The sequence below is a fragment of the Kineococcus esterisolvens genome, assembly GCF_050871405.1.
Lineage (GTDB): Bacteria > Actinomycetota > Actinomycetes > Actinomycetales > Kineococcaceae > Kineococcus.
This window is the reverse complement of the sequence record NZ_JBJLRI010000021.1, coordinates 1-54389: the sequence shown is the minus strand read 5'-3', so window position 1 is coordinate 54389 and position 54389 is coordinate 1. Positions and strand designations below refer to the sequence as shown.

The window sequence follows — 54389 nt, the reverse complement described above, 5'->3', positions numbered from 1 at the left end:
AGCTGAACTTCCAGGGCGCCCCCGAGGCCGGCGACCAGGTCAACCTCGTGCAGAGCGCGATCGACTCCGGCGTGGACGGCATCGCCGTGACGCTGGCCAAGGCGGACGCGCTGAACCCGGTCGTGCAGAGGGCCGTGGACGCCGGCATCCCGGTCGTCGCGTTCAACGGCGGCTTCGAGGAGTGGCAGGACTCCGGCGCCGTGGGCTACTTCGGCCAGGACGAGGAGCTGGCCGGCGAGGCCGCCGGCACCCGCCTCACCGAGGAGGGCGCCCAGCACGAGCTGTGCGTCATCCAGGAGCAGGGCCACGTCGGCCTGGAGGCCCGCTGCCGGGGTGTGGACAACACGTTCAACGGCACCAGCGAGGTCCTGTACGTGACGGGCACCGACATGCCCTCGGTGCAGCAGGCGATCACCTCCAAGCTGCAGCAGTCCCCGAGCATCGACCGGGTCGTCACCCTGGGTGCGCCCTTCGCCATGACGGCGGTGCAGTCGGTCGACGCCGCCGGCAGCGACGCGCAGGTGGTCACCTTCGACACCAACTCAGAGCTGATCGGCGCCGTCCAGGACGGCGACGTGCAGTGGGCGATCGACCAGCAGCCGTACCTGCAGGGGTACCTGGCGGTGGACTCGCTGTGGCTGTACAACACCAACGGCAACACCATCGGTGGTGGGCAGGCGACCCTGACGGGGCCGTCGTTCATCGACTCCACCAACGTCGACCGCGTGGCGGAGTTCGCCGCCGGCGGGACCAGGTGAGGTCCTCGTGAGCACCTCCGTCACCACACCCAGCGCCGGTCCCGCGGTCCGCGACCGCGACGACCGGGTCAGGACCCGGTCGTTCGCCTCCCGGCTGCTGTCCCGGCCCGAGATCGGCTCCCTCATCGGCGCCCTCGCGGTGTTCATCCTCTTCTGCGCGGTCGCCCCCACCTTCCGGCAGGCCTCCTCGCTGGCCACGGTCGCCTACGCGGGGTCGACCATCGGCATCATGGCCGTGGCGGTCGCCCTGCTGATGATCGGCGGGGAGTTCGACCTGTCCGCCGGTGTCGTCGTGACCACCACGGCGCTGACGGCGGCGACGTTCTCGTACCAGCTGCGCCTGAACCTGTGGGTCGGCGTCGTCGTCTCGCTCCTGGTGGCCCTGGCCATCGGCGCCTTCAACGGCTGGCTGCTGATGCGGACCGGTCTGCCCAGCTTCCTCATCACCCTGGGCACGTTCTTCATGCTGCAGGGCATCAACCTGGGCGTGACGAAGCTGCTGACCGGCGGCGTCTCCTCCAGCGCGGTCTCCGACATGGACGGCTGGGACTCCGCCCGCGCCGTGTTCGCCTCGACGATCGACGTCGGCGGCGTCGGGATCAGGATCACCGTCCTCTGGTGGATCCTCTTCGTGGCGGTCGCCACCTGGACGCTGCTGCGCACCCGGGTGGGCAACTGGATCTTCGCGGCCGGCGGTGACAAGGCCGCCGCCCGCGCCGTCGGCGTCCCCGTCAAGAAGACGAAGATCGGCCTGTTCATGGCCGTCGGCTTCTGCGGCTGGTTCGTCGGCATGCACCAGCTGTTCAGCTTCGATTCCATCCAGTCCGGCGGCGGCGTCGGCCAGGAGTTCATCTACATCATCGCCGCCGTCGTCGGCGGGTGCCTGCTCACCGGCGGGTACGGCTCGGCCGTCGGCTCGGCCGTCGGTGCCCTGATCTTCGGCATGACGAGCCTGGGCATCGTCTACGCGGGCTGGGACGCGAACTGGTTCAAGCTGTTCCTCGGCGTGATGCTCCTGCTGGCCACGATCGTCAACCTGGTCGTCAAGAACCAGGCCGCGAAGAGGTGAGGGACCGATGAGCACCGAGACCCACGACCGGACCGGCGGCTCCGGGCACTCCCCGAACACCGAGATCCTGCGCCTGACGGACGTCGGCAAGAGCTACGGCAACGTCCACGCCCTGCGCGGGGTGTCGCTGTCGGTCAAGCAGGGCGAGATCACCTGCGTGCTCGGTGACAACGGGGCCGGGAAGTCGACCCTCATCAAGATCGTCGCCGGCCTGCACCGGCACACCGAGGGCACGGTGGAGGTCAACGGCGAGGCCGTGAGCTTCTCCTCCCCGCGCGAGTCGCTCGAGCGCGGCATCGCCACCGTGTACCAGGACCTCGCGCTCGTGCCCCTGATGTCGATCTGGCGCAACTTCTTCCTCGGCTCCGAGCTCACCACCGGCTTCGGCCCCTTCAAGCGCCTCGACGTCAAGCGCATGATGGAGATCACCGACGAGGAGCTGACGAAGATGGGCATCAACGTGCCCGACCTCGAACGCCCCGTCGGCGCCCTCTCCGGCGGCCAGCGCCAGTGCATCGCCATCGCACGGGCGATCTACTTCGGCGCCAAGGTGCTCATCCTCGACGAGCCGACCGCCGCCCTGGGCGTCAAGCAGTCCGGCGTGGTGCTGAAGTACGTCGCCAAGGCCCGCGACGCGGGCCTTGGCGTCATCTTCATCACCCACAACCCGCACCACGCCTACCTGGTGGGCAACCACTTCGTGATCCTCAACCGCGGCCACGTCTCGCTGGACAAGTCGCGGCAGGAGATCACGCTGGACGAGCTCACCAACGAGATGGCCGGCGGCGCGGAGCTCGAGGCCCTGAGCCACGAGCTCTCCGTCCCCGGTGAGACCCCCGAGAACGCCGCCGGCCTGACGGCGGCCCGCACGACCGGAAGGTGACGACACCGATGAGCACGGCGACGCAGACGACCCCGCACACCGCTCGCGAGGGCTACGACCGGGACCTCCGCGTCGCCGTGCTCGGCGTCGGGATGATGGGGCAGGACCACGCCCGCCGCCTGGCGCAGCTGACCAAGGGCGCGCGGCTCGTCGCGGTCAGCGACGTGGACGGGGCCCGCACCGACGCGGTGGCCGCCGAGTTCGGCGTGCGCGCCCTGCACGACCCGGTCGCGGCCATCGAGGACCCCGAGGTGGACGCCGTCGTCATCGCCACCCCCGGCTTCACCCACGAGGACCTCGTGCTCAAGGCCCTGCATGCCGGCAAGCCGACCCTGTGCGAGAAGCCGCTGACGACCTCGCCGGAGACCTCCCGCAAGGTCGTGGAGGCCGAGCGCGCCCTGGGGCGCCAGCTCGTCCAGGTCGGGTTCATGCGCCGCTTCGACGCCGAGTACGAGCAGCTGCGCTCGCTCATCGCCTCGCAGGAGCTGGGCCGCCCGCTGTTCCTGCACTGCGCCCACCGCAACGCGACCACCCCGCCGAACTTTTCCTCCGAGATGCTCATCCTCGACTCGGTGGTGCACGAGGTCGACGTGGCCCGCTTCCTGCTCGGTGAGGAGATCACCGCCATCACGGTGTTCAAGCCCGGGCGCACCTCCCACGCTCCCGAGGGCCTGCAGGACCCGCAGTTCGTCCTCATGGAGACGGAGAGCGGCGCCCTGGTCGACGTGGAGATCTTCGTCAACACCACGTTCGGCTACGAGGTCCGCACCGAGCTGGTCGCCGAGCGCGGCAGCGCGAGGATCGGCCTGGGTGTCGGTCTGGTCGAGCACTCCAGCGCCGGGTGGGGCGGGGGCATCGCCGCCGACTTCAAGGAGCGCTTCGGCGCCGCCTACGACGCGGAGTTCCAGCGCTGGGTGGACGCCGTCCGCAGCGGCGCGGGCATCGACGGCCCGGGGGTGTGGGACGGCTACGCCGCCGCCGCCGTCTGCGCCGCCGGAGTGGAGTCCCTGCGCACCGGTCGGCGCGTCGAGGTGGACCTCGGCGCCCGCGCCTGAGGAGGCTGACGACGATGCAGATCGCCCTGGACACGTACATGTTCCGCGACGTGCCGCTCCTGGAGCTGCCGGCGCTGGTGGCCGACCTCGGCTACGAGTGGATCGAGCTCTCGCCGCGCGAGGACTTCATCCCCTTCTTCCGCCACCCGCGCGTGGACCTGGCCACGGTCCGGAAGTTCCGCGCGGCGCTGGACGCCGCCGGTGTCGGCGTGTGCTCCACGCAGTTCGTGCAGCGCTGGTCCGGCCCCGGTGAGGACGAGCGCAAGCAGGCGGTGCGCAACATCAAGCGCATCGTCGAGGTCACCACCGAGCTGGGGGTGCCCGTCGTGCAGTCGGAGTTCAACGGCCGCCCGGAGCTGCCCGAGGCCAGCGAGGCCCGCTTCCTCGACTCCTTCGAGGAGCTGGCGCCCGTCTTCGAGTCCGCCGGGGTCGAGCTGCGACTGGAGCCGCACCCCGACGATTTCGTCGAGGACGGCTTCCGCGCCGTGGACCTGGTGCGCGGCCTGGACCGGCCCTGGGTGGGGTTCGTCTACTGCACCCCGCACACCTTCCACCAGGGCGGCGACGGCCCGGGCGTCATCCGCTACGCCGGCGACCTCGTGCGGCACGTGCACGTGGCCGACACGTTCGACCCCCGCGGCTCCTCCGGCCTGCGCTACATCGTCAACCCGCCGGGATCCACGGCGCGCGTCCACCAGCACCTCGACATCGGTGAGGGTGAGGTGGACTTCGACGGCATCTTCACCGCCCTGGGCGAGGTCGGTTTCGACGGGGCGCTGTGCGCGAGCGTCTTCGCCTGGGAGGAGAGGCGCGAGGCGTCCAGCCGCTTCATGCGCGAGAAGATCCAGGAGTACGTCGACCGCTGGTGAACGGGTCGTGGGGACGAGGGGGCGGGTGCCGAGGCACCCGCCCCCTCGGGCGTCCGGCGGGCGGCGCGGTCAGCGGGCGAGCGCGCACCTGGCGCGCAGCAGCGCGACGCCCGGCCCGGTCAGCTCGTCGCAGAACGCCCCCCGGCCGGCGACGGCCATGGTCAGCGCGAGCGTCGTGCCGCGGACCGGCGCCCCCGCGCCGGTCGTGAACGGGCCGTCGGTGGCCTCCAGCCGCAGCCCCCGCACCGCGCTGCGGCCGTCCACCGTGAAGTCGCGGGCCGTGAAGAACCGCGCGACCTCGGTGACCACGGGGACCGGCGGCCCACCCGTGAGCCCGAGCGGCCGGCGCACGTCCTGGGCGTGCACGACGACCTCGCCCAGCCACGCCGCGGTGTGCCCGGTGGGTGCCGTGGTGCTGGTGACCACCGCGCGGAACCGCTCCAGCGTCTGCGCGGGCGTGACGCCGAGCTGTTCGGCCAGGCGCCGGTCGTTGTGCACGCCCGGGTCGAAGCGGGCCCCGGCCATGCTCGCCAGCCAGCGCGACCGCCCCGTGCTCGCCGCCGCGGTCAGGTGCGCGACGACCTCCTCGACCCTCCAGCGCCCGCACAGCGAGGGCCTGGACCACTCGGCGTCGTCGAGGCCGGCGAGGTCGTCGGCCAGGGCGGCGCGCTCGGCGTGCGCGGCCGCCCACAGGGTGTCGCGCGAGGTGGTGGTGGTCACGGCGTCCTCCGGGTACGGGTACGGGTACGGGTCCCGGTGGGGTGACCCGGGCCGCGCGGAGGACTCACCGGTCCGCGGCCCCTGGGCCGCGTCGGCCGGGAGACCCTCCAGTCGCTCGCCAAATGTGTCAACATGTAACTACATATAAGAGGAGGATCCCGTGCCGCTGCTCCGCTTCGACCTCGTCGCCGGCCGCACCCCCGAGGCGCTGACCAGCCTGCTCGACGCAGCCCACGCCGCCGTCGTGGAGGCTTTCGAAGTCCCCGACGGCGACCGCTACCAGGTCGTCCACCAGCACGCCCCCGGCGAACTGGTCGTCCACGACACCGGCCTCGGCATCCCGCGCACCGACGACGTCGTCGTCCTGCAGGTGACCAGCCGCCCGCGCACGCGCGAGCAGAAGGAGCGCTTCTACGCCCTGCTCGTGGACCACCTGGAGCGCGCGTGCGGCACCGGCCCCGGCGACGTCGTCGTCTCGATCACCGAGAACTCCGACGCCGACTGGTCCTTCGGCCACGGTCGCGCCCAGTTCCTCACCGGCGAGCTCTGAGGGCGGCTCCTCCGGCGGGCGCTGGCCCGCGGCGCGCGGCCCGTGGGACGCTGGCGGCTGCACGTCACAACCCAACACCAGGCCACGCACCCGGGCGGGAGAGCCCCGACGCGCACCAGCGGCGGGCACCGAAGGAGCAACCACCCCGGAACCTCTCAGGTCCCCAGGACCGCCACGGGCAGGCCGCTCTGGAAAGCAGGGTCCCCACGACCCTCACCGACGGGGAAAGCGCCGCACGGCGCGAAGCTCTCAGGTGCCGCGACAGAGGGGGTCCACGCGGCCGCGCCCGGCGGCCGCGCCCGGAAGGAGCCCGCCCGTGTCCCGCACCTCCCCGCTGCACGAGGCGCACGCCGCCCTGGGTGCCGCGTTCACCGACTTCGCCGGCTGGTCCGTGCCCGTGCGCTACGCCTCCGACCTCGCCGAGCACCGCGCCGTGCGTGCCACCGCCGGCGTGTTCGACCTGACCCACATGGGCGAGGTGCGCGTGAGCGGCCCGCAGGCCGGCGACGCCCTCGACGCCGCGCTCGTCGGGCGCCCCTCGGCCATGCCGCCGGGCCGCGCCGCCTACGGCCTGATCGTCGACGAGGACGGCGGCATCCTCGACGACCTCGTCACCTACCGCCTCGGCGAGCAGGAGTTCCTCGTCGTCGCCAACGCCTCCAACGCCGGCCTCGTCGCCCGCGAGCTGACCGCCCGCACCGCCGGTTTCGACGCCACCGTCACCGACGAGTCCGCGGGCACCGCCCTGCTCGCCGTGCAGGGCCCCACCGCCGCCCTGGTCGTCGGCGAGCTCGTCGACGCCGACCTCGGCGCCCTCGGCCACTACCGCTGCACGCCCACCGCCCTGCGCACCCCGGACGGCGCCGAGGACGTGCTGCTGGCCCGCACCGGCTACACCGGCGAGGACGGTTTCGAGGTGGTCCTGCCCGCCGCCCACGCCCCCGCCGCGTGGGAGGCGCTGCTGAGCGCCGGCCGCGCCCACGGCGCCGTGCCCTGCGGCCTCGCCTGCCGCGACACCCTGCGCCTGGAGGCCGGGATGCCGCTGCACGGGCACGAGCTGTCCCGCGACGTCGACCCGTACGCCGCCGGCCTCGGCCGTGTCGTCAAGCTCGACAAGCCGGCGGCCTTCCCCGGCCGCGCCGCGCTGGAGCGTCTCGCGCAGCGCACCCCCGAGCGCGTCCTCGTCGGGCTGCGCGGCACCGGGCGGCGGGCCGGGCGCCACGGGTACCCCGTGCTGCACGAGGGGCGCCCGGTGGGCACCGTCACCAGCGGCGCGCTCTCGCCGACCCTGGGGCACCCCGTCGCCATGGCGTACGTCGAGAACGGCCTCTCGGCGCCCGGCACCGCGCTCGCCGTGGACGTGCGCGGGCGTCCCGAGCCCGTCGAGGTGGTCGAGCTGCCCTTCTACCGACGGGCCCGGTGAACCCCGTGCCCGTCGGCGTCTTCGACCTGTTCTCCATCGGCATCGGCCCCTCCAGCTCCCACACCGTCGGCCCGATGCGCGCCGCGCTGCTCTTCGCGCGGGCCCTGGCCGACGACGGCGTGCTGGAACGGGTCGCCGCCGTGCGGGTGGACCTGCACGGTTCCCTCGGCGCCACCGGCCGCGGCCACGGCTCCGACTCCGCCGCCGTCCTGGGGCTGCTCGGCGAGCGCCCCGAGGAGGTGGACCCGGACGCCGTCCCGGCACTGCTGGCCGCCGTGCGCGCCTCCGGCGAACTTCCCCTCCTGGGCCGGCACCGGGTGCGCTTCGACCCGGACGCCGACGTGCGCCTGCTGCGCGAGGCGCTGCCCGCCCACCCCAACGGGATGGTGTTCACCGCCCTGGACCGGGCCGGCGGCGTCCTGCTGCGGCGAACCTCCTACTCCGTCGGCGGCGGGTTCGTGCGCGACGACCCGCTGGACGACGCCGCGCCGCTCGCCGGTCCCGGCGACGACCTGCCGCACCCCTTCCGCACCGGCGCCGAACTGCTCGAGCAGTGCCGGCGCACCGGCCTGGGGGTGGCGGGCCTGGTGCGCCGCAACGAGGAGCACCGCCGCAGCCGCGCCGAGGTCGACGCCGGCCTGCTGGAGGTGTTCGGCGCCATGGCCGCCTGCGTGCAGCGCGGCCTGGCGAGCGGGGGCACCCTGCCCGGCGGTCTGGGCGTGCGCCGCCGCGCCCCGGGGCTGCACCGCCAGCTGCTCGCCGAGGAGGAGCGGTGCGACGCCGGCGCCGACCCGCTGCGCGCGATGGACTGGGTCAGCCTGTACGCGCTCGCCGTCAACGAGGAGAACGCCGCCGGCGGCCGGGTCGTCACCGCCCCCACCAACGGCGCCGCCGGGATCGTGCCGGCCGTGCTGCACTTCCACCGACGCTTCACCCCCGGCGCCGACGACGCGAGCACCGTGGACTTCCTGCTCGCCGCCGGCGGCATCGGCGTCGTGCTGAAGGAGACCGGCTCCATCTCCGGCGCCGAGGTGGGCTGCCAGGGGGAGGTGGGCTCGGCCAGCGCCATGGCCGCCGCCGGGCTGACCGCGGTCCTCGGCGGCACCCCCGAGCAGGTGGAGAACGCCGCCGAGATCGCGATCGAGCACCACCTGGGCCTGACCTGCGACCCCGTCGGCGGGCTCGTGCAGATCCCCTGCATCGAGCGCAACGCCGTGGGCGCCACCACCGCCATCCACGCCGCGCGCACCGCGCTGCGCGGTGACGGCACCCACGTCGTCAGCCTCGACGCCGCGATCGCCACGGTGCGCGCCACCGGTGCGCACATGCGCTCGGAGTACAAGGAGACCTCCCGCGGCGGGCTCGCCCTGACCGTCGTGGGCGCGCACCGGGCACCGGCCGCCGCGGTGGGGGTCAACGTCCCGGAGTGCTGAGCTGCGGGGTGATGAGCTGCGGGGTGCCGGTGCGGGGTGCCGGGCGGGGTGGCACGGTGGCCCGGTGCCCCCACGCCGCCGCACCGACCCCGAGCAGGGCCGCGCCGCGCTGCGCGCCGCCCTGGAGGCCGTGGACGCCGGCGGGGCGCCCGAGCGGGCCGTGCTGGCCGCCGCCGTGCGCTTCACGCTGGAGGAGCTCGCCGTCCGCCACCCCGGCGGCAGCGTGGAGGTGCGGGTGCCGCCGTTCGCCGCCGTCCAGGTCGTCCAGGGCCCCCGGCACACCCGCGGCACCCCGCCCGCCGTGGTCGAGACCGACCCGCTGACCTGGCTCCAGCTGGCCGCCGGCCGGCTGGCCTTCGAGGACGCGCGCGCCGGCGGCCGGGTGCGTGCCAGCGGCGAGCGCGCCGACCTCGGTGAGCTGCTGCCGGTCACCGCTCCGGGGACCTGAGCGGGCCGCGTACCGTGGCGCGGGTGAGCGAGCAGGAGCACGGGCCGCAGGACGCCCCGGCGCCCGGGGACGGCCGGCAGGAGCAGCGCGAACCGCAGGAGGCCACCCGGCTGGTCCAGGTGACGCGCCGGCGTGCGCCCCGGTTCCGCGCCTTCATCCTCACCGGTGTCGTCGTCGCCTTCGTCGCCGCGGCGGTCGTGGCGGCGCTGACCCCGCCCGCCGGCGGCTACTCCCAGCGGGCTCTCTTCGGGTACCTGTTCGTCGCCTTCGGCGTCGTGGGGGCGCTGCTCGGCGGCCTGGTGGCGGTGCTGGCCGACCGGACCCGGAGCGGGCGGCGCGGCCCGCGCTGAAACCGGTGCGGCGGGTGCGCCGCCCCCGTCCACGAGTGCGTCCGGGTGGCGGGGGTGTGCCACACTCGGGACGTGGCCCGCGGTGACGGACGTCTTAACCACGACCTCATGCCCGGTGAGAAGGGCCCCCAGGACGCTTGCGGCGTCTTCGGGGTCTGGGCCCCCGGTGAAGAAGTCTCCAAGCTCGCCTTCTACGGCCTGTACGCCCTGCAGCACCGGGGTCAGGAGGCCGCCGGCATCGCTGTGAGCAACGGCGAGCAGATCCTCGTGTTCAAGGACACCGGGCTGGTCTCGCAGGTGTTCGACGAGGCGGCCCTGGAGTCCCTGCAGGGGCACATCGCCGTCGGGCACACCCGCTACTCCACCGCGGGGGGCGCCGGCTGGCAGAACGCCCAGCCCACCCTCGGCGCGACCGCCGGCGGGACGGTCGCCCTGGCGCACAACGGCAACCTCACCAACGCCTTCCGGCTGCGAGAGCTGATCGCCGAGCGCTACCCCGACGGGACCGCCGGCCGCGCCGGCTCCGGCGAGATCGCCCGCGGCAACACCACCGACACCGCGCTGATCACGGCGCTGTTCGCCGGCGACCCCGACCACACCCTGGAGGCCACGGCCCTGGAGGTGCTGCCGCACGTCGAGGGCGCCTTCAGCCTCGTCTTCATGGACGAGCGCACCCTGTACGCGGCGCGCGACCCGCAGGGCATCCGGCCGCTGGTGCTGGGCCGGCTGGACCGCGGCTGGGTCGTGGCTTCCGAGACCGCCGCCCTGGACATCGTCGGCGCCAGCGTCGTGCGCGAGGTCGAGCCCGGAGAGCTCATCGCCGTGGACGCCGACGGCCTGCGCTCGAGCCGGTTCGCCGAGGCCAGGCCCAAGGGGTGCGTCTTCGAGTACGTCTACCTCGCCCGGCCCGACACCACCATCAACGGCAAGGTCGTGCAGGAGGCCCGCGTCGAGATGGGCCGCACGCTGGCCCGCGAGCACCCCGTCGAGGCGGACCTCGTCATCCCCACGCCCGAGTCCGGGACCCCCGCCGCGATCGGCTACGCCGAGGAGTCCGGCATCCCCTACGGGCAGGGGCTGGTGAAGAACGCCTACGTGGGCCGCACCTTCATCCAGCCCAGCCAGACGATCCGCCAGCTCGGCATCCGCCTGAAGCTCAACCCGCTCAAGCACGTCGTGCAGGGCAAGCGGCTGGTCGTGGTGGACGACTCCATCGTGCGCGGCAACACCCAGCGCGCCCTCATCCGGATGCTGCGCGAGGCCGGTGCGGCGGAGATCCACGTGCGCATCTCCTCCCCGCCGGTGACGTGGCCGTGCTTCTACGGCATCGACTTCGCCACCCGCGCCGAGCTGATCGCCACCGGCCTCGGCGTGGACGACGTGCGCACCAGCATCGGTGCCGACTCCCTGGGGTACATCTCGCCCGAGGGCATGATCGCCGCCACGGACCAGCCCGCCGAGCGGTTGTGCAGCGCCTGCTTCAGCGGCAGCTACCCGGTGCCCGTGCCCGACCTGCAGCGCCTGGGCGAGCACGCCCTGGACAAGCCCCGCCTGCCCATCACCCCCGTGCACCCCTCGCACCCCACCCACTCGGGAGCCCGCCGGTGACCGGCACCACCTACGCAGCCGCCGGTGTCGACGTCGTGGCCGGTGACCGCGCCGTCGAGCTCATGAAGGCCTCGGTGGCCCGCACCCACGGCCCCGACGTGGTCGGCGGCTTCGGCGGCTTCGCCGGGCTGTACGACGTCAGCGCGCTGAAGGGCTTCCGCCGGCCGCTGCTGGCCACCAGCACCGACGGGGTGGGCACCAAGGTCGCCGTCGCGCAGGCGGTGGGCAAGCACGACACCATCGGCGCCGACCTGGTCGGCATGGTCGTCGACGACGTCGTCGTGTGCGGGGCGACCCCGCTGTTCATGACCGACTACATCGCCTGCGGTCGCGTGGTGCCCGAGCGGACGGCCGGCATCGTGGCGGGCATCGCCCGCGCCTGCGAGGAGGCCGGCGTGGCCCTCGTCGGCGGCGAGACCGCCGAGCACCCCGGTCTGCTGGGTCCCGACGAGTACGACGTCGCCGGCGCGGTGACCGGCGCCGTGGAGGCCGACGAGCTGCTGGGCGCCGAACGGGTGCGCGAGGGCGACGTGCTCGTGGCGATGGCCTCCTCGGGCCTGCACTCCAACGGGTACTCGCTGGTGCGCCGCGTGTTCGCCGACGCCGGCTGGTCCTACGACCGGCACGTCGACGAGTTCGGCCGCACCCTGGGCGAGGAGCTGCTGGAGCCCACTCGCATCTACGCCCGGCCGGTGCTGGCCACCCTCGCCACCGGCGGGGTGCACGCCATGAGCCACGTCACCGGCGGGGGGCTGGCCGCCAACCTGGCCCGCTGCCTGCCGGCGGGCGTCACCGCGGAGGTCGACCGCTCCACCTGGACGCCGGGTGTGGTGTTCTCACTGGTCCGTGACCTGGGCCGGGTGCCCGCCGACGACATGGAGCGCACCCTCAACCTGGGGGTGGGCATGCTGGCCGTGGTCGACCCCGCCAGCGCGGACGCCGTGGTGGCTTCCGTGGAGGCGGCGGGGATCCCCGCGTGGGTGTGCGGCCGGGTCCGGGCGCGTCGTGAGGACGACGGCGACAGCAACGGCAAGGGCGTGGCAGGGGGCGTGGCGCTGCTCCGGGGATCCCACCAGGGTTGGTGAGGGTCCTCCGGAGCAGTGCCACGCCCCACTGGTGCGGTGCTGCCGCGGTGCGCCGACCCTCCGCCGCGCGGAGCGGCGGGGACTCGGCAGCGGTGCCGTGGACGGGAGGTCAGGCGCGACGCTTGGTCGCCCAGTCCTCGTAGTCGTCCGTGGCGGAGTAGCGGGACCAGTCGTCGGTGTCGTCGACTTCGTCCTCGTCCGTCTCCGGCGCCTCCGGGACTTCTGCAGGTGCAGGTCCGGACTGGCGGAACGGGTCAGGACCGTGCAGCTCGCGTTGCAACGCGTTGTAGTCAGTCTGCGGGCTGAAGTACTTCAGCTGCCGAGCGACCTTCGTCTGCTTGGCCTTCTGACGGCCGCGCCCCATGGCGTCGACCCCCTCGCGCGTCGGCCGGGGCCGCTGTGAGGACCCCGGAGTAGCTGTCATCTCTCCGTGGTGCCAACCGTACAGGTTCGCGAGAGCTTCCGGCATCCCGGTCCGCGCGCCGCGCGGCCGGACGGGGGAGGGCGGGGTCCGAGGGGGTGCCCCGCGGTCGCGGTGCGTGGTGTTGCATGGCCCCCATGCCGCGCAGCTCGCCCACGGTGGCCGGGATCGACTCCTCGACGCAGTCCTGCAAGGTGGTCGTGCGGGAGGCCGCCACGGGGCGCCTGCTGCGCACGGGCCGCGCCTCGCACCCCGAGGGCACCGAGGTGGACCCCGAGCGCTGGTGGGAGGCGCTGCGCACCGCCGTCGCGGACGCCGGTGGCCTCGACGACGTGGGCGCCGTGGCGGTCGGCGCCCAGCAGCACGGGTCCGTCCTGCTGGACGAGGACGGCGCCGTGGTGCGCCCGGCGCTGCTGTGGAACGACGGGCGCTCCGCCCGGGCGGCGCAGGACCTGACGGCGGAGCTCGGTGGCCCCCGGGCGTGGGCGGAGCAGGTCGGCAGCGTCCTCGTGGCCTCGCTGACGATCACCAAGCTGCGCTGGGTCGCCGAGAACGAGCCGGAGGCGGCCGCCCGCACCCGCAGCGTCTGCCTGCCGCACGACTGGCTCACCCACCGCCTGGCCGGCGGGTCCGCCGCCGGGGCCCCGCTGGTGACCGACCGCGGTGACGCCAGCGGCACCGGCTACTTCTCGGCCTCCACCGGCGAGTACCGTCCCGACCTGCTCGAACGCGCCTTCGGCGCCCGTCCGCGGCTGCCGGAGGTGCTCGCCCCGCACGCGAGCGCCGGCGAGAGCGCCGGGGAGCTGAGCCGCGGGGCCCTGCTCGGCCCCGGTACGGGCGACAACATGGCCGCCTCCCTGGGGGTGGGGGCCCGGACCGGTGACGTCGTGGTGTCCATCGGCACCTCCGGCGTCGTCAGCGCCGTCAGCGACGTGGCCACCCACGACCCGACCGGTGCCGTCGCCGGTTTCGCCGACGCCACCGGCCGGCACCTGCCGCTGGTGTGCACGCTCAACGCCGCGCGCGTCCTGGACGCGGCGGCCCGGCTGCTGGGGGTGGACCACGCCGAGCTGTCCCGGCTGGCGCTGAGCGCCCCCGCCGGTGCCGGCGGCCTGGTCCTGGTGCCCTACCTGGAGGGCGAGCGCACGCCCGTGCGACCCGACGCCACCGGCGCCCTGCACGGGCTGACGCTGGAGACCTCCACGCCCGCGCACCTGGCCCGCGCGGTCGTGGAGGGCCTGCTGTGCGGGCTCGCCGACGGCCTGGACGCCCTCGTCGCCCAGGGCGTGCCCGTGCGGAGGGTGCTGCTGGTCGGGGGCGGGGCACGCTCGGAGGCCGTGCGGCGCCTGGCGCCTGCGGTGCTCGGCCGCCCCGTCGTGGTGCCGGCACCGGGGGAGTACGTCGCCGACGGCGCGGCCCGGCAGGCGGCGTGGGTGCTCTCCGGTGCCGCGCAGCCGCCGGAGTGGGCGCTGGGCGGCACGGAGACCTTCGAGGCGGACCCCCTGCCCGTCGTGCGGGAGCGCTACGCGCAGGTGCGGGAGCTCACGGCTCAGCGTCCCTGACGGCCTCGGCGGCCCCGGCGGGTTCCCCGGGGGCCCGGGGGGCGGGCAGCGCGCCGCCCGCCCGCTCGCGGGCGGCGCGCTTGTCGGCGTACATGCGCGCGTCCGCCTCCGCCAGCACGGAGACGGGTGAGCGGGTGGGGCAGTCCGCGGCCCAGCCCACCGACACCCGCACGCCGGCGCCCGCCCCGGCGGGGGCGTCCCCGCGCAGCCGGGCGGCCAGCTCCTCGACGTGGTCGGCGCCGACCTGGTCCACCAGGACGACGAACTCGTCGCCGCCGGTGCGGGCCACCGTGTCGCCCGGGCGCACGTGCGCGCTCAGCGCCCGCGCCACGTCCCGCAGGAGCGCGTCCCCCGCGGCGTGGCCGTGCTCGTCGTTGACCTGCTTGAGCCCGTCCACGTCGCAGACGAGCACGAACGTCCCCCGGCCGGGGGTGCGTGAGGATCGGGCCCGGGCCACCTCCCAGCGGTCGGCCAGCAGGGCCCGGTTGGGCAGGCCGGTCAGCTCGTCGTGGCCGGCGCGGTGGCGCAGTTCGCGTTCGCGGCGCAGGCGCGCGGTCACGTCCCACGCCACGACGAGGACCTGCCCGCCGGCCAGGGCGCGCGCCGCCACCTCCAGCCGATCGGGGCGGGGCTCCAGCCGGACCCGCAGCGGTGGGTGCTGCACGTGCGGGTGTCGGCGCGCTATCGCCAGGGCGTGGCGCGCGCGGGGCCGGTCAGCCTTCACCAGCAGGCCCAGCGCGTCCCGCCCGGTCAGCCCGCCCGCGGCGGTCCCCACGAGGGCGTGCGCCGACGCGGAGGCCCAGGTGACGACGCTGCCGGACAGGACGGCGGTGGCCGGCCCGTGCTCGACGAGGGTCCGCCAGTCGGTGCGGCCGCCCCCGGGTGGGCTCACCGGCGTCTCGCGGCTCCGTCGCCGACGGCGGCGAGGAGCCCCGCGGCGGCCGTGGAGGCCAGGACGGCGGGCCAGGGGCCCACGCGCCGGGACAGGGGGTGCGAGAGACCCACGAGGGCGAGGGTGCCGGCGGTCAGCCCCGCGGCCAGGGGGACGGAGGCGGTGGCCCAGCGGGGTGCCGACCAGCCCAGCGCGGCGAGCAGGGCCGCGCCGGCGAGCTTGCGGTCGCCGGTGCCGCGGCCGATCGCGTACCCGCCGAGCACGGCGCCGGCGACGACGGGGGAGGTGGGGGTGCGGGGCACGGCGGCAGGTTACCCAGGCCGGTTCCCGGACGCACGGGCGGTGCCGGGCACGCGAAAGGCCACCGCGTTCCGCGGTGGCCTTCATCGGGAGGACTCAGGTGGCCAGGAGCGGGGTCGAACCGCTGACCTTCCGATTTTCAGTCGGACGCTCTACCAACTGAGCTACCTGGCCGTGCCGGGCCGGATCAACCGGCACGACGAGCGACCCCGACGGGACTCGAACCCGCGACCTCCGCCGTGACAGGGCGGCGCGCTAACCAACTGCGCTACGGGGCCTCAAGGAGGCCTTGCTTGTCTTGCTCGCTTGCGGGACCAACAGTACCCGATCCGCGGCCGTGCTCGTGACACGAACCCGCGCGCCGGGCCGGCGGGTGCCGACCGCGTACCCCCAACGGGATTCGAACCCGTGCTACCGCCTTGAAAGGGCGGCGTCCTAGGCCACTAGACGATGAGGGCGCAGCTCCCCGTCGAGGGAGCCCTTCCAGCATAGGGGGTGCCGGCGTGCTGCCGCTCCCCGCTCACGCGGCCGCGGCGGCGCCCTGGTCGCCGGGCACGGACAGGCGCCGCGAGCGGACCGGGGCTCGGCCGCCCCGCGCGAGCGCCCGGGAGACCGCCACCGGGTCGGTGTGCAGCAGGTCCAGCACCGCCCGCTCCACGGCCCCGTGGGTGGCCGGGTGCCCGAACGCGGCGTCCTCGCCCAGCTGCTCCAGCGCCGGGGCGATCGTCACCCCGTCGTCGAACAGGTCCACCACGCGCGGGTCGACGTAGCTGCTGCGGCACACCGACGGCGTGTTGCCCAGGTACTCCGAGACCTCCGCCACCGCCCGGGTCACCGCCCGCTTGCGCGCCGTCGGGGTCGTGGCGGCCGGCAGCGACACCGCCAGCGCCACCGCCGCCAGGACGGTCGCGTGCCAGGTGCGGAAGTCCTTGGCGGACACGTCCGGGCCGATGGTCTCGTGCAGGTAGGCGTTGACGTCGTCGCTGGTCACGTCGTGCCAGCGGCCGCCGTCCTTCCACGCCAGCAGGTCCTCGCCCCCGCCGCGGCGGCGCTTGAGGGTGCGCACGACCTCCACCACGGCCGGGTCGGCGATGACGGCCGTGCGTTCCTTGCCGGACTTGGCGACGTAGCGGAACACCAGTTCACCGCCGTGCTGCACCACGTGCTCGCGCTTCAGCGTGGCCAACCCGTAGGAGCCGTTCTCCTCGGCGTACGCGTCGCCGCCGACGCGGAAGAACCCCAGGTCCAGCAGCCGGAACGCCGCCGCCAGCACCCGCTCGCGCGGCGCCCCGGGCAGCTGCAGGTGTCCTTGCACGACCTCGCGGGCGCGCGGCAGCTGCGCGGCGACCTCGAGCACCCGGTCGTGCTTGGCGCGGTCGCGCTCGGCGCGCCACTGCTCGTGGTAGCGGTACTGGCGCCGGCCGCGGTCGTCGGTGCCGGCGGCCTGCAGGTGCCCGTTGGGGTACGGGCAGATCCACACGTCGGTGTAGGCGGGCGGGACCGCCAGCTTCGAGATGCGCTCGATCACCGCGGGGTCGGTGATGCGCTCGCCGGTGGTGTCGAAGTACGTCCAGCCGCGACCGCGGCGCCGGCGGGTGAAGCCGGGGGAGGAGCTGGAGACGCGGCGCAGGCGGGGCACTCCACGATGGTGCGCAGCGCGCGCCCCCGCCGCACCTCGGCGGTGCGCTCAGCCCCCGGCCGTCGGAGCGGCCGAGGGCACGGGGCCGGTACCGGCGGTGACCCGCAGGAACTCCAGCGCCTCGGCGTCGGGCGAGCCGGGGACGGCCGAGTAGACGACGACGCGGACGTCGCTGCCGGGGGCCGTCAGCACGTCGCAGTCCAGCAGCAGGTCACCGACCCGTGGGTGGTGGACCGTCTTGCGGGCCGAGACGTGCGCGCCCACCGCGCCGGCGTCCCACAGCCGGGCGAAGCGGGGGCTGCCGGTGCGCAGCCGCGCCAGCAGGTCCGCGAGACCGCGGTCGCGCGGGTGCGCCGCCGCGACGGTGCGCAGGTCCGCGACGAGGGCCGCGGCCAGGGCGTCGTCGTCGTGCCCGACCGTGGACCCGCTCACGCCGGGAGCCAGGCCGAAGACGGCCAGGGCGAGGTTGCGGTCGGGGCCGGGCTCACCCAGCAGCGCCGCCCACGGCCGGTTCCAGGACAACAGGGTCCAGTCGGCGGCGAAGACGGCCACGGGCAGGTCGCCCAGCCGCGCCACCACCCGCTGCACCCCGGGGGGCACGTGGCCGTCGACCAGCCCGTCCGCCGGGGGCAGCAGGCCCGCCAGGCGGTGCAGGTGGTCGCGCTCGGCGCGGTCCAGCTGCAGCGCCCGGGCCAGGGCGCCGACGACCTGCGCCGAGGGGTTCACCGCCCGGCCCTGCTCGAGGCGCACGACGTAGTCCACGGACAGCCCGGCCAGGTCGGCCAGGTCCTCGCGGCGCAGCCCCGGCGCCCGCCGGCCGGGCCGTTCCGGCAGGCCGACGTCGCGGGGGGAGAGCCGGTCGCGCCAGCGGCGCAGAGCCGTGGCGAGGGTCTCGGGACGCTGCTCGGGCACCGGCCCATCCTCGCCCGCCGGCGCCGGGCCCGGCCTGGTACCACCGGTCCCCCCGTCGCGACGGCCCTGGCCGGGGCGGCGCGGACCGTCCAGCGTGGGGGCATGACCACGACCCTCATCACCGGGGCCAACCGCAGCCTCGGGTTCGAGACCGCCCGCCGCCTCACCGCCGCCGGCCACACCGTCCTGCTCGGCGCCCGCGACCCCGAGCGCGGCCGGGCCGCCGCCGAGCGGCTCGGTGCGCGCTTCGTCCACCTCGACGTCACCGACGACGCCTCGGTGGCCGCGGCGGCCGCCGACGTCGCCGAGCACGAGGGCGCCCTGGACGTCCTCGTCAACAACGCCGGGGTGCCCGGGCCCCTCGTGCCCGCCGAGGAGCTCACCGCCGCTGCCGCTGCCGCCGTGCTCGACGTCAACGTCATCGGCGTCGTGCAGGTCACGCACGCCTTCCTGCCGCTGCTGCGGCGCTCGGCGAACCCGGTGATCGTCAACGTCAGCAGCGGGATGGGCTCGTTCACGGCCACCCACGACACCTCCCGCGTGGAGTCGCAGCTCGTGGCCCCGCTCTACACGTCGTCCAAGGCCGCTGTGACGATGCTGACGACCCAGTACGCCAAGGCGCTGCCGGGTGTGAAGGTCAACGCCGCCGACCCGGGGTACACCGCGACCGACTTCAACGGCCACAGCGGCACCCAGAGCGTCGCGGAGGGCGCCGACGCGATCGTCGAGCTGGCGACGATCGGGCCGGACGGGCCGACGGGGGTGTTCCGCGACCGCTACGGCGTCGTGCCCTGGTGACCGCCCGGCCCCGGGGGCGGCAGCAGCGCCGCCCCCAGGGCCGCGAGCAGCTCGACGACCTCGGCGCGGTCCAGCCGGACGGTGGACACGCACGAGGTGCCCTGCCAGGTGGAGAGCACCACCCGGTCGGCGTCGGGGTGGGCGCTGACGCGCAGGGCGCGCCCGGACCGGTCGGCGTCGCGCAGCACGCCGGTGGGGATGCCGTGCCTCGCGCGGACCGCTGCGTCCTCCATGCCCCGATGGTGCGCCCGCCGCCCGCGGCTGTCGAGGGACGCTGGGCCGGCCGGGTGCCCCGGCGCGTCAGGGGACGCGCGCGATCCAGTCGCGGGTGGCGAACTTCGCCGCCACGAGCTCCTCGGCGGCGGCCAGTTCCGCGTCGGTCAGGGCCGAGTCCGCCAGCCCGTACTGCCTGCGGAACGTGGCGACCATCCGGTCGATGACCTGCTCGCGCGGCAGGCCCGTCTGCCGGCGCAGCGGGTCCACCCGCTTGGCGGCGCTGGCCAGGCCCTTGCCCTGCAGCTTCTCCCGGCCGATCCGCAGCACCTGCAGCATCTTGGCGGCGTCGATGTCGTACGACATCGTCACGTGGTGCAGGACGGTCCCGTCGGCGAGGCGCTTCTGCGCGGCACCGGCGATCTTGCCCTGCTCCGTGGCGATGTCGTTGATCGGCTGGTACCACGCCTTCACGCCCAGGTCGCCGAGCGCCACCAGCACCCAGTCGTCGAGGAACGCGTACGACTCGGTGAACGACAGGCCCTCCACCAGGGAGGCGGGTGCGTACAGCGAGTACGTGATGGTGTTGCCCGGCTCGACGAACATCGCCCCGCCGCCGGAGATCCGCCGCACGACGTCGACGCCGAGGCGCTGGGCGGCCTCTCCGTCGACCTCGTTGGCCAGCGACTGGAAGCTGCCGATGACGACGGCGGAGCTCGCCCACTCCCACACCCGCAGCGTCGGCGGGCGCCGGCCCGCGGCGACCTCGCGGGCCAGCACCTCGTCCAGCGCCATGTGCGCCTGCGGGTCCTGCGGCCCGGTGTGCACGAGCTGCCAGTCGTGGTCCAGCCACCCGCTGGCCCCGCCGACCGCGCGGCGCACCGCGGTGGCGACCGACTCGGGGGAGAAGCCCAGCAGCACGGCTCCCGGCGGCAGCGCCGAGCGGACCCGGCCGGCGATCGTCGCGGCGTCCGCGTCGGCCGGCAGGCCCGTCAGCGCCGCGTCCACGGCCTCCAGGGCGTCGTCCGGCTCCAGGAAGAAGTCGCCGGAGACGCGGACGGAGGCCAGTGCGCCGTCTACCACGTCGAGGTCGGCGACCACGAGCTTGCCGCCGGGGACCTTGTACTCACCGTGCACGGGGCGACCCTACGAGAACGCCTCCGCGCCCGCCGCGGCGACCGGGGGCCCGCCGGCCGGGGAACCGGGTACCAGGGAGGACGCCAGCCAGTGCCGCGGGATGCCGAACCCGGCGAGCAGCTCCTCGGTGCGCGGGCGCAACCGGCGGCACAGCTCGTTCACCGCGTGGGTGACGGCCTTGGCCCGCAGCGTCGTCATCCGCCGGTGCTCCAGGTACCAGCCCTTCTCCGCCTCCAGCAGCGCCAGCGCGTGCAGGTCGAACACCTCGCCCAGCAGGGCCGCGACCGCGGGGTCCTCGGTGCGGGCGATGGCCGCGGCGAACGCCTCGGCCACCACGCGGTCCACGTGCGCGCGCCCGGCCAGCAGCAGGTGGTCCTGCAACCCGTCGACCGCCTCGAACGCGTCCCGGTCGTCGCGCGAACGGGCCTTGCGCATCCGCTTGGCCAGCGACTCCACGACGTGGCGCTCGCGGTCGGCGATCATCCGCAGCTGCCACGCGCGGTCGTGCAGCTCGTCGGGCGTGCGCCCGGCCTCCACGACGTCGGCGACTAGGGACCGGGCGGGGCTGCGCCCGGCGAGGGTGGTGACGAAGTCGCGGGTGGCGAACCTCGCCATGCCGAGGGTGTCGAGGTCGGAGAACTGCTGGGCGTACGCGGTCAGCTGGCTCTTGGCGACCAGCTGCAGCAGGACGGTGTTGTCGCCCTCGAACGTGGTGAACACGTCGGTGTCGGCCTTCAGCTGCGGCAGCCGGCTCTCGGAGAGGTAGCCGTTGCCGCCGCACGCCTCCCGGCAGGTCTGGATGGTGCGGGTGGCGTGCCAGGTGGAGGCGACCTTCATCCCCGCCGCGTGCGCCTCGAACGCGCGCTGGCGGGCGGGTTCGGGGTCGCCGCCGGCGAGCTGGACCTTCAGCAGGTCGTCCATCTCGCCCATCAGCTCGTCCTGCGCGAAGCTCAGGGCGTACGTGGTGGCCAGCGGGACCAGCAGGCGGCGCTGGTGCGCCAGGTAGTCCAGCAGGACGACCTCCTCGCCGCCCTCGCCGCCCTCGCCGCCCTGCCCGCCGGGGCGGGCGAACTGCCTGCGGCGCAGCGCGTACCGCAACGCGATCTCCAGGGCGACCTTCGTCTGGCTGATCGCGCCGCCGGAGATGCTGACGCGGCCCTTCACCAGTGCGCCGAGCATCGTGAAAAACCGGGCGTTCTTGCTGGCGATGGGGCTGGAGTAGGTGCCGTCGTCGGCGACCTGCGCGTAGCGGTCCAGCAGGGCGGTGCGCGGCACGCGCACGGAGTCGAACCACAGGCGGCCGTTGTCCACCCCGTTCAGGCCGGCCTTGCGGCCGTCGTCGCCGCGCCGGACGCCCGGCAGGTCGTGCCCGTCCGGGCCGCGCAGCGGGACGACGAACGCGTGCACGCCCTGCCGCTCCCCGCCGGTGACCAGCTGCGCGAACACGACCGCGACCTCGGCGTCGCGCGCGGCGCCGCCGATGTAGTCCTTGCGGCACGACTCGTCCGGGGTGTGGACGACGAACTCGCGCGTCGCGGGGTCGTAGGTGGCGGTGGTGCCCAGCGACGCCACGTCGGAACCGTGACCGGTCTCGGTCATGGCGAAGCAGCCGACGAGGTCCAGGCGCAGCAGCGCCGGCAGCAGCTCGGCGTGGTGGCGCTCGGTGCCCAGCGCCTGCACGGCGCCGCCGAACAGCCCCCACTGCACGCCCGACTTGATCATCAGGGAGGCGTCGCCGAAGCCGAGCACCTCGAACTGGCTGACCTGGCCGCCGGGGGAGTCCCCGCCGCCGTACCTGGAGGAGAAACCCAGCTCGTGGCCGCCGAGGTCGGCGAGCACGCGCAGCCGCGCGAGGGTGAGGTCGCGCTGCTCGGCGGTGCTCAGGTGGTCGATCGGCCCGAACAGGTCGGCGGGGAGCTCGCGGCGCGCCTGCTCGCGCAGGTCGGCGTATCGGCCGTCGAGGACGGTGCGCAGGACGTCGGTGTCGACCGGGCCGGGCGCTGCGGCGCGCTCCCGGTCGGTTCCCCGAGCGGGGGTCCCGGCGGCCGGTGCGGCGACGGCGGTGTCGATCTCGGTGGCGGTCACGGGACCTCCTCGGGTGCGGGTCGGGCGGGGTCGGCGGGCCGGGCGAGGACGGCGCTCAGGCCGCCCCAGGCGAGGTCGGTGAGGGCGGCGGCCATGTCGGTGGCGGCGATGCGGTCCGGGGTGCAGATCCACCGGTCGGCCGCGGAGCGGATGAGCGCGACGAGGCCGTGCGCGAGGGCGTCGGCGGAGGTGTCCGCCGCGCCGGCGGCGCGCAGGTGCGCCGTGAGGGTGCGGGCCGTCTCGTCGGCCAGTGCTCGGGTGAGGCGCTGCACGGGGTCGCGCTCGGGGTCGCGGGCGGTGGCGCCGAAGGGGTGGGAGACGACGAACCGGTACACCTCCGGGTCGGCCTCGACGAGGCCCAGGTAGGTGCTCACGATCCCGGCCAGCGCCTCGCGGGGGCTGCTCGCGCGCTCCACGGCGCTGCGCAGTTCGCGCACGATCAGCCGGTTCACGCGGCGCGCGACCGCCAGGTACAGGTCCTCCTTGTCGGTGAAGTGCCGGTACAGGACGGTCTTGCTGGTGCCGGCGGCCGCGGCCAGCTCGTCCATGCCGAGGCCGGCGCCGTGCGTGGTGATGGCGCGCAGCGCGGCGGTGACGAGCTCCTCGCGCCGGGCGCGGCGGTGCTCGGCCCAGCGGGTGCGGCGGCCGTCCGGGCGCACCGGCGCCGCGGCGGGTGCGCCGGGTGCGCCGGGGGTCGGGACGTCGGCGGTGACGGGGTCCACGTCTCGACGGTACCCCGCACGACGGGTATCCGGTACCCGCAGTACCTGTTAAGTTTCCGGGGTCCGAGCTCGACGAGGAGGTCCCGTGACCGCAGCACCGCCCCTCTCCCGCACCGCTCGCGCCGTCCGGCCCGTGGCCGTGGTCGCCGGCAACCGCACGCCCTTCGCCAAGGCCGGCGGCCGCTACGCGCAGGCCTCCGCGAAGGACCTGCTGGTCGCCGCGATCGACGGCCTCGTGGCCCGCACCGGCCTGGCCGGCGAGCGCCTCGGCGAGGTCGTCGCCGGCGCCGTCCTCAAGCACAGCCGCGACCTGAACCTCACCCGCGAGGCGGTCCTGTCCACCGCGCTCGACCCGGCCACGCCGGCGTTCGACGTCTCCCAGGCCTGCGCGACGGGCCTGGAGACCGCCGTGCTGCTCGCCGGGAAGATCGCCCTCGGGCAGGTGGAGGCGGGCATCGCCGGGGGCGCCGACAGCGCGAGCGACGCGCCGATCGCCGTCGACGAGGGCCTGCGCCGGGTCCTGCTGGCCCTGAACCGCGCCCGCACCCCCGCAGCCCGCCTCAGGGCGCTCGCGGGCCTGCGCCCCGGGCAGGTCGTCCCGGAGTTCCCCCGCAACGCCGAGGCCCGCACCGGCCTGTCGATGGGCGAGCACGCCGCCCGCACCGCCGCGCACTGGGGCGTGAGCAGGCAGGCGCAGGACGAGCTGGCCCTGGCCAGCCACCGCAACCTCGCCGCCGCCTACGAGCGCGGGTTCTTCGACGACCTGGTGACCCCGTACCTGGGGGTGCACCGCGACGGGCTGCTGCGGCCGGACACCTCCCTGGACAAGCTCTCCGCGCTGGAACCGGTGTTCGGCCGCGACCTGGACCAACCCGCGACGATGACGGCGGGCAACTCCACCCCGCTCACCGACGGCGCGGCCGCCGTGCTGCTCGCCACCGACGAGTGGGCCGCCGAGCACCGCCTCGACGTGCTGGCCCACCTGGTCGACGCCCAGACCGCCGCGGTGGACCACGTCCACCGCGGCGAGGGGCTGCTCACCGCGCCCGTCCACGCCGTCCCGGTCCTGTTGCGGCGCAACGGCTGGACACTGGACGACCTGGACGTCGTGGAGATCCACGAGGCGTTCGCCTCCACCGTGCTGGCGACCCTGGCCGCGTGGGAGGACGAGGAGTTCTGCCGCGAGCGCCTCGGGCTGGACGGGGCGCTCGGGCGCGTGGACCGCGCCAAGCTCAACGTCGCCGGGTCCTCGCTGGCCACCGGCCACCCGTTCGCCGCCACCGGTGCCCGCATCCTGGCCACCACGGCGAAGCTCCTCGCCGAACGCGGCGGCGGGCGCGCACTCATCTCGATCTGCGCGGCCGGCGGGCAGGGCATCGCGGCCCTGGTGGAGGCGTGATGGCCCGGACCGGGTTCCCCGACGACCTGTACGGCGACCTCGTCGCCTCCGGCCCGGGCGGTGCGGCCGCGAAGCGGCTGGGCCTGCCCGTGCCGCCGCGGCTGCGCCGGTACGCACCCGGCCAGGAGTTCCTCACCGGCCCGGCCGTGGTGCTGCGCGTGGGCACCGCCCCGACGGCAGCCGACGTCGCCGCGTGGCTGGCGGCCGCCGGTGCCCACGTCGTGGCCGACCCGGACGCCGCGGGCGGGGACCGGCTCGGCGCCGTCGTCGTCGACGCCACCGCCGCCCGCCGCCTCGCCGACCTCGCGCAGCTGCGGGAGCTGCTGGCACCGGCGTTCCGCCGCACCGCCCGCAGCGGCCGCGTCCTCGTGCTGGGCGCCGTGCCCGCCGAGGTGGGCGGGGACGCCGGCGCCGGTTTCGCCGGGGCGTTCGGCGACGTGGAGGGCCGCGCGGTGCAGCAGGCCCTGGAGGGGCTGGTGCGCAGCCTCGGCAAGGAGGCCCGCGGCGGCACCACCGTGAACCTCCTGCGCGTCGCCGCCGGTGCGGGGGAGGCGCTGCGCTCCCCGGTGGAGTTCCTCTGCTCGTCCCGCGCGGCCTTCGTCTCCGGCCAGTCGCTCCTCGTCGGTCCCGCTCCCGCTCCCGCACCCGTGCGCGAACGCCGGGTCGTCGTGGTCACCGGCGCCGCCCGGGGCATCGGCGCGGCGATCGCCGAGGTCCTGGCCCGCGACGGCGTGCACGTCGTGTGCGTCGACGTGCCCGCCGCCGGTGAGCAGCTGGCCCACGTCGCCAACCGGGTGCGGGGCTCCGCGCTGACGCTCGACGTCACCGCCGGCACCGCGCCCCGCGCGCTCGCCGAGCACCTGCGGCGCCGGTTCGGCGGCGCCGACGCCGTCGTCCACAACGCCGGGGTCACCCGTGACCGCTCCTTCGTGAACCTCGACGAGGCCGCGTGGGACACCGTGCTCGGGGTGAACCTCGCCGCGCCGCTGCGGTTGACCGAGCAGCTGCTGAGCACCGACGGCGCCCTCGCGCCGGGCGCGCGTATCGTGTGCCTGTCGTCCATCAACGGCCTGGCCGGTGCGAAGGGGCAGACCAACTACGCGGCCAGCAAGGCCGGGCTCGTCGGGTTCGTGCAGGCGCTGGCCGGGCCCCTCGCCGAGCGCGGCATGGCCGTCAACGCCGTCGCGCCGGGTTTCATCGAGACTCCCATGACCGCGGCCATGCCGCCCGTCCCGCGGGAGGTGGGCCGGCGCGCCAGCAGCCTGCAGCAGGGCGGTCTGCCCGTCGACGTCGCCGAGGCCGTGGCCTGGCTCGCCTCGCCCGGCGCCGGCGGGGTCGTCGGGCAGGTCCTGCGCGTGTGCGGCCAGCACGTGACGGGGGCGTGAGCGCCGTGGCGAGTTCCCCGGAACCCCTGGCCGTGAACTACCTGCGCTCGCTCGTGGCGCCCCGCCCGCGCCGTGCGGTGGACCTGCCCCGCCGCCGGTACGAGCAGCGCGGTCTGCGCGTGGACGCCGACCGGCTGGCGGCCTGGTCGCGGGTGTGCGGGTACCCGCTGCGCTCGCGGCTGCCGCTGCCGTACCCGCACCTGCTGGGTTTCACCGCTCAGGTGCAGCTGCTGGTGTCCGAGCCGTTCCCCTTCCGGCTGCTGGGCCTGGTGCACGTCGCGCAGGAGTTCGCGCAGCACCGGCCGCTGGGCGTGGACGAGGAGCTGGACGTCTCGGTGCGGGCGGTGGCGATGCGCCCGCACCGCCGCGGCGCCGTCGTGGAGCTGGTCACCGAGGTGCGCGGTGCCACCGAGGGGCCCCACGAGTCACCGGCCTGGTCCGGCACGAGCCGCTACCTCGCCCCCGGGACCCGGCTGCCGGGGACGGTCCCCCCGCCGCCGGAGGAGCCGCCCGCCCCCGGGCCGCGGGCGAGCGCGACCCGCTGGCGGGTGGGTGCCGGCACCGGCCGCCGCTACGCGGAGGTCAGCGGGGACGTGAACCCCCTGCACCTGGCCGCCCCGGCGGCGAAGCTGCTGGGGTTCCCGCGGGCGCTGGCGCACGGGCTGTGGACGGCCTCGCGCAGCCTGGCCGTCCTCGACGGCCGGCTCCCGGACGCGGTGCTCGCCGACGTGCGCTTCAAGGCGCCGCTGCTGCTGCCGGCCACGGTGGAGCACCTGCACGAGCACGTGCCCGGGCCGGCCGGCGGCACCTGGCGCACCGCCGTGCGCAGCCGCGACGGGCAGCGCACCCACCTGCTCGCCGCCGTCACCCCCCTCTGACCCTCCCCCTCCCCGCGGTGGTCGAGGAACCGACGCGTCGAGACCACCACTTCCCCGAACACCGCGGGGAGGGGGCGGGTGTGGTGGGGTGGGGGTGTGAGCGCCTCCACGCGACGTGCCGTCCCGCCGAGCTCCACCGTGCTGCTGCTGGGCGGGCGCAGCGAGATCGGGCTCGAGGTCGCCGAGCGGCTCGTGCGGGCCGGGGCGCGCACCGTCGTGCTGGCCGCCCGCGGTGCGGACCGCCTGGCGGGGGAGGCCGCGCGGCTGCGCGCCGCCGGTGCCGCGGACGTCGAGACCGTCGAGTTCGACGCCGACGACCTGCCCTCCCACGGGCCGCTGCTCGCGGACGTCGTCGCCCGCCACGGCGCGCTGGACGCCGTCGTGGCGTTCGGCGTCCTCGGCGACCAGGCGCGCGCCGAGACCGACGTCGCCCACGCGCTGGCGGTGCTGCACACCGACTTCACCGCCCAGGTGAGCATCCTGTCCCACCTCGCGCTGCTGCTGCGCCCGCTGCGCGCCGGGCGGATCGTCGCGTTCTCCTCCATCGCCGGGGTCCGGGCGCGCCGCCCGAACTACGTGTACGGCTCCGCCAAGGCCGGGCTCGACGCCTTCGCCTCGGGGCTGGCCGACGCCCTCGCCGGCAGCGGCGTCTCCCTGCTGCTGGTGCGACCGGGTTTCGTCATCGGCCGCATGAGCGCCGGGATGCGGCCCGCACCGCTGTCCAGCACCCCGCCGCAGGTGGCCGAGGCGACCGCGGCCGCGCTGGCCGCCGGGCGCGTGGAGGTGTGGGTTCCCGGCGCGCTGCGGGCCCTGGCCGCCGCGATGCGCGCCACCCCGCGCGCCGTGTGGCGCCGCGCGCCGCGCTGAGGGGCCCGGCGCCGCGACGACCTGAGGGTCCGGTCAGCGGGCACTAGCGTGGACGGCATGTCTGAAGCAGCCCCGCAGCCGGCGGCCGGGGGAACGACCCTGACGGCCACCGAACGCCTCGACGACCTGCCGTTCACACGCCGCCACCGGCAGCTGCTGGTGGGTTCCGGTATCGGCTGGGCGCTGGACGCGTTCGACGTCGGGCTGGTGGCGTACGTGCTGCTGGCGTTGCGCGTCCAGTGGGACCTGACCGCCGGGGAGAGCTCGTGGGTCGCCTCGATCGGGTTCGTCGGCATGGCGATCGGCGCCAGCCTCGGCGGCCTGCTCGCCGACCGCATCGGGCGCCGGCAGGTCTTCGCGCTGACCCTGCTGGTGTACGGGATCGCCAGCGGCGCCTCCGCCCTGTCCTGGTCGCTGGGAGCGCTGCTGGTGTTCCGGTTCCTCGTGGGCCTGGGCCTGGGGGCGGAGCTGCCGGTCGCCTCGACCCTGGTCAGCGAGTTCGCGCCGCGACGGATCCGCGGGCGCGTCGTCGTGATGCTGGAGGCGTTCTGGGCCGTCGGCTGGACCGCGGCCGCCCTGGTGGGCTTCCTGCTGGTGCCGGCCTCCGACGACGGCTGGCGCTGGGCGCTGGTGCTGGGGGCCGTGCCCGCGCTCTACGCCATCGTGGTGCGCCGCGGACTGCCGGAATCGGTGCGGTTCCTGATGTCGCACGGCCGGCAGGCCGAGGCCGAGCGGGTGGTCCGGCAGTTCGAGGAGTCCGCGGGCGTGCGGTACTCACCGGGCCCGCTCGCGCAGGAGGACACCGGTGCCGGCGCGGCGGACGCGCCGGGGGTGTGGAGCCGCGGCCTGCGCCGGCGCACCACCGGACTGTGGCTGGTGTGGTTCTTCGTGAACTTCAGCTACTACGGGGCGTTCACGTGGATCCCCAGCCTGCTGTTCGAGGACGGGTTCACCGTGGTGCGCTCGCTGGAGTTCACGCTCATCATCACCCTCGGGCAGCTGCCGGGCTACGCGGTGTCCGCCTGGCTGGTGGAGTCGTGGGGCCGCCGGCGCACGCTGTCGGTGTTCCTCGTGGGCTCGGCCGTCGCGGCGCTGCTGTACTCCGCCGCCGACAGCGACCCGGCGATCCTCACCGCGGGGATCCTGCTCTCGTTCTTCAACCTGGGCGCCTGGGGCGCCCTCTACGCGCTCACCCCGGAGGTGTACCCGACGCTCGTGCGCGGGCGCGGCGCGGGCTCGGCGGCCGGTTTCGGGCGCATCGCCTCGATCCTGGCGCCGCTCAGCGTGCCGCTGCTGCTGGGGTCGGGCGGGACCGCGCTGGTGTTCGTGGTGTTCGGTGCCGCGTTCGCCGTGGCGGCGGCGGCGAGCTGGCTGCTGCCGGAGACCCGCGGCCGGGCGCTGGAGGACTGAACCGCGCGGGCGCGGGCGGGGTCACCAGCCCCGCGCGCGCCACTCGCCCAGGTGCGGGCGCTCGGCACCGATCGTCGTGGGCGCCCCGTGCCCGGGGTGCACCACGGTCGCGTCGTCGAGGACGGCGAACAGCCGGTCGGTGACGTCGCCGATCAGCGAGGTGAAGGCGGCCGCGTCGCCGCGGGTGCTGCCGACACCGCCGGGGAACAGCGAGTCGCCGGTGAAGACGTGGTCGGGGCCCTCGCCCCCACCGCGCAGGATCAGGGCCACCGAGCCGGGGGTGTGCCCGCGCAGGTGCACCACCTCCAGCCGCACGTCCCCGGCCCGCACCACGTCGCCGTGGCGCAGCCGGCGGCCGGTGGGCACGGGCAGGTGGTCGGCGTCGTCCTCGCCGGCGGCGGTCTCGGCCCCGGTGGCGGCCACCACCTCGGCGAGGGCACCGACGTGGTCGTGGTGGCGGTGGGTGGTGACGACCAGCCCGAGCCGGCCGTCGGGGGAACCGGCGCGCACCAGGTCCAGCAGCGCCTCCGGCTCGGCCGCGGCGTCCACGAGCACCTGCTCACGGGTGCGCCGGCAGGTCACCAGGTACGCCACGTTGTCCATCGACCCGACGTGCACCGCACGCACCTCGGTGCTCGCCGTGGTCCGCAGGTCCTGCGCTCCCGTCGTCACGGGACGAACCTAGCCCGGCTCGGCGCGGCGTCCGCGGGACGCCGCGCCGATCGCGCCGCGCGGGTGCACAGTGGGGCGACGAACACCCCCCCTTCGAGGCGCAGGAGGTCGTCCTGGACCCCACGTACCTGCCCATCGCCGAGCACGGCGTCATCGGGGACCTGCGCACGGTCGCCCTCGTCGGCACCAACGGCACCATCGACTGGTACTGCCCGGGCCGCTTCGACGCGCCGTCGCTGTTCGGGTCGATCCTGGACGCCCGCCGCGGCGGGTCGTTCTCGGTGCGGTGCCGCAACGCCGGGCAGACCAAGCAGCTGTACCTGCCGGACACCAACGTGCTGCTCACCCGCTCGCTGGCGCCGGAGGCCGTCGGCGAGGTCGTGGACTTCATGGTCCCGGAGACGAGCGACGTGCGGCCGCAGGGCGGGTGCCTGGTGCGGCAGGCCACGGTGGTGTGCGGCAGCGCCGTCTTCGACGTGGAGTGCCGCCCCGCCTTCGACTACGGCCGTGCCGAGCACACCACGACGGTCGTCGACGGCATCGGTGCGGTGTTCGAGTCGCACCTGGGCCGGGCGGTGCTGCGCAGCACGGTGCCGCTGCGGGCGACGGGGGACGGCGGGGTGGTGGCCAGCGCGAAGCTCGAGCGCGGCGACCGGCTGGAGCTGGTGCTGGAGTGGCAGGGCGAGGTGCGGCCCCTGCGCCCGGGCGAGACGGACGCGCAGTTCACCGCGACGGCCGAGTACTGGCAGCGCTGGCTGGCGCGCTCGACGTACCGGGGCCGCTGGCGCGAGATGGTGCACCGCTCGGCGCTGGCGCTGAAGCTGCTCGTCTACCACCCCACGGGGGCGCTGGTCGCCGCGCCGACGACGTCGCTGCCGGAGGAGCTGGGTGGCAGCCGCAACTGGGACTACCGCTACGCGTGGCTGCGCGACGCCGCGTTCACCGTGCACGCCCTCATGCAGCTGGGTTTCCTGGAGGAGGCCGGGGCGTTCATGGAGTGGATCCAGCACCGCTGCGAGGACGCCGACGACGAGCGCGACGTGATGATCATGTACGCGGTGGACGGCAGCCCGGAGATCCCCGAGACGCACCTGGACCACCTGGAGGGCTACTGCGGTTCCGGGCCGGTGCGCATCGGCAACGACGCGGTCGGCCAGCGGCAGCTCGACGTCTACGGCGAGCTGATGGACTCCGTCTACCTCTACAACCGCGAGGTCCCGATCTCGTATGACCTGTGGACGGGGCTGTCGCGGCGGCTGGACTGGCTCAGCCGCCACTGGCAGGAACCCGACGAGGGCATCTGGGAGATCCGCGGGCCCCGGCAGCGGTTCACGTACTCGGGCCTGCAGACGTGGGTGGCCTTCGACCGGGCGTTGCGGCTGGCGCGGGACCGCGGTCTGCCCGCGCCGGAGCAGAAGTGGCGCAAGCTCGCCGCGAAGGCGTACCGCTTCGTGCAGGAGGAGTGCTGGGACCCGCGCGCCGGCGCGTTCACCATGGCGCCGGGATCGGAGCTGCTCGACGCGTCGGTGCTGTGCATGCCGATGGTGAAGTTCGCCGGCCCCACCGACCCGCGGTTCCTCAGCACGCTGGACGTGGTGGGGGAGCGGCTCGTCTCCGACAGCCTGGTGCACCGGTACGCCCGCACGGGCCACGACGGCCTCCCGGGCGAGGAGGGGACGTTCAACCTGTGCTCGTTCTGGTACGTGGACGCGCTCACCGCGGCGGGTCGCCTGGCCGAGGCGCGGCTGGTGTTCGACAAGATGATGACCTACGCCAACCACCTGGGGCTGTACGCCGAGGAGATCGGTCCTTCGGGGGAGGCGCTGGGCAACTTCCCGCAGGCGTTCACGCACCTGGCCCTCATCAGCGCCGCCGCCAACCTAGACCGGGCCCTGGACCGGGGGTGAGCGGGGCCCGGCCAACCCCGATCAGTCCTCGGCCGTCAGGACCTCCTCGATCCAGCGCAGTCCCGCGATCGCGGTGGGGAAGCCGCAGGTGGTGATCGCGGACAGGGCCACCGCCCGCAGTTCGTCGGCCGAGGAGCCCTCCGCGAGCGCCTTGCGGACGTTGGAGCGCACGGCGCCGTCGGACTGGGCGCCCAGGGCGAGGGCGAACTTCAGCAGCCGGTCGGTGCGGGCGTCGAAGCCGTTGTGTTCCCGCACGGCCTCGGCCAGCGCGCCCTGCGCGGCGGCGACGTCCGGGTACCGCTCGGTGAACTCGCGGTAGATCGAGGGCAGGTAGTCGCTCACGGCGGGCTCCGGTGTGCTCGGGCGGGTGCGGTGGGATTGCTCGTCAGCCTACCGAGGGGGCGGGGCGCGGTCGTGGACGACGTCCGGGGCGGGCCGGGGGGCCGGCGCCGTACCGGCCCGGCCCGGCGGTGAACCCCGTACGGGCGCCACAGGTACGCCGTCGACGCGGACCGCACGTGCACCGGCCGGTGAACGGCCGCAGCGCCGGGAACGGGAAACGTCCAGGGCGTGCGCCTGGTGCACCAGCGGGGCGCCGGCCGTGAGGGAGGTGCCCGGGGACAGCGGAACCACCCGGTGGAACCACCCCGTGGAACCACCCCGTGGGACCACAGCGCGGAACCACAGCGCGGAACCACAGCGCGGAACCACACCGCGACCGTCTCGCGGCAGTCGTGGCCGGGACCGATGGGGTTCTCGCCGATCGTGGCGCCCACGCCGAGCACGACCATCGCGGCCGCGGCCCACCGATCGGCGTCGGTCAGCGGCGGCAGCGCCCGGCGGACCACGCCCGACAGGTGCCGGTACGGGGTTCCGCAGGCCGCGAGCGCCTCCCGCAGCAGCTCCACGCCGCGCTGCCGGTGTCGTCGTGCAGGTGGTGGGAGCGTGTTGAGCAAGCCCCGTCTCAACTCCACGCCCGCCGCCATCTCCGCCTGATCGATCACCGCGACGCCGTCGCGGTCCTGCACCGACGCGGAGGTGACCACCACCGCGATCAGCGGACCGGTGGTGTCCAGCACGACGTGATGCTTGCGACCGTTGACCTCCTTGCCCGCGTCGAACCCCTCTCGGCCTCAGCGACAGCGGCCGCTGTCGCGTCCACGCCGTGAGCGCGTGGACACCAGCGGGGGTTGGCGAGTCCGGGCAGCAGGCCGCGCCCACCAGCCTCGGCGGTCAGCACGCTCCACGCCACCGTCGATCAACACGCTGCGAGCCGCCCGCCCCGCTCAGGCGGCGGGCCGCCGGGGGCCGGGCTCGGCGTCGCCCGCCCCGGTGGCGGTGCCGCCGTCGCCGGCCCGCACCGTCGCGGCGGACGGGCCGGGGCGCAGGTCCACCACCACCGGGGCGGTGGGGGTGGCGCCGGTGCGCCGCTGCGCGCGCCGGTGCGCCAGCGCGACGGTGAACGCGACGGCGAGCACGGCGTAGAAGACGGCGCGCGCGGTCTCGCCGTCGGCGGCGAAGCCCATCACCAGGGCGGCGGAGCCGACGGCGCCCAGCAGGTGCACGAGGTCCATGAACGACGTCCAGACGGCCACCCGTCGATGGTGACGCCCCGCGCGCCGGTTCGCCCGCCGGTGCGTGGTGGAGAACCGCCCCGGCGGAGCGTGAATCACGGAGAGTCAATGGTGGTTACCCATCGTTGAGTGTTGGGCCGTTGCGCCTCGCGCGCCGGACCTCGTGTGCCAGGGTCGGGCCACCGCCGTCGCCGTCCCCACGCCCGGGAGCTTCCGTGCACCGAAACGCCGCCGCCGTCGCCGCCGCCCTGCGCGCCGCCGGGTGCGCCGGTGAGGTGCGCGAGCTGCCCGTGCCCGCCCGGACGGCCGCGGAGGCCGCCGAGGCGCTGAGCTGCCCGGTCGGCGCGATCGCGAGCAGCCTGGTGTTCCTCGCCGACGGGGAGCCGGTGCTCGTGCTCACCAGCGGCGCCCACCGCGTGGACACCGCCCACACCGCCGCGCAGCTGGGTGTCGCCGACCTCACCCGGCCGGGGGCGGCCGAGGTCCGCGCGGCCACCGGCCAGCCCATCGGGGGCGTCGCGCCCGTCGGTCACCCCGCGCCGCTGCGGACCGTCGTGGACGTCGCGCTGGCCGGGTTCGACGTGGTGTGGGCTGCGGCCGGGACCCCCCACGCGGTGTTCCCGACGACGTTCACCGAGCTGCTGCGGATCTGCGACGCCGAACCCGTCGCGGTCGTCCCCTGAACCCTCGCCGGGACCGCGCTCAGCGCAGCCGGAGCCCCATCGTGAGGCCCTCCGCGCCCGGCGCCGGCTCCACGAGCTCGCGGAAGCCCAGCCGCCGGTAGAACGAGACCGCACCGGGGTTGCGCAGCGAGACGCCCAGGTGGACGCCGGGCACCCCGCGGGCGCCGAGCTGCACCAGCAGGTGCTCCACCAGTCGGCGGCCCAGGCCGCGACCCTGCACGTGCGGCAGCAGGTCGATGTGCAGGTGCGCCGGGTGGGCGGTGCGCCCGTGCAGGTACGGCCGCGGACCGGCCGGGCGGTCCAGCGAGCGCAGCAGCGCGGTGTCCAGCTCGGTGGGCCGCGCGCCGGTGGCGAGGAGCTCGCGGTGGCGGCGCCGCACCCCGGCCCACCACTGCACCCGCGCCCACTGCTCGAACCCGAGGGTGTCGGCGCAGCCGATGACGTACCCGGCCACGCCGACGCCGTCGTCGACGACCGTGACCAGGGCGGGGTCGTGCGCGGCGTAGGGCCCGGCGTACACGTCGCCCAGCAGGCGCGGGTCGGCGTAGCGGCCGGTGGCGTCCTCGCCGTGGAACCCGGTGCGCAGGCACACCTCGTACAGCCCGTCCAGGTCCGCCGGGGACCCCGGGTCGAACGCGCGCAGGCGGGGCTCGGCGCGGGGTGGTCCCCCGGCGGAGGCCCCCGACCCCGGTTCCTGCGGCACGGCACCCATCCTGCCCCACCGCGCCGCGGCACCACGGTGCGGTGGGCGAGCCCCCGCCCGGATCAGGAACCCTCCTCCAGCTCCTCGGTCCAGCGGCCGGTGGCGGGGTCGACGAAGCAGTCGACGCCCTCGTGCTCCACCTCCACCTCCACGGCGAGCCCGCGGACCTGCTGGGAGGCGGCGGCCAGCTGCTCGGCGGTGGGGGCCGGCAGCTCGGTGCAGGGGCTGGTCCCGCTGCAGGCGGTGAGCGCGAGGGCCGCGAAGGTGGCGACGGCCAGGGGGGCGGGCAGCTGCTTCACGGCGCCGGATCCTGCCAGCCCGCGGTGCCGCGGGGGGCGGGTTTTCCGGTTCCTCGGACCTGCGGGCGGGGAGGCGGCCCGTCACCGCGCGTGGATCGCGGCACGTCCTCGTGGGTGTGCACGTGGACTTCGGCACGCACCGACGACGGCACGCGGACCGAGGTCTCGATCGATCGGCGCTGAGCCGCGCTCGTGCCGGTGCCGGTGCCGCGCGGTGCGCGTGCGACCGGCCGTGCTCCGGGACGCACGAGCACGGCGGTGGCGGGCCCGGGGCCGCTGGGTGGCCCGCCCGGCGCGGTGGTGGTCGGGAGCGACGATCGGGGGACGACGCGCGCGGTGATCCGCGTCAGGATCGAGGAGTGAGCACGAACGGGAGTCGGCACGCGCGGGGTGGTGGGTGGGCGGTCCCCCTCCTGGTGCTGGGGATCGTCTTGGTCGTCGCGGGGGTGGCTTTCCACGGCGTGGCGGCCGCTCACCGGCCGTCCGGCCCTGGCGGCTCGGACACGTGGGAGGGGCTGCTGAACCACGCCGCGCTGCGCTGGGGGGCCTACGGGGCCGTGGCCGGGGGTGTCTTACTGGTGGTGCGCGGCTGGAACCTGCGGCGCCAGCGCTGATCCGGGGAGCCGGCGTGCTCGGGTCGGTGCGCCGGGCGGGCGCTGAACGCCCACCGAGAACCCCGGTGACGCGCCGACCGGGATCACCTACGGTCCGGGGGGTGGACGGGGCGCGCGGTCGGGTGCTGTCGGTCAACGTCGGTGAGCTGCGGCCCATCGCCGCCAAGGGCGGCACCAGCGGCATCGACAAGCGGCCCGTCAGCGGCCCCGTGCGGGTGCGGGCACCCGGGCCGAAGGGCGTCGGCGGCAGCGGACTGGCCGGCGACCACGTCGCCGACACCGCGAACCACGGCGGTGACGACCAGGCGGTGTACGCGTACGCGCGCGAGGACCTGGACGCGTGGGAGTCCGAGCTCGGCCGTCCCCTGCGCGCCGGCGCGTTCGGGGAGAACCTCACCACCGCCGGTGTCGACGTCACCGGTGCGGTGATCGGCGAGACGTGGGCGGTGGGTTCGGCGGTGCTGCAGGTGAGCTGCCCGCGCATCCCGTGCGTCACGTTCGCGGTGCGGGTGGGCGAGCGGCGGTGGCTCCCGCGGTTCACCGCCGCCCGGGTCCCGGGCGCCTACCTGCGGGTGCTGGCCGCGGGCGAGGTGCGTGCCGGGGACCCGGTGCGGGTGCTCGACGTGCCCGCGCACGGTGTCGACGTGGCCACCGCGTTCGCGGCGCTGACGACGGAGCCGCAGCTGCTGCCGCTGCTGCGCGGCGTGCCGCAGTTCCCCGCCGAGGACCCCGGTGGGCTCACGCGGTGAGTTCGCGCGGCGCGGCCGGCGGTGGGCCGCCGCACCCCAGGACCAGCTCGTCCAGGGGGACGTCGAGCGCGGCGGCGAGCGCGGCGACGGTGAAGAACGCCGGGGTGGGCACGCGGCCGGCCTCGATCTTGCGCAGCGTCTCGGCGGGCACGCCGGAGCGGGCGGAGACCTGCACGACGGTCAGCTCGCCGCGCGCGCGGCGCAGCAGCTCGCCGAGCCGACGCCCGCGCTCGCGGGCCTCCTCGGGCAGCGGGGGACGAACCATGGCGTGATAATAATACCGGGATAGGTGTACCGATCGCGGTGCGGAGGTGGTGGCGGTGGTCGAGCTGAAGACCCCCGGGGAGATCGAGGCGATGCGCGCGGCCGGGAAGGTCGTCGCCGACGCGCTGGCCGCGGTGCGGGCCGCCGCCGCGCCCGGCGTGCGCCTGGACGAGCTGGACGCCGCGGCCCGCGAGGTGCTGGCCGCCGCCGGTGCCACCTCCCCGTTCCTCGGCTACCGGCCGCGGTTCGCGCCCACCCCGTTCCCCGGGGTGGTCTGCACCTCCGTCGACGACGCGGTCCTGCACGGCCTCCCCGGCCGGTACGCGCTGCGCGAGGGGGACCTGCTCAGCGTCGACTGCGGCGCGCTGCTGGACGGCTGGGCCGGTGACTCGGCCACCACCTTCAGCGTCGGCGCCACGCGTCCCGGCGACGCGGAACTGGTCGCCGCCACCCGTGAGGCCCTGGCGGCCGGGATCGCCGCCGCGGTCCCCGGCGCCAGGGTCGGCGACGTGTCCGCAGCGATCGGTGCCGTGGCGCGCGAGCACGGCTGCGGGGTGAACACCGACTTCGGCGGCCACGGCATCGGCCGCACCATGCACGAGGACCCCTCCGTGCCCAACGACGGCCGTCCCGGGCGGGGGCTGCCGCTGCGGCCCGGTCTCGTCCTGGCGGTCGAACCGTGGTTCTTCGCCGGCGGGCGCGGGGAGTACTCGATCGACGACGACGGCTGGACGTTGCGCAGCGCGCACGGCCTGCCCGGCGCCCACGAGGAGCACACGGTGGCGGTCACCGAGGACGGCCCGGTGGTCCTCACCCTGCCCTGAGGGCCGGCCCGGTCAGCCGGCCCGGCCCATCGCCGCGAGCGCCTGCGGCAGGGTCGGCACCCCCGCGGCGCGGAACACCTCCGCGCCGTCCCCGGTGCGCACCAGCACGGTCGGGGTGCTCGTGACTCCGGCGGCGCCCGCCCGGCCGGTGTCCGCGGCGACGTCGACCTCCTCCAGCCGGGCGGCGGGCACCAGCCGGACGGCTTCGGCGAACACGGCCCGCGCGGCGCGGCAGGGACCGCAGAACGCGGACGTGTACAGCTCGACGATCACGTGCGCGTCAACGCCGAGGGCGACCGGGGGCTTCCGGCGCCCCGTCAGCGCGTCCCGTCGGTGCGCCCCCGGCGTCCCCCCGCCGCCCGGTACGTCTCCCGCAGCGCCGTCACGGCCTCCCCGCCCAGGCGCTGCGCCACCGCGACGTGCAGGCAGTCGGTGAGGAACAGCGCGCTGGCCCGCCCGGCCGTCGCCCCGGCGCGGTGAGCGGTCTCGCGCCCGGCCGCCACCAGCACGTGGTCGGCCGTGCGGGCCAGCGGGCCGGTGGACGAGCCGGTGATCGCCAGCACGGTCGCACCGCGCTCGCGGGCCTGCCGGGCGGCGGTGAGCACCTCGCGGGTGCGCCCCGAGCTGCTGACGGCGAGGGCGACGTCGCCCGGGCGCAGCAGGGCGCTGCTGACCAGGGCGGCGTGCGGTTCGGTGCGCAGCCGGCTCAGCAGGCCGAGGCGGGCCGCGCCCAGGTCGGCGTGCCGGGCCACGAGCGCGGAGACGCCCACGCCGTAGCAGTCCACGACCCGGGCGGCGGCGACGGCGTCGGCGGCGGCGGCGAGCACCGCCACGTCCAGCGCGCCGGCGGTGGCGCTGACGGCCTCGCGCTCCAGCGCGGCGAGGGTGGCGACCACCGCGGCCAGGTCCCCGCCCTCGGCGAGGTCGCCGGTGAGCAGCGCGACGGGTTCCTCGGGCTCCGCGCCGCCGGCCGCGGCCAGCGCCAGCCGCAGCTGCGGGTAGCCGGCGAAACCCAGCGAGCGGGCCGTGCGCACCACGGTCGCCTCGCTGGTGCCGGCGCGGCCGGCCAGGTCGGTGACGGTGAGGTGCGCGGCGGCCGGGTCGTCCAGGAGCACGCGCAGCACCCGGGCCGTGGAGGCGGTCGCGCCGGGCGCTGCGGCGAGCAGGTGGGCGCGCAGGGTCCCGGGGTGCGGGGGCTGCGCGGGTACGGGCACGCCGGCCTCCGGTGTCGGTGGGCCCGTCGCCGGGCCCGGGGGAAACTCTGGCGACGACTTTCGTGCCCGTGTAGTTTCGTGTCAACTTCTTTCATCCCCCCGACCCCGTGGAGTCGCCGTGAGCACCCCGCCCCGCGGCCACCTGGTCCGCTCCGAGATCGCCGAGCAGCCCGCCGTCGCCGAGCGCGTCCTGAGCGCCGCAGGCGGGGAACTGGCGCGCGTGGCCGCCCGGCTGCGCGAGGCCGCGCCCCGCACCGTGCTGCTCACCGCCCGCGGCACCAGCGACCACGCCGCCCTCTACGCCAAGTACCTCGTCGAGGTCGGCCTCGGCCTGCCCGCCGGGCTCACCTCCACCTCCACCCTCACCGTCTACGGCGCCCGCCCCGACCTCACCGGCGTGCTCTGGATCGCCGTCAGCCAGTCCGGCGGATCTCCCGACCTCGTGGAGTCCACCGCCGCCGCCCGCCGCGCCGGCGCCCTCACCCTCGCCGTCACGAACGACCCCACCTCGGCGCTGGCCGCCGCCGCGGAACTGCACCTGGACGTGCACGCCGGCCCCGAGCTGGCCGTGGCCGCCACCAAGAGCTACACCGCCCAGCTGCTCACCCTCTGGCTGCTGATCACCACCTGGCGCGGCGGCGACACCGGCCCCGCCCGCACCGTGCCGGAGCTCCTGCAGCGGGCCGTCGAGGCGGACGACGTCGCCGGCGTCGCCACCCGCTACCGCTTCGTCGACCGCCTCGTCCTCACCGCCCGCGGCTACTCCTACCCGACCGCGCGCGAAGCCGCGCTGAAGCTCATGGAGACCTCCTACCTGTCGGCGCAGGCGTTCTCCGCCGCCGACCTCATGCACGGACCCCTCGCGATGGTCGACGCCGACCGGCCCGTGCTCGCCGTCGTGCCCGAAGGGCCCGGCGGCGAGGCGATGACCCCCGTCCTGCACGCCCTGCGCGACCGCGGCGCCGACGTGTGCGCCGTGGCACCCGACGGCCTGGCCCCCGACGCCACCGTGCGCCTGGCCGTGCCCGCCGGGGTGCGCGAGGACCTCGCACCGGTGGTGCAGATCGTGCCCCTGCAGCGCCTGGCGCTGGAGATGGCCGTGGCCCGCGGGCTGGACCCCGACGCGCCCCGCGGGCTGCGCAAGGTCACCGAGACCCGGTGAGCGCTCCGGCCGGCACGGTCCTGCTGCGCGACGGCGACGTCCGCACCGGCCGGCGCGCCCTGCCCGGCGGGTGGGTCCTGCTGCGCGGGGCGCGGGTCCTGGCCGCCGGCGCCGGCGAGCCGCCGGTCGCGCAGGGCGCCGAGGTCGTCGACGCGGCAGGGCACCTCGTCGTGCCGGGGTTCGTCGACCTGCACTGCCACGGCGGCGGCGGCGCGTCCTTCGGCGGGACCGGCGAGGCAGCCGTCGCCGCCGCCCGCACCGTCGCCGCCGCGCACCGCGCGCACGGCACCACCACCCTGCTGGCCAGCCTCGTCACCCGGCCCGTCGCCGAGCTCGCCGGCAGCCTCACCGCGCTGGCCGGCCTCGTCGCCGAGGGCGTGCTCGCCGGCGCCCACCTGGAGGGGCCCTGGCTCGACCCGGACCACCGCGGTGCCCACGAGGCGGCGCTGCTGCGGGCGCCCGCGGCCGCCGACGTGGACCGGCTGCTGGGCACCGGTCTCGTGCGCGTGGTCACCCTCGCCCCCGAGCTGCCCGGCGGCCTGGACGCCGTCCGGCGGGTCACCGGGCACGGCGCGGTCGCCGCGATCGGGCACACCGGCGCCGACGAGACGACCACCCGCGCCGCCGTGGACGCCGGCGCGCGCCTGGCCACCCACCTCTTCAACGCCATGCCGCCGGTGCACCACCGCCGCCCCGGCCCCGTGCTCGCGCTGCTGGCCGACGAGCGGGTCGTCGTGGAGCTCGTCGCCGACGGCGTCCACCTGCACCCGCTGACCCTCGCCCACGCCGCCCGCACCGCCGGGCCGGCGCGCACCGCGCTGGTCACCGACGCGATGGCCGCCGCCGGCGCCGGCGACGGCACCTACCGCCTCGGCGGCCTGGAGGCCGTCGTCGAGCGCGGCGTGGCGCGCCTGGCCGCCGGCGGCGCCATCGCCGGCAGCACCCTGACCCTGGACCGGGCCCTGCGCTTCGCCGTCACGGCCGCGGGCGTCCCGCTCGACGACGCGCTCGCCGCCGTCACCACCGTCCCCGCGGCGCTGCTGGGCCGGGCCGACCGCGGCCACCTGGAACCGGGCGCCACCGGGGGAGCGGTCGTCCTGGACGCGCACCTGCGCCCGGTGCGCGTCGTCGCCTGACCGCGGTCGGGCCACGCGCACCGGGCGCAGCGGAGGTGCCCGTCACAGACCGCCGACGGGCGGTTCCCCCGTGTCCGGCACCAGGACCGGGGTGTCCTCGCGCAGCGTCTCGCCGCGGAAGAACGCCCGCAGCCGCACCGCGCACAGCAGCATGAGGGGGACCCCCAGCGCGAGCATCCCCACGCCGATGACGAACACGCCGCCCACCGAGCCGAAGCGCGTGTAGCCGTACTCCGGGTCGAGCATGTCCACCGCGCTCTGCCCGAACGCCCACAACATCGCCAGGCCGCCCACCAGGGGGAACACCCCGCGCATCAGCGCGTCGCGCACCGAGCGGCCCAGGGTTCGGCGGAAGAACCACACGCACGAGAACGCGGTGATCCCGTAGTAGAACGCCACCGCCAGGCCCAGCGAGGCGATCGAGTCCTGCAGCGCGTTCTGGCTCACCACGCTCAGCACCAGGTAGAAACCCACCGCCGAGGCACCCATGACGAGCGTGCCGAACGACGGCGTCCGGTAGCGCGGGTGCACCCGCGCGAAGCGCTGCGGCAGCGCGCCGTACACCGCCATCGACAGCGTCCCGCGCGCGGTCGGCAGGATCGTGGTCTGCGTCGAGGCCGCCGCCGACACCGCCACCGTCAGCAGCAGCAGCGAGGACGCGACCGCCCCGCCCACCGGGTCGCCGAGGATGGTCAGCACGTCGTCGGCGTTGGCCTCGTTGCGCAGCCCGATGCCGGTGGCGCCGAAACCCGCGTACGCCTGCACCGCGACCGCCACGAGCACGTACGTCACCAGCAGGATCACCGTGGACAGCAGTGCCGCCCGCCCCGGCGTGGAGCCGGAGTCGCGCGTCTCCTCGGTGACCGCCAGGCAGGCGTCCCAGCCCCAGTAGATGAAGATGCACAGGATCACCGCCTCGGCCAGCGCCGACGCGCTCACCCCGAACGGGGAGAACCAGTCCCACTGCGGCACGACCGCCTGCGGACCGGCGTCCCCGGCGAGCACCAGGTACAGCGCCGCCACCGCCAGCAGGCCCAGCACCGCGAACTGCACGATCACCAGGACGTTCTGCAGCTGCTCGGAGATCTTGATGCCGCGGTAGCTCACCCACGTCATCCCCGCGATGAACAGCACGCCCAGGCCCACCCGGAGCACCGGCTGGTCCGCCAGGTCCTCGGCGCCCAGGAACCGCAGCGTGTACACCGCGGAGATCTCCGCGACGTTCGCCAGGACGATGATCGCCGAGACGGCCACGCCCCAGCCGCCCATCCAGCCCACCCACGGGCCCAGGGCCTTGGTGCCCCAGGTGAACGTGGTGCCGCAGTCGGGGGCGGCCCGGTTCAGCTCGCGGTAGGCGAACGCCACCAGCAGCATCGGCGCGAACGCCACCAGGAACATCGCCGGCGCCTTGTCGTGCACCGCCAGCACCACGTACCCCAGGGTGGCGGCCAGGCTGTACGCCGGGGCCGTGGCGCCCAGGCCGATCACCGTGTTCCCCCACAGCCCCAGGGCCGCGGGCCGCAGGCCCTTGCCGCCCTCTTCCAGGGTCAGGGCGCCGTCCGCACCCCGTCGCTCCGCCATGCCGCTCCTCGCTGCTCCGGGGCCGATCCAGCCGGCAAGCGTAACCGGCGCGGGACCCCGGCCCTGTTGTGCGCGCGTCCGCCGGGGCGCACGATCGGGGCACGGGTGCCGGGGGCACCCGGTCCCGGCCGCGAGGAGGCGGTGTCGTGAACACAGGCGTGAACCCGGGCGTGAACCCGGGCGTGACCGGTGCTGAACCCGGTGCAGGACCCGGTGCCCGGAGCGGCGGGGTCCCGCGGGGGCGCACCACGGTCGGCTGGTCCGGTTCGGGTGCCTCCCGGCGCGCGCTGCGCTGGGCGCTGCTGGAGGCGGCCGCCGCGGGCGGCGCCGTGCACGTCGTGGCGGTGGACCCCCCGCACGGCGAGCCCCCGCCGGGCGCCCCGCCCGGTCCGCCGGTGCGGCCGCTGCCGTCCGCGTCCCTGCAGGCCGTGCTGGCCGAGGAGGTGGAGCGGCTGCCCGGCCGCTGCCCACGGGTCACCACCTCCGTCGTGACCGGCGACGTCGCCACCGCCCTGCTCGTGGCCGCCTCCGGCGGCGGCTGGCTCGTCCTGGGCTGCGGCCGGCGCGTGGGTCCCCTCGGGCCTGGGACCGGGCACGTGCTGCGCGGGTGCGTGCCGCGCTCGCCCGTCCCGGTCGTCCTCGTCGGCCCGCAGGCCGTGCTGACCGCCCCGCGGCGCCTGCTCGTGGTGTCCGACGCCGCGTTCGCCGCGGCCTCCGACGCCGCGGTGGACTGGACCGCCCGCCGCGCGGAGGCCACCGGGTGCGGGGTGCGGCTGCTCACCGCGTGGAGCACGCCGCCGTCGCCGTCCCCGTCGTCCTCGTCGTCCCCGCCGTCGTCGCGCGAGCGGCGGGCCCCGGTCGCGCTGCAGCGGTACCGCTCCACCCGCGAGCGCCTGGTCGTCGCCTCCCGCCGCCCCGTGGTGGCCGACGTCGTGCAGGGCCGGGTGGGCGACGCCGTCGCCCGCGCCGTGCACGTCGGCGACCTCGTGGTGGCCGCCTCCGCCGACGCGGCGGTCCTGCCGGTGCGCACGCTGCGCGCCCCCGTCGCGCTGGTCCCGCCCGCCTCGCGCACCGTCGTGCTGCCCGACACCGCCGCGCGTCAGGAGGGTCTCGTCGCCGGGCGCAGCACCGCCGCCGGCACCCAGCCGTCCACCAGGACCGGCCTGCCCACCGGGTCGAGGAGGACGTAGGCCACCCGTCCCAGCCACCGCCCGTCCTCGCGCCGCCACCCCAGCAGCAGTCCCGGGCGCGTGCCGTCGCGCGGGGTGCGCACCCAGCAGTGCAGCACCGCGGCGCGCTCCTCCACGGGCGGCGGGGGGACGGGCTCACCGAACGGCGACGGCTCTCCGCGGGCGCGGGCCGCGCGGTAGCGCTCCTCGTCCACCCGGCCCCACCGACCGCCCGACACCCGACCAGGATGACATGCTGGTCGAACAAGTGTTCGCCTGAGCTCAGTGGCGCCGTAGGGCTGTGAGCTGGAGGTCTGCGTCACGGGCGGTGTCGTCGACGCATCACCCGGAGCGCGGGATGACCGTGAAGTCGTCCGGCGGGTAGCTACGACGGGGGCTGCGGTCGTGTCTCGAGCCGGGCATCGGCCGAGACGGCGTCGATGAGCGTGCGGGGTCCGGCCACGACGGTGCTGTCGGCGTCGAGGTCGGTCAGCACCAGCCAGGAGCGGTCAGCCGGCCACAGGGCGGTGGGGCCGTGACGCTCGAACCAGTGACGCTCTCGGTAGCGCCAGGTGCGTCCCAGCGTGCGCACCGCGGCCAGTGGGCCGGCCAGCAGCAGGCAGGTGCGCAGCAGGTGGACGCGGGGGGCGGTGGTGAGGACCTGCGTGGGGAAGGCCGGTTCCTGCGCAGGCTCCGCGTGGTGGGGGTCGCCGTGGAAGCCGACGCCGGTACCGCCGCGCACCCACGGCAGGTCCTCGTCGACGGCGAGAACGCAGGCGGCGTCGGGTCCGGACCAGCGCACCAGGTGGCTCAGCAGCGCGTTCCAGCCGGGCTCGCCGAGCTCGCCGAGTTCGGGTGCGCCGCCGGGCCAGTCGCTGCGGGCGCTGCGGCGGGTGTGCACGGTGCCCGAGACGTCGTTCCAGGTGCCGCTCGGGTGCAGGAGGTGGCCGGTGTGGGCGGCCACCTGCGTCCAGGTGACGGGGACGCCGTCGGCGTCGCTGGCCGGGTGCAGCAGCGAGGTGGTGGCCGCGAACGCGTCGATCGAGGCGCCGCGGGGGGTGAAGAGGTCCAGCGGCAGGGCATCGGTCAGCCAGGTGACGGTGGTGTCGGGTGGGGCCGGCTGCAGTTGCTGGAGGCTCACCGGGCCAGTGTGGAGCGGTCGCTGCTCCGCATCCCCGCAGCCGGACATCGACAAGTCCGTGAGGTCATCAGCGTTCTCGGATGCGCTCGGAAGGCGGGATGACCGTGAAGTCGGGTGTGACCAACCATCCCCCCACCTGCCAGTGCGCGAGCATCATGTGGAGATGGACAGCAGAGTCGCTGATGCCTCGCCGAGACGACCCGTCTCCCTCGTCGCGGTGCTGGGCGTGGCCCTGCTGCTCTTCGCCGTCGGGACGGGCGCGTGGGTGGTGTGGCAGCTCACCGCCGACGGGCGAGCCCCGGCGGCGTTCCGGGAGCGTCCCGCCTTGCCGCAGTGCGCGCCGATCACCGTCCCCCAGGGCCGGCCTGTCCCGGCGGCTCTGCAGGATTGCCTGCTCGGTGCGGGCGCGCAGCACGAGGGGGTGGAGGTCCAGGTGACGTCCCTGACCACGGAAGGGGATCCGATCAGGACGTACTACCGGGTGCTGCCCGGTGGCGGGGTGGAGGTCTTCACCGACGCCACCGCAGACTCCTTCGGCTCCGGGGAGTGGAGCCATGACCGGTGTCCTGATGTCGCGGCGTTGGAGAGCGGGGAGGGCTGCCAGCCTGGGTGATCGACGCCCACAACGCTGGATGACCGTGCGTTGTCGATCGATCGCCGGTGGGGACGGAACCGGTCTGCCAGCCTGCTGCGGTGGCGGCAGGAACAGCGGCAGAGGCGGTACGGGTGCGGCGCGCGGGGATCCACGCGCTGGTGAGCTGGACGGCAGCCGGCGCGACCAGTGGCGCGTTGGTCAAGGCCGCCGAGAGTGCAGGCATCTGGTGGCCCACTGCTGCCGGTGCGTGGTGGGTCGGTGTCCTGGCCGACCTGGGCAATGGCTTCGGGGTGTGGGTGCTGGCCCTGGTCCTGGCCGTGCGCTCCGCGTCCAGTGCGTTCTCGGCGGCGCTGCGGGCGACGGCCTTCTGCGCGGCGATGGTGGCGGGCTACTACGTGTGGACCTCGATGGTTCTGGGCTACCCGGTGGGCAGCTACCCGCTGCGCTGGTGGGTGGTGGCCTTCACCGCGGTACCGGTAGCAGCGGCGCTGCTGCACCGGGTGCGCGCTGGAGCGGGGGTGCTGGCGGTGTCGGTACCCGCTGTGCTGGCTGCCCGCCTGCTGGTCACCGGTGAAGTGCCACGGGCTGTGGCGGCCTGGGAGGGCTCGCTCTCGCTGGGGCTGGTCAGCTGGGTGAGGGTGACCGTGGACGTGCTGGCTGCGGTGCTGGTGACCGTGGGGCTGCCCACCGGGCGCAGCACCCGAGTGCTGGCGCCGGTCCTCGCGGTCGTGCTCGCGGTGCTGCTGTACCGGGTTCGCATCGTCGATCAGGTGTGGGGCCTGCTCGGCTGATCACCACCAGTCGATCTCCTGGACATCGCCAGATGAGTGAAGTCGGTCAGGTGCCGGAGGCCATGTAGGCGGCGAGGATGTAATTGGGGTGACGGTCCAAGGTGGTGCGGGCCCGGTCGTAGCGCATCGTCGTCCTTGGGTCGGCGTGACGAGCGGCGATCTGGACGTCCCGAAGGTCCACGCCGGCGTCGAGCATGGTGGTGACGTACGTGTGGCGCAGCATGTGCGGGTGCATGCGCGGCAGCCGGATGCGGGCGTCGGCTGCGAGGTGACGCAGTCTTCGGGTGGCGGAGTGGCGGTCCAGGCGCCCGCCGCGGGTGTTCAGCAGCAGCGGGCCGGCTACTCGGTCGCTGATGGCGCGGTCCACGGCTCGGCCCACCGCCGGCGCCAGCGGGACGAGGACGATCTTGTGGCCCTTGCCCACCACGCGCAGGACACGGTGGCCGTGCTCCTCGCCGAGGTCGGTGATGTCCAGGGCGCAGGCCTCGAAGATGCGCAGGCCCAGCAGCCCGAGCAGGCACACCAGGGCGAAGTCGCACGGGTTGACCGAGTCCCGGGAGGTGGCGAGCATCGCTTCGAGTTGCAGGTGGGACAGGCCCAGGGTTGGTGACTCGGGTGGCACGTTGGGGCGGCGGACGTAGTCAGCCGGTGAGTGCTCGAGGACGGCGTCGATGACGCAGGTGCGGTAGAAGCCGACGACCACTGACATGCGGCGAGAGACGGTGGAGGCGGCGAAGTGCTGGTTCTCTTGCATCCACCGCACGTACAGCTCGATGTGCGGGCGCCGGGCGGCCAGCGGGTTCAGGCCGCGCAGTTGGCACCAGGTGAGGTAGGCGCGCAGGTCGGACTCGGCGTGCCGCCGGGTCTCGCCGCGGTAACGGGCCAGGTAGGCGGCGATGGCCAGGCGTAGGGGGTCGGTGCGCCAGGTGCCGTCGCCGAGGGCGATGGGCAGCGAAGTGGGAGGAGGGTCGGAAGGCAGGGTCATGCTCGAGCGTGCCCTCGCGGCTGCGGCCTGCGCGAGACACCGGCTGTGGCGGTGCAGGCATCAGGTGCCCCGCTGGAGCAGCGACAAAGGCGATCCATGATGCTGACGCGAGGCCCGCCGCAACCGTCAGCCCTTCACGCCCGGGGACCCGTCGGTGGAGTCGTCGGCACGGTCGTCGGTGCGGGGGGCGTGGGGAGCGTGCACGTCTTCGTCGATGAGACGAAGGCGAACGGGCTACTGGTCGCCGCGGCCCGGGTGCAGCCGCGTCAGCTGGCTCCGACCCGCACTCTGCTGCGGGGTCTGCTGCTGGCGCGTCAGGAGCGGCTGCACTTCACCAAGGAAGGCAAGGCCCGCCAGGGGCAGATCGCGGCAGCGTTGTGCACCAGCGGGGTCGTGGTCGACCTTTACGACGCCCGCGCCGTGCCGGATCAGCGCCTGGCCCGCCGGCTCGTGCTGGAGCAGCTGGTGGCTGACCTGGCGGTGGTGGGGGCGCACCGGCTGGTGCTGGAGCAGGACGACTCCCTCATCGCCAGTGACCGGCGCACCCTGCGGGCCGCGGTGCGGGCGGCGGGGGTGGTGGATGAGCTGGTCTACGAGCACCTGCCGCCCCGTTCGGAGCCGCTGTTGTGGATCGCGGACGCGGTGGCGTGGTGCTGGACCCACGGCGGCCTGTGGCAGGACCGGGTCCGCCCGATCATCGGGGAGGTCCAGCAAGTGCGGTGAATGCCCGCGGGGTTGCAGGACCCAGGGCACGGGCCCAAGCAGGATCTGGACAGCGCGAAGCCCGGCTCACCCACCGTCCGGAAGGCTGCCGGGCCCACTTCGCACCCCTACAGGGATGCGCACCCGGTCAGTATCGGCGCCGACCGTGACGGACACAAGCCGCCTGTCTCACCCCACGTTGACAGAGAGGGGTGCATCTCACGGGAAGGTCCAGGAGATGCCATGACCGTGCGGGGCGCTTTCACCGCCTCACGACCGGGTGCCTGTCGCCGCGGCACGGCCCTGGCTGCGGGAGCTAACGCACCCACACCCACAGCAAGACGGCGATGATCAGCAGGGGGCCGAGGGTGCTGGCGACGATCATCCCGGTGCGCTGCGGTCCTGCCTGCGGGTCGTGCTCGCGCTGGAAGGGGGCGAACTGGTTGCCGCTGGTGAAGGGCATCGGGTCCGGACCTCGCTGGCGCTGCACGTCGGGGTCGTCGGGCTCAGCCATCGCGGTTCCTCCTCGATCGGGTCGAGCCAGCCTGGCACACGCCCCGAGCCGGAGCGCGCAGCCGGATCGTGCGGTGGAGGTGGTGGCGTCGCCGCGGGCGTGTACCCGGCACCGCAGAGAGGACGTCTGGCTCTCGACACGAGCGGGCGCCGACGCTTGTTCATGATCGAGCCCGGCCAGCGGGATGACCGTGAAGTTCTTCGGGGCGTGAGCGGACCAAGCGTCGCGCTCCGCGGCCTGTCCGGATGCGTCGGCTGCGACGGTGATCACTTGTCGAGGTCGTCGGGTTCAAGGGCCGGTTCGCGCCAATTCCAGGCGAGGGCGGCGGCGGGAAGCATGGTGGCGGTGAGGAGCGAGGCGAAGATCAACGCCATCCAGCCCACGCTCTCGAAGAGCTGGACGCCTGCTTCCTGCGCCAGGAAGCTGTTGAGGACCGTCAGGACCGTCAGCGCGCCCAGCAGTAGCAGGGTGAGGCGGAAGCCGCGGCGGTAGGCGTGGTCGCGGTCGCTGATTTCGCGTTCGTCGAGGAGGCTTTCGGGAGCGTTGTCCAGCATTCGGGTCGCGCGGCGTAGCGCCACGATGGCGTAGCTGGCTAGGAGTGAGGTGGCTGCTGAGAGCACCGCGGTGTTGAAGCCGCCTCCGGCGGTGGCGGCCAGGACACCGAGGGCGAAGGTGGCCATCGGGAGCAGGGCGAGGGCGCGGCGGGCGGTGCGGGTGGCCAGCCACGCCGGCAGCGGCTGCTGACGTTGTTCCTGGAGTCGGGCTTGGGTCGCGGCGCGCAGGTGCGCACGGCGTTCGGTGCTGGCGGGGTTCACGTGCTGGCTCCTGCCTGTGCGGGCACCGTCGTCGGCGCCGCGGGGTACGCCGTCGTGGGTGCCGTCGGGGGCGTGGGTGAGGGCGTGGGGTTGGCGTACAGCTGCGCCGACATGGGTGGGAAGGGGGCCAGGGAGAAGATCGCTTCGACGGGCAGGTCGAAGTGGGCGGCTAGGCGCAGGGCGAGTTCCAGGGAGGGGCCGTAGTCGCCGCGTTCGAGGAAGCCGATGGTCTGGACGTTGACGCCGACCGCTTCGGCCAGTTGGCGGCGGGTGGTGCCGCGTTCGGCGCGCAGCACTGCGAGGCGGTTGTGCAGCTGCCTGGCGCCTGCTGGCTCCTTTGCCTTGTTGGTCACGCTTCCAGCGTTGCGTCGACGCAACATGGAGCGCAAGGTGAACAACAGGAGCGAGCGGTGGGAGTGGTGGTCGGCGGGCGACGAGCAGTCGTCGCGGACGTGCTCATGAACTCTTCGGCACGAGACCGTGCAATGTCTGCGGGATGAGCGTGATGTGGGTGGTGGCTGGAGGGCGTTGAGGCTGCTCTTGCTGCCGGAGTTGCTCAGCGCACCAGGTCCAGGTCCTCGCAGGCTCCGCCCAGCACGTCAGTGGTGTCCGCGTCGATGACCACGCACGCCGCGCTTTCGCCGCGCACCCGCACGGTGACCAGCCGCACCGCCTGCCCGGTGGACCGGGAGATCGCCAGGTCTTCGGCCGGGGTGGACCTGAAGTGGGGTTGTGAGTGGCTCAACCCTGCTGATGCCTCCTCGGCGATGACCTCCCACGCCAGCACGGTGCGCAGGTCACCGCCGGCGGCGGTGCCTTCGACGGCCTGCACCACGCGCCCGGCTAGGCCAGCGGCACCACCGGCGGCGGTCACCTGCTCGGTGGCGTCTACCGCGAACAGGTCGTACGGCGCGGCGGGGCGGAAGGTCAGCCACGCCAGCGCGGCGGTGGCCGCCACCCCCACCAGTGCCACCGCGACGGCGGCGCGGGGCGGCACCAGCAGCGCCAGCGCGGCCGTGCCCGCCCCCACCAGGGCGCCGCACAGCAGGAAGAGCGGCACCAAGAGGATCAGCAGCGAGCCGACGTCGTCGCTGTAGAAGACCCTGTCGAGGATCACCGCCGCTACCAGGCCCAGCCCGGCACCGGCCAGCGCGTGCCGGCCCAGCAGCCTCGCCCCGCGCGCGGCGCCGCTGAGAAGGCGCGAGAGCAGCACCCCGACGTACGTGCACGCCACCACGACCAGCGCCCACCAACCGCTGTCGCGGTCGGTGCCGTCCTGGCCGGTGGCCAGCGCACCGAACGCCAGGGCCAGCAGCGCCACCACCCCTGCACCGGCCAGGCGCCGCCACCAGCGCAGCGCCCCGGTGCCGAAGGCGTCGGTGCGCACCCGCGAGGTCACCTCTTGTGCTGGTTCCCCGTTCAGCCCGGTCGTGCTCATGGCACCAGCATCGTGCTGCGGCCGACTGGAGGGCACGGCCGAGCGGGCGTGGGGAGCTGTTCCGTGCGCCACAGTCCGCGGGAGCTGAACGGCTCAGCAGGGCGCCCGGCAGCACCCAGTGGGGTTGGGTCCGCGGTGGTGCACGCCACGTCAGCGGGATGACCGCGAGATCGACGGCGGATCGGGGGGCTTCAGTGGGTCGGCCGTCGTCGCAGCTGCAGCGGTTGGTGGTTCAACGGGCCGTTGCGGGCCTCGACGATGGCTTCCTCGTCCTGCTGCACCTGCACCTGCAGGGTGCCGGTGCCCAGGGGCGCTCCAGTGCCGCGGTAGCGCCAGAACGCTTCGAGCGTGTGCTGACCTGGCTCGAGGGTGAAGACGCTGGTGCGACCCCACGCCAGGGTGTGCTCGGTGCCGTCCAAGCGCAGGTACGGCCTGGCGGCGGCTCTGAGCAGCAGGGCGTTCATCCAGTGAGGTCGAGCCAGAAAGCTCAAGCGTGCCCCGCGCTGGCTGGTGCCTCGGGCGGTGTCGCTCATGACCTCACTCTTGCACCGGTCACGGCGGCGGCCGCTGCTCGCTCTTCGACAAGAGCGCGAGTCGCCGGCGCCCATGATCGCGCGCTGAGCGCGGGATGACCGTGCGATTGCTGGCTACCCAGCAAAGCCCGCCCCAGGTCCGGAGGCAGAGCCTTGCTGGCAGGCGTTGGCCTGTCCTACGAACCCTGGCTCTCCAGGTCGTCCGGTGAAGGCACGGAGATGTCCCCGCCGGCGTCGGGCACGATGCGCCCATCGGCGGTGACGGCCTCCAGGCGCACGGTCTCCACCCCCGCCGGCAGCGCAAACGCCGCCACCCGCGGCACCGCATCCTCCGGGGCCAGGCCCTTGGTCGCCACCGTCAGCTCCGTCGTCAACCGACCAGCACCGCTGTCGTCGCCCCTGTTGCCGCCGCTGCCGTTGATGCTGACGCGGACGGCGGTCACGTCAGGAGCGACCAGCACCGACCACGCGGTCGCAGCACCCGGCTCGCCGCCGTCGCTGAGGAAGGACAACTGACTCGTGATCTTCGCGGGGTCGCCCAGCCAGGCGGCGGTGTCCCCTGCGCAGACACCGCGGTCGGTGCTGACCGGTTCGCCGTAGAGGACCGCGCCGTAGCTGATCTCCTTGCCCGGCCAGTTGGAGGCGTCGGAGATGGTGCTGGTACCCCACAACGGCGCGGTCCCGCCGCAGGCGTCGGGTTGGGTGAAGGGCTGCACCCACCACCGGTGACCGTCGATGCTGCCGCTGAAGACGGCGGTCTCGGGGTGCGGGGGGAGGAAGCCGTAGCCGGCGGCGGCCAGTCCGAGGGTGGCTGCGAGGCCGGCGCCGGCCAGCAGCGCCGTGCGGCGTCGGGTGGCCCGCGGGCGGCTGGGGGCAATGGTGTCGGGTGCGGTGGTGTCCGCGGTGGTGACGCCGGCGGCGATGTGGTGAAGGTCGCGGCGCAGACGCGGGCCGAGGTCGGCTTCGAGCTGGGCCAGCTCGGCGTCCAGACCACCCGTGTCGTCGGAGGCGCCGGGAACGGATCGGGTGGAGGTCATGGCAGGTCCTCTCGCGGAGTGGTGCGCAGGGTCTTGTGCAGGGTCTTCAAGGCGCGGTGCAGGTCGGATCGGACGGTCGCGGCGGGCCGGCCCAGCAGGTCCGCGATCTGGGTCAGGGGCAAGTCTTCGTAGAAGCGCAGGACAACCACGGCACGCTGAGCCGGGGGGAGCTGGGTGAGCTGGGCCCAGGTCTCGTCGGTCTCGGGTGGGTGCACGACCGGCTCGGCCTCGGCCGGTGGGGTGAGGCGGCGGGCGCGGTAGCGGCGGCGGTGATGGTCGTGGCAGGCGTTGACGACGGCGCGGCGCAGGTAGGCGCCGGGGTCGTCGATGCGGTCCCAGCGGGGGTGGGCGCTGGCGAAGACGGCGTGCACGACGTCTTCGGCGTCGTGGCGTGAGCCGGTCATCAAGACGGCCAGGCGCAGCAGCGGCTGGTGGTGTTGGCGGTAGGCCGCTTCCAGCGTGAGGTGCTGGAGGCTGGGGAGGTCGCTCACACCTGCCTCGTCGTCTCAGTAGCCACGGACGTTGCACCGCTCGAACGTCCTGGGCGTCCGTGGCGTCATCGTCGCGGACCTGGTCCCCGGTGGGGGTGCGATTGGTCGACTCGGGGCACTGACAGGTCTAGTGGACCGCGCTCAACGCGGGATCAGCGGACGTGTTGTCGGGGTCGTGCGCCATGCTCACGAGCCAGCCGTTCATGGACGAAGGAGCTGCATGGTGCCGCTAACGGATGACGACTTCTGGGCCCTCATCGCACTGGTGGATGCCGAGGCCGACGATGGCACTGCCGTCGGCGTGGAAGCGGCCTCGCGCGAGCTGAGCGAAGCGCTCAGGCGCAGGAGCCCTGAAGAGGTCGAGGCGTTCATGTGGGGGCTGACCCGCCGCGCGGGTCAGCTGTTGCGCCGGGTCGACGCGGTGCTGCCCGCGCACCTGGCCATCGGCGGTGATGCGGGGCGGATTCAGGCGCTGTCGGTGGTCGTCAGCGGCGAGCAGCTCCACGCCGCGGCGCTGGCCGACCCCACGGTGGTGCTCTCTGCCTACGTACCCGTCGCCGAAGCCGTGCCCTATGTCTGCGCGCGGGTGCACGAGGAGTTGACGGGGGTCGCCCTGGACGTGCCCGAGGGCGATGAGGACCCGGCGCAGCGCCCCTCGCTGCTCGACGCGGAAGACGAGTGGATCGCGGTGCGCCCCTGCCACGTGCAGGTGCCGGCCCCGCTGGGGTACTGGCCGCTGGCCGAGCGCCTAACCGCAGCGCTGCGTGAAGACGCGGCCTGGCGGCGCTGGTGGGTGGGCACGGGCGCGCCGCCGGTGCTGGTGTACGTCAACTTCGACACTGCCGAGAGCCTGCAGCGGTGGACGCCCGCGACGGTCGAGGGGGAGGTGCGCCTGGGGCAGGTGCGGGTGCGGCGCTACCGAGATCGGATCGAGGCCAGCACCTACTCGCCCAGCGTCGGCTCCGAGGGTTCGCAGGCTGAGGTGGAGCAGTGGGTGCGCCGTGACCTGTGCACCGTCTTCGATGCCCTGGCGGTCCACCTGGACGCTGGCGCAGCACTCTCCCTGCCCTGACGCGCCGGAATCTGCGACAGGTGTGTCGAACGCTCGCTCTTCGACAGATCCGGAAGGTCGGCGACGTCCTGGCCAGCGCCATGTCCGTGCGTCTTCACCGCAGGTGCCGGTTGATCACCTCCGCTAGTTCCGTGGCGTCGAGGTCGCCGGCGGCCACGGCGAGGACCATCTGCTCGGCGTCGTCGACGTCCATGACCAGGTCGGTGCCGTTGAGCAGGCAGAAGACGCGGGCGGCGGACCAGGCCAGGCGCTTGTTGCCGTCGACCAGCGGGTGGTTGCGGGCCAGGGAGTGCATCAGCGCGGCGGCCTTCTCGGCCAGGCCGGGGTAGGCCTCGCGGCCGAAGACGGTGGTGCGGGGGCGCGCGGCGGCCGAAGCCAGCAGTCCCAGATCGCGGACCTGGACGTCCTCGACGACGCCGGCGGCGATCTCCAGCAGGTCCTCGGTGGTCAGGTGGTCGATCGGGGGGTGCGGCTCGGTCACCGGGCGAGGCGGGCCAGGAGTTCGGCGTCCTCGGTGCGCACCCGGTCGATGGCCGCGCGCAGGCGTGCAGGGCGGTCGGAGACGTACTCACCAATGGCGGTGCGAGCCACCTCCTGCATGGAGCGGCCCTCCTGCTCGGCGCGTCGGCGCAAGGCCTCGGTCTCCTCGTCGGTCAGTCGCAGGTTCATGGCCACCCGTGGATGGTACCGCCGTGGTACCGAGTAGGCCAGGCGCTTGGTCATCGGCTACTTGTTGACTTCCCTCACGGCGACGGCCCGGCCAGGCTGGAGCCGAGGTGCCCGGCGTGACGCTCTCTTATCGGCTGCCCACCCGAGGTGGGGTGTGGCTCTCTCATGGCGTGCGGAGCGTCGG

62 protein-coding genes, 3 tRNA genes, 1 pseudogene and 2 riboswitches (1 of these 68 running past the window's edge) are annotated in these 54389 nt (G+C 75.1%); of the genes and pseudogenes, 31 read left to right on the top strand and 35 right to left on the bottom strand.

Annotated elements, in window-relative coordinates; all coding sequences use genetic code 11:
* The 5 genes in view from ACRYR8_RS09360 to ACRYR8_RS09340 are tightly spaced (at most 14 nt apart) and all read left to right on the top strand, a layout consistent with a single transcriptional unit that may run on beyond the window.
* Window positions 1–758: the 3' portion of a sugar ABC transporter substrate-binding protein gene (locus ACRYR8_RS09360; protein ID WP_432484189.1), read on the top strand. The gene continues 241 nt to the left of window position 1, outside the view; 758 of the gene's 999 nt are visible here — the last part of the coding sequence; its start codon lies beyond the left edge, outside the window; the stop codon is at window positions 756–758.
* 7 nt (window positions 759–765) lie between these two features.
* A complete protein-coding gene (locus ACRYR8_RS09355; protein ID WP_432484188.1) occupies window positions 766–1827 on the top strand; it encodes an ABC transporter permease in 1062 nt (353 codons plus the stop codon).
* A 7-nt stretch (window positions 1828–1834) separates the two neighbouring features.
* Window positions 1835–2710: an ATP-binding cassette domain-containing protein gene (locus ACRYR8_RS09350; protein ID WP_432484187.1), complete on the top strand. Its 876-nt coding sequence runs from the start codon at window positions 1835–1837 to the stop codon at window positions 2708–2710.
* A gap of 8 nt (window positions 2711–2718) precedes the next feature.
* Window positions 2719–3765: a Gfo/Idh/MocA family protein gene (locus ACRYR8_RS09345; protein WP_432484185.1), complete on the top strand. Its 1047-nt coding sequence runs from the start codon at window positions 2719–2721 to the stop codon at window positions 3763–3765.
* Between the two features lie 14 nt (window positions 3766–3779).
* Complete coding sequence (locus tag ACRYR8_RS09340) at window positions 3780–4634, top strand: sugar phosphate isomerase/epimerase family protein (protein WP_432484183.1); 855 nt, start codon at window positions 3780–3782, stop codon at window positions 4632–4634.
* Window positions 4635–4703: 69 nt separating this feature from the next.
* Here ACRYR8_RS09340 and ACRYR8_RS09335 read toward each other — a convergent pair whose 3' ends face one another.
* Window positions 4704–5354, bottom strand: coding sequence for a maleylpyruvate isomerase family mycothiol-dependent enzyme (locus tag ACRYR8_RS09335; RefSeq protein WP_432484182.1), 651 nt, complete (start codon window positions 5352–5354; stop codon window positions 4704–4706).
* 160 nt (window positions 5355–5514) lie between these two features.
* Here ACRYR8_RS09335 and ACRYR8_RS09330 point away from each other — a divergent pair, with 160 nt between their 5' ends.
* From ACRYR8_RS09330 to purM, 7 genes are all read left to right on the top strand, one after another.
* Complete coding sequence (locus ACRYR8_RS09330; protein ID WP_432484181.1) at window positions 5515–5904, top strand: tautomerase family protein; 390 nt, start codon at window positions 5515–5517, stop codon at window positions 5902–5904.
* Between the two features lie 94 nt (window positions 5905–5998).
* A riboswitch (glycine riboswitch) is annotated at window positions 5999–6077 on the top strand.
* Between the two features lie 10 nt (window positions 6078–6087).
* Window positions 6088–6176: riboswitch (glycine riboswitch) on the top strand.
* 44 nt (window positions 6177–6220) lie between these two features.
* Window positions 6221–7327 carry a glycine cleavage system aminomethyltransferase GcvT gene (gene gcvT, locus ACRYR8_RS09325; protein ID WP_432484180.1) on the top strand — a complete coding sequence of 369 codons (1107 nt, stop codon included), beginning with the start codon at window positions 6221–6223 and terminating at the stop codon, window positions 7325–7327.
* A gap of 5 nt (window positions 7328–7332) precedes the next feature.
* Complete coding sequence (locus tag ACRYR8_RS09320; RefSeq protein WP_432484196.1) at window positions 7333–8760, top strand: L-serine ammonia-lyase; 1428 nt, start codon at window positions 7333–7335, stop codon at window positions 8758–8760.
* Window positions 8761–8824: 64 nt separating this feature from the next.
* Window positions 8825–9208 carry a sterol carrier family protein gene (locus tag ACRYR8_RS09315; RefSeq protein ID WP_432484179.1) on the top strand — a complete coding sequence of 128 codons (384 nt, stop codon included), beginning with the start codon at window positions 8825–8827 and terminating at the stop codon, window positions 9206–9208.
* 23 nt (window positions 9209–9231) lie between these two features.
* Window positions 9232–9558 (top strand): hypothetical protein, encoded by a 327-nt coding sequence (locus tag ACRYR8_RS09310; protein WP_432484178.1) that lies wholly within the window; start codon window positions 9232–9234, stop codon window positions 9556–9558.
* A 108-nt stretch (window positions 9559–9666) separates the two neighbouring features.
* A complete protein-coding gene (gene purF, locus ACRYR8_RS09305) occupies window positions 9667–11166 on the top strand; it encodes an amidophosphoribosyltransferase (protein WP_432484195.1) in 1500 nt (499 codons plus the stop codon).
* A complete protein-coding gene (gene purM, locus ACRYR8_RS09300; RefSeq protein WP_432484176.1) occupies window positions 11163–12251 on the top strand; it encodes a phosphoribosylformylglycinamidine cyclo-ligase in 1089 nt (362 codons plus the stop codon). Before purF ends, purM begins: the two co-directional genes overlap by 4 nt.
* 109 nt (window positions 12252–12360) lie before the next feature.
* Here purM and ACRYR8_RS09295 read toward each other — a convergent pair whose 3' ends face one another.
* Window positions 12361–12615 carry a DUF3073 domain-containing protein gene (locus tag ACRYR8_RS09295; RefSeq protein ID WP_432484174.1) on the bottom strand — a complete coding sequence of 85 codons (255 nt, stop codon included), beginning with the start codon at window positions 12613–12615 and terminating at the stop codon, window positions 12361–12363.
* Window positions 12616–12809: 194 nt separating this feature from the next.
* Between ACRYR8_RS09295 and xylB the strand changes: the two genes are divergently transcribed.
* Complete coding sequence (gene xylB / locus ACRYR8_RS09290) at window positions 12810–14234, top strand: xylulokinase (protein ID WP_432484172.1); 1425 nt, start codon at window positions 12810–12812, stop codon at window positions 14232–14234.
* On the opposite strand, the gene ACRYR8_RS09285 is transcribed toward xylB, so the two are convergent.
* The 7 genes from ACRYR8_RS09285 to ACRYR8_RS09255 all read right to left on the bottom strand — a co-directional run bounded on the left by ACRYR8_RS09285 (window position 14215) and on the right by ACRYR8_RS09255 (window position 17977).
* Window positions 14215–15126 (bottom strand): GGDEF domain-containing protein, encoded by a 912-nt coding sequence (locus ACRYR8_RS09285; protein ID WP_432484170.1) that lies wholly within the window; start codon window positions 15124–15126, stop codon window positions 14215–14217. The genes xylB and ACRYR8_RS09285 overlap by 20 nt on opposite strands.
* A complete protein-coding gene (locus ACRYR8_RS09280) occupies window positions 15123–15428 on the bottom strand; it encodes a hypothetical protein (RefSeq protein WP_432484168.1) in 306 nt (101 codons plus the stop codon). Before ACRYR8_RS09280 ends, ACRYR8_RS09285 begins: the two co-directional genes overlap by 4 nt.
* Window positions 15429–15527: 99 nt before the next feature.
* Window positions 15528–15600, bottom strand: a tRNA-Phe gene (locus ACRYR8_RS09275).
* A gap of 30 nt (window positions 15601–15630) precedes the next feature.
* Window positions 15631–15704, bottom strand: a tRNA-Asp gene (locus ACRYR8_RS09270).
* Between the two features lie 107 nt (window positions 15705–15811).
* A tRNA-Glu gene (locus tag ACRYR8_RS09265) sits at window positions 15812–15884 on the bottom strand.
* Window positions 15885–15946: 62 nt separating this feature from the next.
* Window positions 15947–17065, bottom strand: a complete 1119-nt coding sequence (locus ACRYR8_RS09260) for a DNA topoisomerase IB (RefSeq protein WP_432484166.1) — start codon at window positions 17063–17065, stop codon at window positions 15947–15949.
* Window positions 17066–17113: 48 nt separating this feature from the next.
* Window positions 17114–17977: a helix-turn-helix transcriptional regulator gene (locus ACRYR8_RS09255; RefSeq protein WP_432484164.1), complete on the bottom strand. Its 864-nt coding sequence runs from the start codon at window positions 17975–17977 to the stop codon at window positions 17114–17116.
* A gap of 102 nt (window positions 17978–18079) precedes the next feature.
* Between ACRYR8_RS09255 and ACRYR8_RS09250 the strand changes: the two genes are divergently transcribed.
* Window positions 18080–18775 carry an SDR family NAD(P)-dependent oxidoreductase gene (locus ACRYR8_RS09250; protein WP_432484163.1) on the top strand — a complete coding sequence of 232 codons (696 nt, stop codon included), beginning with the start codon at window positions 18080–18082 and terminating at the stop codon, window positions 18773–18775.
* Here the strand turns inward: ACRYR8_RS09250 and ACRYR8_RS09245 are convergent.
* From ACRYR8_RS09245 to ACRYR8_RS09230, 4 genes are all read right to left on the bottom strand, one after another.
* On the bottom strand, window positions 18754–19008 hold the full coding sequence (locus ACRYR8_RS09245) for a hypothetical protein (protein WP_432484161.1): 255 nt from the start codon (window positions 19006–19008) through the stop codon (window positions 18754–18756). The genes ACRYR8_RS09250 and ACRYR8_RS09245 overlap by 22 nt on opposite strands.
* A 67-nt stretch (window positions 19009–19075) precedes the next feature.
* Window positions 19076–20125: a lipoate-protein ligase LplAB gene (locus ACRYR8_RS09240; protein ID WP_432484159.1), complete on the bottom strand. Its 1050-nt coding sequence runs from the start codon at window positions 20123–20125 to the stop codon at window positions 19076–19078.
* Window positions 20126–20134: 9 nt separating this feature from the next.
* A complete protein-coding gene (locus ACRYR8_RS09235; protein ID WP_432484157.1) occupies window positions 20135–22210 on the bottom strand; it encodes an acyl-CoA dehydrogenase family protein in 2076 nt (691 codons plus the stop codon).
* Complete coding sequence (locus ACRYR8_RS09230) at window positions 22207–22932, bottom strand: TetR/AcrR family transcriptional regulator (RefSeq protein ID WP_432484155.1); 726 nt, start codon at window positions 22930–22932, stop codon at window positions 22207–22209. The genes ACRYR8_RS09235 and ACRYR8_RS09230 overlap by 4 nt, the downstream gene beginning before the upstream one ends.
* A gap of 85 nt (window positions 22933–23017) precedes the next feature.
* Between ACRYR8_RS09230 and ACRYR8_RS09225 the strand changes: the two genes are divergently transcribed.
* The 5 genes from ACRYR8_RS09225 (at window position 23018) to ACRYR8_RS09205 (ending at window position 28871) form a co-directional block, all read left to right on the top strand.
* Window positions 23018–24331 (top strand): acetyl-CoA C-acetyltransferase, encoded by a 1314-nt coding sequence (locus tag ACRYR8_RS09225; RefSeq protein WP_432484153.1) that lies wholly within the window; start codon window positions 23018–23020, stop codon window positions 24329–24331.
* A complete protein-coding gene (locus ACRYR8_RS09220) occupies window positions 24331–25716 on the top strand; it encodes a 3-oxoacyl-ACP reductase (RefSeq protein WP_432484151.1) in 1386 nt (461 codons plus the stop codon). Before ACRYR8_RS09225 ends, ACRYR8_RS09220 begins: the two co-directional genes overlap by 1 nt.
* Window positions 25713–26594: a MaoC family dehydratase gene (locus tag ACRYR8_RS09215; RefSeq protein WP_432484149.1), complete on the top strand. Its 882-nt coding sequence runs from the start codon at window positions 25713–25715 to the stop codon at window positions 26592–26594. The genes ACRYR8_RS09220 and ACRYR8_RS09215 overlap by 4 nt, the downstream gene beginning before the upstream one ends.
* A gap of 96 nt (window positions 26595–26690) precedes the next feature.
* Complete coding sequence (locus ACRYR8_RS09210) at window positions 26691–27461, top strand: decaprenylphospho-beta-D-erythro-pentofuranosid-2-ulose 2-reductase (protein ID WP_432484147.1); 771 nt, start codon at window positions 26691–26693, stop codon at window positions 27459–27461.
* 57 nt (window positions 27462–27518) lie between these two features.
* Window positions 27519–28871 carry an MFS transporter gene (locus tag ACRYR8_RS09205; RefSeq protein WP_432484145.1) on the top strand — a complete coding sequence of 451 codons (1353 nt, stop codon included), beginning with the start codon at window positions 27519–27521 and terminating at the stop codon, window positions 28869–28871.
* A 21-nt stretch (window positions 28872–28892) separates the two neighbouring features.
* On the opposite strand, the gene ACRYR8_RS09200 is transcribed toward ACRYR8_RS09205, so the two are convergent.
* On the bottom strand, window positions 28893–29474 hold the full coding sequence (locus ACRYR8_RS09200; RefSeq protein ID WP_432484194.1) for an MBL fold metallo-hydrolase: 582 nt from the start codon (window positions 29472–29474) through the stop codon (window positions 28893–28895).
* 182 nt (window positions 29475–29656) lie between these two features.
* Between ACRYR8_RS09200 and ACRYR8_RS09195 the strand changes: the two genes are divergently transcribed.
* The gene (locus tag ACRYR8_RS09195; protein ID WP_432484192.1) at window positions 29657–31450 is read left to right on the top strand and encodes a glycoside hydrolase family 15 protein; all 1794 of its coding nucleotides are present in this window, start codon (window positions 29657–29659) and stop codon (window positions 31448–31450) included.
* Window positions 31451–31471: 21 nt separating this feature from the next.
* Here the strand turns inward: ACRYR8_RS09195 and ACRYR8_RS09190 are convergent, their stop codons facing one another.
* From ACRYR8_RS09190 to ACRYR8_RS09180, 3 genes and pseudogenes are all read right to left on the bottom strand, one after another.
* A complete protein-coding gene (locus tag ACRYR8_RS09190) occupies window positions 31472–31792 on the bottom strand; it encodes a carboxymuconolactone decarboxylase family protein (protein ID WP_432484143.1) in 321 nt (106 codons plus the stop codon).
* 668 nt (window positions 31793–32460) lie between these two features.
* Window positions 32461–32583, bottom strand: a pseudogene (locus tag ACRYR8_RS09185) (transposase); the annotation flags it as partial.
* A 153-nt stretch (window positions 32584–32736) separates the two neighbouring features.
* A complete protein-coding gene (locus ACRYR8_RS09180; RefSeq protein WP_432484141.1) occupies window positions 32737–33045 on the bottom strand; it encodes a hypothetical protein in 309 nt (102 codons plus the stop codon).
* Between the two features lie 194 nt (window positions 33046–33239).
* Between ACRYR8_RS09180 and ACRYR8_RS09175 the strand changes: the two genes are divergently transcribed.
* Entirely contained in the window at window positions 33240–33707 is a 468-nt protein-coding gene (locus tag ACRYR8_RS09175; protein WP_432484139.1) for a YbaK/EbsC family protein, read from the top strand.
* 19 nt (window positions 33708–33726) lie between these two features.
* Here ACRYR8_RS09175 and ACRYR8_RS09170 read toward each other — a convergent pair whose 3' ends face one another.
* The gene (locus tag ACRYR8_RS09170) at window positions 33727–34419 is read right to left on the bottom strand and encodes a GNAT family N-acetyltransferase (protein WP_432484137.1); all 693 of its coding nucleotides are present in this window, start codon (window positions 34417–34419) and stop codon (window positions 33727–33729) included.
* Between the two features lie 53 nt (window positions 34420–34472).
* Window positions 34473–34709 (bottom strand): hypothetical protein, encoded by a 237-nt coding sequence (locus ACRYR8_RS09165; RefSeq protein WP_432484135.1) that lies wholly within the window; start codon window positions 34707–34709, stop codon window positions 34473–34475.
* 359 nt (window positions 34710–35068) lie between these two features.
* Here ACRYR8_RS09165 and ACRYR8_RS09160 point away from each other — a divergent pair, with 359 nt between their 5' ends.
* Window positions 35069–35323 carry a hypothetical protein gene (locus ACRYR8_RS09160; RefSeq protein ID WP_432484133.1) on the top strand — a complete coding sequence of 85 codons (255 nt, stop codon included), beginning with the start codon at window positions 35069–35071 and terminating at the stop codon, window positions 35321–35323.
* A 101-nt stretch (window positions 35324–35424) separates the two neighbouring features.
* Window positions 35425–36072, top strand: coding sequence for an MOSC domain-containing protein (locus tag ACRYR8_RS09155; RefSeq protein WP_432484131.1), 648 nt, complete (start codon window positions 35425–35427; stop codon window positions 36070–36072).
* Here ACRYR8_RS09155 and ACRYR8_RS09150 read toward each other — a convergent pair.
* Complete coding sequence (locus ACRYR8_RS09150) at window positions 36062–36337, bottom strand: helix-turn-helix domain-containing protein (protein ID WP_432484129.1); 276 nt, start codon at window positions 36335–36337, stop codon at window positions 36062–36064. The genes ACRYR8_RS09155 and ACRYR8_RS09150 overlap by 11 nt on opposite strands.
* A gap of 55 nt (window positions 36338–36392) precedes the next feature.
* Between ACRYR8_RS09150 and map the strand changes: the two genes are divergently transcribed.
* Window positions 36393–37160, top strand: coding sequence for a type I methionyl aminopeptidase (map, locus tag ACRYR8_RS09145; RefSeq protein WP_432484127.1), 768 nt, complete (start codon window positions 36393–36395; stop codon window positions 37158–37160).
* Between the two features lie 12 nt (window positions 37161–37172).
* Here the strand turns inward: map and ACRYR8_RS09140 are convergent, their stop codons facing one another.
* Both ACRYR8_RS09140 and ACRYR8_RS09135 read right to left on the bottom strand, forming a co-directional pair.
* Window positions 37173–37433, bottom strand: a complete 261-nt coding sequence (locus ACRYR8_RS09140) for a thioredoxin domain-containing protein (protein ID WP_432484125.1) — start codon at window positions 37431–37433, stop codon at window positions 37173–37175.
* A 44-nt stretch (window positions 37434–37477) separates the two neighbouring features.
* On the bottom strand, window positions 37478–38374 hold the full coding sequence (locus tag ACRYR8_RS09135) for a MurR/RpiR family transcriptional regulator (protein ID WP_432484123.1): 897 nt from the start codon (window positions 38372–38374) through the stop codon (window positions 37478–37480).
* A gap of 118 nt (window positions 38375–38492) precedes the next feature.
* Here ACRYR8_RS09135 and ACRYR8_RS09130 point away from each other — a divergent pair, with 118 nt between their 5' ends.
* Complete coding sequence (locus ACRYR8_RS09130; protein ID WP_432484121.1) at window positions 38493–39536, top strand: SIS domain-containing protein; 1044 nt, start codon at window positions 38493–38495, stop codon at window positions 39534–39536.
* Entirely contained in the window at window positions 39533–40672 is a 1140-nt protein-coding gene (locus ACRYR8_RS09125) for an N-acetylglucosamine-6-phosphate deacetylase (protein ID WP_432484119.1), read from the top strand. Before ACRYR8_RS09130 ends, ACRYR8_RS09125 begins: the two co-directional genes overlap by 4 nt.
* Window positions 40673–40714: 42 nt before the next feature.
* Here the strand turns inward: ACRYR8_RS09125 and ACRYR8_RS09120 are convergent, their stop codons facing one another.
* Window positions 40715–42253: an APC family permease gene (locus ACRYR8_RS09120; RefSeq protein ID WP_432484117.1), complete on the bottom strand. Its 1539-nt coding sequence runs from the start codon at window positions 42251–42253 to the stop codon at window positions 40715–40717.
* Window positions 42254–42399: 146 nt separating this feature from the next.
* On the opposite strand from ACRYR8_RS09120, the gene ACRYR8_RS09115 reads away from it, so the two are divergent.
* Window positions 42400–43443 carry a universal stress protein gene (locus ACRYR8_RS09115; RefSeq protein WP_432484115.1) on the top strand — a complete coding sequence of 348 codons (1044 nt, stop codon included), beginning with the start codon at window positions 42400–42402 and terminating at the stop codon, window positions 43441–43443.
* On the opposite strand, the gene ACRYR8_RS09110 is transcribed toward ACRYR8_RS09115, so the two are convergent.
* Both ACRYR8_RS09110 and ACRYR8_RS09105 read right to left on the bottom strand, forming a co-directional pair.
* The gene (locus ACRYR8_RS09110) at window positions 43353–43661 is read right to left on the bottom strand and encodes a hypothetical protein (RefSeq protein ID WP_432484113.1); all 309 of its coding nucleotides are present in this window, start codon (window positions 43659–43661) and stop codon (window positions 43353–43355) included. The genes ACRYR8_RS09115 and ACRYR8_RS09110 overlap by 91 nt on opposite strands.
* A gap of 146 nt (window positions 43662–43807) precedes the next feature.
* The gene (locus tag ACRYR8_RS09105; RefSeq protein WP_432484111.1) at window positions 43808–44563 is read right to left on the bottom strand and encodes a hypothetical protein; all 756 of its coding nucleotides are present in this window, start codon (window positions 44561–44563) and stop codon (window positions 43808–43810) included.
* A gap of 163 nt (window positions 44564–44726) precedes the next feature.
* Here ACRYR8_RS09105 and ACRYR8_RS09100 point away from each other — a divergent pair, with 163 nt between their 5' ends.
* Window positions 44727–45176 (top strand): hypothetical protein, encoded by a 450-nt coding sequence (locus ACRYR8_RS09100; RefSeq protein ID WP_432484109.1) that lies wholly within the window; start codon window positions 44727–44729, stop codon window positions 45174–45176.
* A gap of 80 nt (window positions 45177–45256) precedes the next feature.
* Window positions 45257–45949, top strand: coding sequence for a hypothetical protein (locus tag ACRYR8_RS09095; RefSeq protein ID WP_432484107.1), 693 nt, complete (start codon window positions 45257–45259; stop codon window positions 45947–45949).
* Between the two features lie 46 nt (window positions 45950–45995).
* Here ACRYR8_RS09095 and ACRYR8_RS09090 read toward each other — a convergent pair whose 3' ends face one another.
* Entirely contained in the window at window positions 45996–46934 is a 939-nt protein-coding gene (locus tag ACRYR8_RS09090) for a tyrosine-type recombinase/integrase (protein ID WP_432484105.1), read from the bottom strand.
* Window positions 46935–47123: 189 nt separating this feature from the next.
* Between ACRYR8_RS09090 and ACRYR8_RS09085 the strand changes: the two genes are divergently transcribed.
* Window positions 47124–47657 carry a hypothetical protein gene (locus tag ACRYR8_RS09085; protein ID WP_432484103.1) on the top strand — a complete coding sequence of 178 codons (534 nt, stop codon included), beginning with the start codon at window positions 47124–47126 and terminating at the stop codon, window positions 47655–47657.
* 295 nt (window positions 47658–47952) lie between these two features.
* Here ACRYR8_RS09085 and ACRYR8_RS09080 read toward each other — a convergent pair whose 3' ends face one another.
* The 7 genes from ACRYR8_RS09080 to ACRYR8_RS09050 all read right to left on the bottom strand — a co-directional run bounded on the left by ACRYR8_RS09080 (window position 47953) and on the right by ACRYR8_RS09050 (window position 52464).
* Complete coding sequence (locus ACRYR8_RS09080; protein WP_432484101.1) at window positions 47953–48150, bottom strand: hypothetical protein; 198 nt, start codon at window positions 48148–48150, stop codon at window positions 47953–47955.
* Between the two features lie 266 nt (window positions 48151–48416).
* A complete protein-coding gene (locus ACRYR8_RS09075) occupies window positions 48417–48965 on the bottom strand; it encodes a hypothetical protein (protein ID WP_432484099.1) in 549 nt (182 codons plus the stop codon).
* Window positions 48962–49345: a helix-turn-helix transcriptional regulator gene (locus ACRYR8_RS09070; RefSeq protein ID WP_432484097.1), complete on the bottom strand. Its 384-nt coding sequence runs from the start codon at window positions 49343–49345 to the stop codon at window positions 48962–48964. The genes ACRYR8_RS09075 and ACRYR8_RS09070 overlap by 4 nt, the downstream gene beginning before the upstream one ends.
* Window positions 49346–49521: 176 nt before the next feature.
* On the bottom strand, window positions 49522–50403 hold the full coding sequence (locus tag ACRYR8_RS09065) for a hypothetical protein (protein ID WP_432484095.1): 882 nt from the start codon (window positions 50401–50403) through the stop codon (window positions 49522–49524).
* A gap of 191 nt (window positions 50404–50594) precedes the next feature.
* Window positions 50595–50867: a hypothetical protein gene (locus ACRYR8_RS09060; protein ID WP_432484093.1), complete on the bottom strand. Its 273-nt coding sequence runs from the start codon at window positions 50865–50867 to the stop codon at window positions 50595–50597.
* Between the two features lie 245 nt (window positions 50868–51112).
* Window positions 51113–51973: a hypothetical protein gene (locus ACRYR8_RS09055; protein ID WP_432484091.1), complete on the bottom strand. Its 861-nt coding sequence runs from the start codon at window positions 51971–51973 to the stop codon at window positions 51113–51115.
* Window positions 51970–52464 (bottom strand): RNA polymerase sigma factor, encoded by a 495-nt coding sequence (locus ACRYR8_RS09050; protein WP_432484089.1) that lies wholly within the window; start codon window positions 52462–52464, stop codon window positions 51970–51972. Before ACRYR8_RS09050 ends, ACRYR8_RS09055 begins: the two co-directional genes overlap by 4 nt.
* 220 nt (window positions 52465–52684) lie before the next feature.
* Here ACRYR8_RS09050 and ACRYR8_RS09045 point away from each other — a divergent pair, with 220 nt between their 5' ends.
* Window positions 52685–53536, top strand: a complete 852-nt coding sequence (locus ACRYR8_RS09045; RefSeq protein WP_432484087.1) for a DUF4240 domain-containing protein — start codon at window positions 52685–52687, stop codon at window positions 53534–53536.
* Between the two features lie 94 nt (window positions 53537–53630).
* Here the strand turns inward: ACRYR8_RS09045 and ACRYR8_RS09040 are convergent, their stop codons facing one another.
* Both ACRYR8_RS09040 and ACRYR8_RS09035 read right to left on the bottom strand, forming a co-directional pair.
* Complete coding sequence (locus ACRYR8_RS09040; RefSeq protein ID WP_432484085.1) at window positions 53631–54017, bottom strand: type II toxin-antitoxin system death-on-curing family toxin; 387 nt, start codon at window positions 54015–54017, stop codon at window positions 53631–53633.
* Window positions 54014–54205 carry a DNA-binding protein gene (locus ACRYR8_RS09035; RefSeq protein ID WP_432484191.1) on the bottom strand — a complete coding sequence of 64 codons (192 nt, stop codon included), beginning with the start codon at window positions 54203–54205 and terminating at the stop codon, window positions 54014–54016. The genes ACRYR8_RS09040 and ACRYR8_RS09035 overlap by 4 nt, the downstream gene beginning before the upstream one ends.
* Window positions 54206–54389: the final 184 nt, after the last annotated feature.

What these genes read in the sequence shown, in the direction of transcription:
- ACRYR8_RS09350 (WP_432484187.1), top strand. Translation starts at nt 1,835, where the DNA reads ATGAGCACCGAGACCCACGACCGGACCGGCGGCTCCGGGCACTCCCCG.
- ACRYR8_RS09345 (WP_432484185.1), top strand. Translation starts at nt 2,719, where the DNA reads ATGAGCACGGCGACGCAGACGACCCCGCACACCGCTCGCGAGGGCTAC.
- ACRYR8_RS09340 (WP_432484183.1), top strand. Translation starts at nt 3,780, where the DNA reads ATGCAGATCGCCCTGGACACGTACATGTTCCGCGACGTGCCGCTCCTG.
- purF (WP_432484195.1), top strand. Translation starts at nt 9,667, where the DNA reads ATGCCCGGTGAGAAGGGCCCCCAGGACGCTTGCGGCGTCTTCGGGGTC.
- ACRYR8_RS09295 (WP_432484174.1), bottom strand. Translation starts at nt 12,615, where the DNA reads ATGGGGCGCGGCCGTCAGAAGGCCAAGCAGACGAAGGTCGCTCGGCAG.
- xylB (WP_432484172.1), top strand. Translation starts at nt 12,810, where the DNA reads ATGCCGCGCAGCTCGCCCACGGTGGCCGGGATCGACTCCTCGACGCAG.
- ACRYR8_RS09250 (WP_432484163.1), top strand. Translation starts at nt 18,080, where the DNA reads ATGACCACGACCCTCATCACCGGGGCCAACCGCAGCCTCGGGTTCGAG.
- ACRYR8_RS09245 (WP_432484161.1), bottom strand. Translation starts at nt 19,008, where the DNA reads ATGGAGGACGCAGCGGTCCGCGCGAGGCACGGCATCCCCACCGGCGTG.
- ACRYR8_RS09220 (WP_432484151.1), top strand. Translation starts at nt 24,331, where the DNA reads ATGGCCCGGACCGGGTTCCCCGACGACCTGTACGGCGACCTCGTCGCC.
- ACRYR8_RS09205 (WP_432484145.1), top strand. Translation starts at nt 27,519, where the DNA reads ATGTCTGAAGCAGCCCCGCAGCCGGCGGCCGGGGGAACGACCCTGACG.
- ACRYR8_RS09200 (WP_432484194.1), bottom strand. Translation starts at nt 29,474, where the DNA reads ATGGACAACGTGGCGTACCTGGTGACCTGCCGGCGCACCCGTGAGCAG.
- ACRYR8_RS09170 (WP_432484137.1), bottom strand. Translation starts at nt 34,419, where the DNA reads ATGGGTGCCGTGCCGCAGGAACCGGGGTCGGGGGCCTCCGCCGGGGGA.
- ACRYR8_RS09150 (WP_432484129.1), bottom strand. Translation starts at nt 36,337, where the DNA reads ATGGTTCGTCCCCCGCTGCCCGAGGAGGCCCGCGAGCGCGGGCGTCGG.
- ACRYR8_RS09120 (WP_432484117.1), bottom strand. Translation starts at nt 42,253, where the DNA reads ATGGCGGAGCGACGGGGTGCGGACGGCGCCCTGACCCTGGAAGAGGGC.
- ACRYR8_RS09100 (WP_432484109.1), top strand. Translation starts at nt 44,727, where the DNA reads ATGGACAGCAGAGTCGCTGATGCCTCGCCGAGACGACCCGTCTCCCTC.
- ACRYR8_RS09090 (WP_432484105.1), bottom strand. Translation starts at nt 46,934, where the DNA reads ATGACCCTGCCTTCCGACCCTCCTCCCACTTCGCTGCCCATCGCCCTC.
- ACRYR8_RS09080 (WP_432484101.1), bottom strand. Translation starts at nt 48,150, where the DNA reads ATGGCTGAGCCCGACGACCCCGACGTGCAGCGCCAGCGAGGTCCGGAC.
- ACRYR8_RS09070 (WP_432484097.1), bottom strand. Translation starts at nt 49,345, where the DNA reads ATGTTGCGTCGACGCAACGCTGGAAGCGTGACCAACAAGGCAAAGGAG.
- ACRYR8_RS09065 (WP_432484095.1), bottom strand. Translation starts at nt 50,403, where the DNA reads ATGAGCACGACCGGGCTGAACGGGGAACCAGCACAAGAGGTGACCTCG.
- ACRYR8_RS09060 (WP_432484093.1), bottom strand. Translation starts at nt 50,867, where the DNA reads ATGAACGCCCTGCTGCTCAGAGCCGCCGCCAGGCCGTACCTGCGCTTG.
- ACRYR8_RS09055 (WP_432484091.1), bottom strand. Translation starts at nt 51,973, where the DNA reads ATGACCTCCACCCGATCCGTTCCCGGCGCCTCCGACGACACGGGTGGT.
- ACRYR8_RS09045 (WP_432484087.1), top strand. Translation starts at nt 52,685, where the DNA reads ATGGTGCCGCTAACGGATGACGACTTCTGGGCCCTCATCGCACTGGTG.
- ACRYR8_RS09035 (WP_432484191.1), bottom strand. Translation starts at nt 54,205, where the DNA reads ATGAACCTGCGACTGACCGACGAGGAGACCGAGGCCTTGCGCCGACGC.